Raw genomic sequence first — 57,671 nt, 5'->3', positions numbered from 1 at the left:
ACGTGGGGCGCTGGCTGGAGGAGTTCCACCCGCGCTCGGTGGTCGAACTCGACTACGGCGGCCTGGTGCACACGCTCCCGGACCGCCACCTGGAGGCCGACCACTCGGCCGCCGACGTCGCCGAGGGCATCGAGGCGCTGGGCCGGGGCGACGGGGAGCGGGCCGGCGAGGCGTACGCGCGGCTGGTGGAGCGCTGGCGAGCGGTCCGCGACCGGCGGTCCACCAACTGACCCGGGCTCAGGTGACCTACGTCACGGCTTGAACGGTCCTCCAGCGCGTACGGTCATCGCACTTCCGGAAGTTGACGGGACGTAGGTCCCGATCCGGACGTAAGCGTCAAGGGTGACAGAACGCACGTACAAGGCCCTTGCGTCCCTTGCCGCTCCTCATGCCAAAATAGGACAAGGAGTCCGGGGAGGACTCTGTCTCAGCATTGCACGCTTTGGGGGGTCTGGTGCCTCCTGATCGCCCTGTGACTGATCGTCACAGTGGCGTGACTGTCCGCTATGGCATGGTCCATCGGCTTCCGTCGGTGATGAACGCCTGGGGGGGCAATTCCATCGGTTTGGCCGACGCGGCTGGACAGATGGTGTAGTTGTAGTGCCGAGGACAAGCCGTTCGTCCTATAACCGACTCGACTCGCGTCCGCCATTTCGGGCAACGCGGGTCAAGGTGCAGAATTTAGAGGAAAGAACCGAGAAGGTTCGGTTCTCCCGAGGAGGCCGCTCATGACCGCTCGCACCCCTGATGCCGAGCCGCTGCTGACCCCGGCTGAGGTCGCCACGATGTTCCGCGTCGACCCGAAGACGGTCACGCGGTGGGCGAAGGCCGGCAAGCTCACGTCGATCCGTACGCTCGGCGGACACCGCCGTTACCGCGAGGCTGAGGTCCGCGCTCTGCTCGCGGGCATCCCGCAGCAGCGCAGCGAGGCCTGAACAACTGAATACCGGGCGAAACGGCTGGTCCCCCAATCGGCCATCGCGCCCGAACCCTAGCTCCGAGCGACGCGGGTGCCTGCCCCAACAGGCCCCTCGCCCACGCCGAACACATCGGTGAGGCACGCAAGACAGGGTGCGTCGTAGATCGCGCTGGACTCCGCCGGGTCCAGCGCGATCTTTTTTGTGCGCCCGCGTGCGCCCGCGGTGCGCGGTGCCGGAGGTACGGAGGTTCTGTGAGCGCCCTTGTGGGACTCTGGGGGGCCCTGTCGGGTCGGCTGTGCGTGGCCTCCCGGGGGGAGTGCAATTGCACATATTAAATCGACCAGTTGTAGGAGTGGGGTAAGAACCGCCGTTCCCGAAACTTATGCGGTGACTCCCGTCACATGCCAGGGGCCTTGTTACCGCTGGTTCGGGTGCGCTAAAGGGAACACCTGCCCCAGCGCCCCACGCCCGCACGGGAGTTGACGCCGCCCCGGATCAGGCGGGTGAGGGCGTCCCGTCCTCCGCCGGCTCCTCGGGCGCCTGTGCGGCCGCTGGAGCGCCCTCCAGGGCCAGCCGCAGCAGGCGGAGGCAGATGGGGCAGCGGCGGGTCAGGTGCCCGTAGGAGGACGCGGCCGCCAGGTGCGCCCGGAGCAAGGCCCCCGTCTCGTGCCTACCCGATGCCGCCATGCGCCACCTCCCCTGCCTTCTGGGGTACCGAGCGAACGACGGACCGTCAAGGGGACGCAGCGCAACGGCGCGTGAGTCCGGGGCTCGAAGAAGGCAGCAAAAAGCCCGGATCCGAAGATCCGGGCTCTCTGTTACTGCGGTCCTGACGGGATTTGAACCCGCGGCCTCCACCTTGACAGGGTGGCGAGCACTCCAAACTGCTCCACAGGACCTGGTTTCGCTGCGCTGTTCGTGCGTTGCGCTGCGAGAAGGACTGTACAGGAGGGTGAGCCCGCTGGTCGAACTCACCCCCCGTAGGGGCGTGATCACGGAGCGAGCGCGTCGATCGCCTTCACGATCCGCTTGTCGGAGATCGGGTACGCCGTGCCCAGCGCGTGGGCGAAGTAGCTCACCCGCAGCTCCTCGATCATCCAGCGGATGTCCAGGACCTGCTGCGGGACGGGCCGCCCGGCGGGCATCTGCTCCAGCAGCCAGGCGAACTCGTCCTGCATCTCGTGGACCTTCTCCATGCGCGTGGTGTCCCGCTGCACGCTGGTCGGCATCTGCTGCAGCCGCCGGTCCGCGGCCACCAGGTAGCGCATCAGGTCCGGCAGCCGCCGCAGCCCCGCCCACGTCACGAAGCCGGGCTTCACCAGGGCGTCCACCTGCTTGCGCACGTCCTGGAGGTTCCCCAGCAGCGCGGGGCTGTTGACCGCCTTCAGCCGCCGCTCGCACGCCTGCCAGGCGGCCAGCACCTGCTGCACCTGGCCCACCGCGCGGACCGTCGTGTCGACGATCTCCGCGCGCACCTTGTCGTACAGCTTCCGGTAGGACTCCTCGTCCCACGCCGGCCCGCCGAAGTCGGCGATCAGCTTGTCCGCCGCGGCCAGGGCGCAGTCGTCGAACAGGGCCTGGATGGACCCGTGCGGATTGGCGGACAGCGCGAGCTTCTGGGCGTTCGTCAGCTTCTCGGACGCGAACTTCGCCGGGTTGACCGGGATGTTGCGCACGATCAGCCGGCGGGTGCCCTTCCACATCGCCTCGGCCTGCTCGGCCTCGGTGTCGAAGAGCCGCACGGAGACGGTGTCGCCGTCGTCGACCAGCGCCGGGTACGCCTTGACCGGCTGGCCGGCCCGGCGGGTCTCGAAGACCCGGGTGAGCGTGCCGATGGTCCAGTCGGTCAGGCCCGTGCGCTCCAGCGACTCACCGCCCGTGCGCTCCGCGGTGGCCGCGGCGGCCTGCGACAGGGCCTTGCGCGCCCGGGGCTTCAGCTGGAGCCTCAGCGCCTCCAGGTCCTTGTCCTCGGCGAGCTTGCGGCGCCGCTCGTCGACGATCCGGAACGTGATCTTCAGGTGGTCGGGGACCTTCGACCAGTCGAAGTCCTCGGCCTCGAACGGCACCCCGACCATGCGCTTGAGCTCGCGCGCCATGGTCACCGTCAGCGGCTCCCGCAGCGGAGTGGCCCTCTGCAGGAACGCCTTGGCGTAGTTCGGCGCGGGCACGTAGTGGCGCCGGACCGGCTTGGGGAGGGAACGGATCAGCTCCGTCACCACCTCCTCGCGCAGGCCCGGGATCTGCCAGTCGAAGCCCTCGTCGGTGACCTGGTTGAGCACCTGGAGCGGGACGTGGACGGTCACGCCGTCCGCGTCCGCGCCCGGCTCGAACTGGTACGTCACCCGGAACTTCAGCTCGCCCTGCCGCCAGGTGTCCGGGTAGTCGGCCTTGGTGACCGCCTCCGCCGACTCCCGGATGAGCATCTCCCGCTCGAAGTCGAGGAAGTCGGGCTGCTCGTGCCGCTTGTGCTTCCACCAGGAGTCGAAGTGGGCGCCGGAGACCACGTGGTCGGGCACCCGCTCGTCGTAGAAGTCGAACAGCGTCTCGTCGTCGACCACGATGTCCCGGCGCCGCGCCCGGTGCTCCAGCTCCTCGACCTCGCTGAGGAGCCGGCGGTTGTCGGCGAAGAACTTGTGGTGCGTGCGCCAGTCGCCCTCCACGAGCGCGTTGCGGATGAACAGCTCCCGGCTGACCTCCGGGTCGATCCGGCCGTAGTTCACCTTCCGCTGGGCGACGATCGGCACGCCGTACAGCGTGACCTTCTCGTACGCCATCACGGCCGCCTGGTCCTTCTCCCAGTGCGGTTCGCTGTACGTCCGCTTCAGCAGGTGTTCCGCGAGCGGCTCGACCCAGTCGGGCTCGATCTTCGCGTTGACGCGGGCCCACAGGCGTGAGGTCTCCACCAGCTCGGCCGACATCACGAAGCGCGGCTGCTTCCGGAACAGCGCCGAGCCCGGGAAGATCGCGAACTTGGCGTTGCGGGCGCCCAGGTACTCGTTCTTGTTGCCGTCCTTGACGTCCTTCATCCCGATGTGGGACAGCAGGCCGGCCAGCAGCGAGACGTGGACGCGGTCCGGTTCGGCGTCCTGGTCGTTGAGGTGGATGCCCATCTGCTTGGCGACCGTGCGCAGCTGGGTGTAGATGTCCTGCCATTCGCGGATGCGCAGGAAGTTCAGGTACTCCTGCTTGCACATCCGGCGGAACGAGCTGGAGCCCCGCTCGCGCTGCTGCTCCCTGACGTACCGCCAGAGGTTGAGGTAGGCGAGGAAGTCGCTGGTCTCGTCCTTGAAGCGGGCGTGCTGCTGGTCGGCCTGGGCCTGCTTGTCCGCGGGGCGCTCGCGCGGGTCCTGGATGGACAGCGCGGCGGCTATCACCATGACCTCGCGGGCACAGCCGTTGCGGTCGGCCTCCAGGACCATCCGGGCCAGCCGCGGGTCGACGGGCAGCTGGGCGAGCTTGCGCCCGGTCTGCGTGAGCCGCTTGCGGGGGTCCTTCTGGTCGGGCTCCAGCGCGCCCAGCTCCTGCAGCAGCTGCACGCCGTCGCGGATGTTGCGGTGGTCCGGCGGGTCGATGAAGGGGAACTTCTCGATGTCGCCGAGGCCGGCGGCGGTCATCTGCAGGATGACGGAGGCGAGGTTCGTCCGCAGGATCTCGGCGTCGGTGAACTCCGGCCGGGCGAGGAAGTCCTCCTCGCTGTACAGCCGGATGCAGATGCCGTCGGAGGTACGGCCGCAGCGGCCCTTGCGCTGGTTGGCGCTGGCCTGCGAGATCGGCTCGATGGGCAGCCGCTGGACCTTGGTGCGGTGGCTGTAGCGGGAGATGCGGGCGAAGCCGGGGTCGATGACGTACTTGATGCCCGGGACGGTCAGCGAGGTCTCCGCCACGTTGGTCGCGAGAACGATCCTGCGGCCCGTGTGGGGCTGGAAGACCCGGTGCTGCTCGGCGTGCGAGAGGCGGGCGTAGAGCGGCAGCACCTCGGTGAAGGGAAACTTCCTCTTCTCCAGCGCGTCCGCCGTGTCGCGGATCTCCCGCTCGCCGGAGAGGAACACCAGGATGTCGCCCTGGCCCTCGCCGCGGAGCTCCTCGACCGCGTCGATGATCGCGGTGATCTGGTCGCGGTCGGCGTCCGCGGTGTCCTCCGCGTCCTCGCCGACATCCTCGAGCAGCGGCCGGTAGCGCACCTCGACCGGGTACGTCCGCCCGCTGACCTCGATGATCGGGGCGTCGCCGAAGTGCCGCGAGAAGCGCTCGGGGTCGATCGTCGCCGAGGTGATGACGACCTTGAGGTCCGGCCGCTTGGGCAGCAGCTGGGCCAGGTACCCGAGCAGGAAGTCGATGTTGAGGGACCGCTCGTGGGCCTCGTCGATGATGATCGTGTCGTAGGCGCGCAGCTCGCGGTCGGTCTGGATCTCGGCGAGCAGGATGCCGTCCGTCATCAGCTTGACGAACGTGGCGTCCGGGTCGACCTGGTCGGTGAACCGGACCTTCCAGCCGACGGCCTGGCCGAGGGGGGTGCGCAGCTCCTCGGCGACGCGCTCGGCGACGGTGCGGGCGGCGATCCGGCGCGGCTGGGTGTGCCCGATCATGCCGCGCACGCCCCGGCCGAGCTCCAGGCAGATCTTCGGGATCTGGGTGGTCTTCCCGGACCCGGTCTCACCGGCGACGATGACGACCTGGTGGTCGCGGATCGCCGCCGCGATGTCGTCCTTCTTCTGGGAGACGGGCAACTGCTCGGGATAGGTGACCGCGGGCACGCGCGCGTGCCGGCCGGCCATCCGCTCCTCGGCCTTGCCCACCTCGGCCTCGATCTCGGCCAGCACGGCCGCGCGGGCCTCCGGCTTGCGGATCTTGCGCGCGCCCTCGAGCCTGCGCCCGAGCCGGTGCGCGTCGCGCAGGGACAGCTCGGCCAGGCGGGGGGCGAGGGCGCCGAGGGCGGGGGCGGGGTGCGTAGACATACGCGATCCAGGATCTCATCCCGGCGGAAATTGCGGCGAACGCTTTTGCTCCGGGACGGACGGTGGGGCCCACCGGAACGACGAAAGGCCCCCGCCGGGATCCCGGCGAGGGCCTTTCCGCTGTGGCTGGGGCCGGGGTCGAACCGGCGACCTATCGCTTTTCAGGCGATCGCTCGTACCAACTGAGCTACCCAGCCACGAGATCTCTCGCGAGATCTCAGCGGTCCTGACGGGATTTGAACCCGCGGCCTCCACCTTGACAGGGTGGCGAGCACTCCAAACTGCTCCACAGGACCAAGCTGTTGTGTGCGACGAACGCGCTCAAGTGTCGCACACCGTACTGCGTGCCCCCAACGGGATTCGAACCCGTGCTACCGCCTTGAAAGGGCGGCGTCCTAGGCCGCTAGACGATGAGGGCTATCGGCCCGCCTGGGCGCTTCTCAGCGCGTCGGGGACGTGAGAAGCATATGGGATGGCGGGAGGTATCGCCAAAACGGTTTACGGGGCGGACGCCGTCCCCGTCGGAGTGCCGGTCGGGCTCCCGGTCGGGGTCCCGGTCGCCGGGTCCGTCGGCGTCGGGGTGGCCCCCGGCTGGTTCTCCTTCGGCAGGTGGCGGCTGACCTCGGCCGTCGTCAGGCCCAGGCCGCCCAGCTTGATCTCGTCCCAGGCCTGGAGCCGCCGGGTGTCCCGGTCGAAGTACAGGATCGACGCCTCGATCGGGTCGGGGTACTTCCCTTCGACCGCCCGCAGTCCGCTGCCGCCCGTGGACCCCTCGACCCGCAGCCGCGTGCCCTTGTCCAGGACCTCGGTCTGCTCGTGGTGCAGGTGGCCGGCCAGCACCAACGGCACCTCGCCGTCCACGCCCCGCGCCGCGCTGGGCTCGTGCGCGATCGCCACGTCCACCGGCGTCCCCGCCGCCCGCTGGGCCCGCAGCGCCGCCGCGAGCTCCGCACCGGCCCGCTCCTCGGCGTCCCCGCCGCCCGGCAGCGTGGACCGGTCCGGCGTGTACTGGGGGTCGCCGACGCCCGCGAAGCGCAGCCCGGCGACGGTCACCGCCCGCCCCCCGTCCAGGACGTGCACGGAGCGCACGCCCTCCAGGTGGCGCTGGGTGAGCATCGAGTCGTGGTTGCCCCTCACCCACACGTACGGCGCCCCCAGGTTCGCGACCGGGTCGAGGAAGCCGTTCTCCGCCGCCGTGCCGTGGTCCATCGTGTCGCCGGAGTCGACGATCACGTCGACCTTGTACTGCTCCACCAGCGAGGCGATGATCTTCCAGCTCGCCGGGTTCAGGTGGATGTCGGACACGTGCAGGACGCGGACGGTGGTCGGGTCCGGCTGGTAGGCGGGCAGCGAGGACGTGACGTCGTAGAGCTTGGTCACGTTCGTCACCAGGCGGGCCAGCTCCTTCTGGTAGACGTCGAACTCCGTGACGATGCTGCGGGCGTTGCCCACGAGCGACGGGGCCGACGAGAGCAGGCCGGAGAAGCGCGGTTCGAGCACCGACTTCGGGTTCCACGTGGCGTACGCCGTGCCGCCCGAGGCCGCCAGCAGCGCCAGCGCCAGTCCGCCGGCCGCCGCGGCCCGGCCCGGCCGGCGGTAGACGGCGAGGCCGAGGGTCGTGGCGCCCACCACCACCGCCACACAGGAGCGCACCGCCAGGTCGAGCGTGCCGTGCTCGACGTCCCGCGCGACCTCGTCCTGGAGGCCGGACAGCCGTTCCGGGTGGTCCACCAGGGCCTGTGCGCGCACCGGGTCCAGTTGGTCGACGTTGACGTCCAGGCGGACCGGAGCGACATGGCTGTCCAGCTGCAGCGCGCCCAGCGGCGAGACGTTGATCTTCGTGCCGCCGCTGAGCGACGGGCGCAGGGTCATCGTGGTGTTCATCGGGCCGACCTGCGCCCGGACGTTCCCCACCACCAGCAGTCCGAGCCAGGCGCCGGCGAGGACGACGGTGACGAGGCCGAGGGCGCGGCGCCAGGGGTGGGGGCGCGGGGCGAGTTCGAGGACGGGCGGCTTCGGCTTGCGCTTCCCGGGGGTGCGGACGCTGACCATTGGTCCCGTATGCCCAAGTGCGTGCGCGGCCATGCGGACGAGGGGCCCGGTGGCGCCGGTCGCGCCCCCGTACGAGGCCCGCGTGCCCGACAATGGCCCTGTGCTGGAGATGACGCGCGAGGAGTTCGAGGAACTGGTCGCCGAGGCGCTGGACCGGATCCCGCCGGAGCTGACGCGGCTGATGGACAACGTCGCGGTGTTCGTCGAGGACGAGCCGCCGGCCGACGACCCGGAGCTGCTCGGGCTGTACGAGGGGACTCCGCTCACCGACCGCGGGGAGTGGTACGCGGGCGTGCTGCCCGACCGGATCACCGTCTACCGGGGTCCGACCCTGCGGATGTGCGCGACGCGGGAGGAGGTCGTCGAGGAGACCGAGGTCACCGTGGTGCACGAGATCGCCCACCACTTCGGGATCGACGACGCGCGGCTGCACGCGCTCGGGTACGGGTAGCGGTCGCACGCGGGGAGCGTGTCCTCTTATGGGCGGCGGGAGTTGGGCAGGTTGACTCCCGTCCCCCATCGGAGGTGGCTCCCGTGCGCCCCTTGTACGTACCCGTCCGCCTGGCCGCGACGGTCCTGGCCGTCGCCACGGCCGCCGGCTGCATGAGCGTGGGTGACGGGGAGGGCGGCCCGGCCAGGCCGTCGCAGTCGGCGGGGCAGCCGGGCGACGGGGTGCCGGGCGGTGCGCGGGCGGGCGGGGGCGGCCGGCTCGGGCACCCCGGCGGGCACGCCGACGGCAAGGGCGGCCACGGCAAGGGCCGGGGCGAGGACGACGCGTCCGGTTCGCCCACCGCCTCCCCCACCTCCGGCGCGAGCGCCCCGCCCCCGGCGGGGGAGGAGCCGGGTCGGGGCGGCGGCGGCAACGGCCCCGACGGCCCCGGGGCGCCCAGCCCGAGCGGCGACCAGCCGACCCCGCCGCGCCCCACCCCCTCCGACCCGCCGCCCCCGGAACCGCCCGCGTCGCCCTCGCCCGAGCCGACGGTCGCCGAGCCGTCGTCGTCGGCCCACGAGGACCCGCGCCCCCAGCTCGCCGAGCGGCTGCCGGCACCGGAGGCGGGGGCGCCGGTGTGAACCGGGGCGTGCGGAGCCGGGCGGACCGTTGTGTCGCTGCTCACGCCGGAACAGGTGGTGGACGCTCCGGCGCAGGTGAGGGGCGTGCGGTGCGGGGCGAGGGCGACGGAGGCGGTTTGCGTTCCGGGGGGCAGGGTGCGTATGGTGGTAGATCGTTTGATCCCATTTGCCCGGCGCCACCGCAGAGCGCGCCGTGTGGCGCGTACTCTCCCTTGCCGTGGCGGACCGCATTGAGGCGGTCGTTGATGCGAACACGGAGTTGACGGGCGCGTGCCGACGAGACTCCGGAAGGTTTCGCATTCGCATGTCCATTTCCAGCACTGACCACACCGTCGTGCCCGAGGCCGTCGAGGCCGTCGAGGTCATCGAGGCCGCGGAGAGCGCCGCCGCCGGCGTCGAGGAGACCCCCGGGGTCACCTTCGCCGGCCTCGGTCTCCCCGAGGGCGTCGTGCGCAAGCTCGCGCAGAACGGTGTGACGGTCCCCTTCCCGATCCAGGCCGCGACCATCCCGGACGCCCTGGCCGGCAAGGACATCCTCGGCCGTGGCCGCACCGGCTCCGGCAAGACCCTCTCCTTCGGCCTGCCGACGCTGGCCCAGCTGGCCGGCGGCCGCACCGAGAAGCACCGCCCGCGCGCGGTCATCCTCACCCCGACCCGCGAGCTGGCCATGCAGGTGGCCGACGCGCTCCAGCCCTACGGCGACGTCCTCGGCCTGAAGATGAAGGTCGTCTGCGGCGGTACGTCGATGGGCAACCAGATCTACGCGCTCGAGCGCGGCGTCGACGTCCTCGTCGCCACCCCGGGCCGGCTGCGCGACATCATCAACCGCGGCGCCTGCTCCCTGGAGGACGTGCAGATCGCCGTCCTCGACGAGGCCGACCAGATGTCCGACCTGGGCTTCCTGCCCGAGGTGACGGAGCTGCTCGACCAGGTTCCGGCGGGCGGCCAGCGGATGCTGTTCTCCGCGACCATGGAGAACGAGATCAAGACCCTCGTCGACCGCTACCTGAAGAACCCGGTCCACCACGAGGTGGACGCGGCCCAGGGCGCCGTCACGACGATGTCCCACCACATCCTCATCGTGAAGCCGAAGGACAAGGCGCCGGTCACCGCCGCGATCGCCTCCCGCAAGGGCCGCACGATCATCTTCGTCCGCACCCAGCTGGGCGCCGACCGCATCGCCGAGCAGCTGCGCGACGCGGGCGTGAAGGCCGACGCGCTGCACGGCGGCATGACCCAGGGCGCCCGGACCCGGACCCTGGCCGACTTCAAGGACGGCTACGTCAACGTCCTGGTCGCCACCGACGTCGCCGCCCGCGGCATCCACGTCGACGGCATCGACCTGGTGCTGAACGTCGACCCGGCCGGCGACCACAAGGACTACCTGCACCGCGCCGGCCGTACCGCCCGCGCCGGCCGCACCGGCACGGTCGTCTCCCTCTCCCTGCCGCACCAGCGGCGCCAGATCTTCCGCCTGATGGAGGACGCCGGCGTCGACGCGGGCCGCCACATCATCCAGGGCGGCGCCGCCTTCGACCCGGAGGTCGCCGACATCACCGGCGCCCGTTCCATGACCGAGGTCCAGGCCGAGTCCGCGGGCAACGCCGCGCAGCAGGCCGAGCGCGAGGTCGCCCACCTCGCCCAGCAGCTGGAGCGCGCCCAGCGGCGTGCCGCCGAGCTGCGCGAGGAGGCCGACCGGCTGGTGGCCCGGGTCGCCCGCGAGCGGGGCGAGGACCCCGAGGCGGCGGTGGCCGAGGCCCAGGCCGCGGCGGTCGTCGAGAGTGCCGCGGTGGAGGTCTCCCTCCCGGAGCAGCCGACCGCGCGGGACGCCGAGCGGTCCGACCGGCCCGAGCGCGAGGAGCGTCCGGCGTCGACGACGTCGTACGAGCGCCGTGACGACCGGGGCGGGTTCCGCCGCGACGACCGTCGTGACGACCGGGGCGGTTTCCGCCGGGACGAGCGTCGTGACGACCGGGGTGGCCGTTCCTTCGACCGTGACCGTGGTGGCCGTTCCTTCGAGCGCCGCGACGACCGCGGCGGCTTCCGCCGGGACGACCGCCGCGACGACCGTGGGGCCCGCTCCTTCGACCGTGACCGCGGTGAGCGCGGTTACGACCGCCGGGACGGCGGCGACCGTGGCGGCCGTTCCTTCGAGCGCCGCGACGACCGCCGTGACGACCGTCGTGACGACCGGGGCGGCTTCCGCCGGGACGAGCGTCGTGACGACCGGGGTGGCCGTTCCTTCGAGCGCCGTGACGACCGGGGCGGCTTCCGCCGCGACGAGCGCACCGGTCACCGGGGCAGCGACCGTCCGTTCAACCGCGACCGCCGCGACGACCGCCCGGGCTTCCGCGCCGGCGGCCACGACCGTCCGTCCCACGACCGTCCCAGCGGCCGCCGTGACGACCACCGCGGTGGCGGCTCCTTCGGCCGCCGCGAGGACAAGCCGCGCTGGAAGCGCAACGGCTGATCCGACCAACGACTGAGCGCCGTGTCCCCGACGGGGGCACGGCGCTCGGCCGTTCCCGGCAAGCCGTTTCCGGTCACCCTGTGACGCATGTCATGCCCCCGGCGAGGGAATCGCTGGGGGCATGACAGATGACGCCAGAGGGAGTGGGCTGTCCGACGAAGAACGGCTGGCCCAGCTCGGCTACACGCAGACGCTCGCCCGACGCATGTCGGCGTTCTCCAACTACGCGGTGTCCTTCACGATCATCTCCGTGCTGTCGGGCTGCCTGACGCTGTACGCGTTCGGCATGAACACCGGCGGCCCCGCCGTGATCACCTGGGGCTGGGTGGCCGTCGGGCTGATGACCCTCTTCGTCGGGCTGTCCATGGCCGAGATCTGCTCGGCGTACCCCACGTCGGCGGGCCTGTACTTCTGGGCCCACCGGCTGGCGCCGGCGCGCTCGGCGGCGGCCTGGGCCTGGTTCACGGGCTGGTTCAACGTGCTGGGCCAGGTCGCGGTGACCGCGGGCATCGACTTCGGCGCGGCCTCCTTCCTCGGCGCCTACCTGAACCTCCAGTTCGGCTTCGAGGTCACCCCCGGCCGCACGGTCCTGCTGTTCGCGGCGATCCTCGTCCTGCACGGCCTGCTGAACACCTTCGGCGTCCGCATCGTCGCCCTGCTCAACAGCGTCAGCGTCTGGTGGCACGTGCTCGGCGTCGCGGTCATCGTCGGCGCGCTCACGTTCTCGCCGGACCACCACCGGCCGACGTCGTTCGTCTTCGGCGAGTTCGTCAACAACACCGGCTGGAGCAGCGGCTTCTACGTCGTCCTGCTGGGCCTGCTGATGGCCCAGTACACCTTCACCGGCTACGACGCCTCCGCCCACATGACGGAGGAGACCCACGACGCGGCCACCGCCGGCCCGAAGGGCATCGTGCGGTCCATCTGGACCTCCTGGATCGCCGGCTTCGTCCTCCTGCTCGGCTTCACCTTCGCCATCCAGTCCTACGACGGCGCCCTGGACTCCCCGACCGGCGCGCCCCCGGCCCAGATCCTGCTCGACGCGCTGGGCGCCACCGCCGGCAAGCTGCTCCTGCTGGTGGTGATCGGCGCCCAGCTGTTCTGCGGCATGGCGTCGGTGACGGCCAACAGCCGCATGATCTACGCCTTCTCCCGCGACGGCGCGCTGCCCTTCTCGCACGTCTGGCACACCGTCAGCCCGCGCACCCGCACCCCGGTCGCCGCGGTCTGGCTCGCCGCCATCGCCGCCCTCGCGCTGGGCCTGCCGTACCTGATCAACTACACCGCCTACGCCGCGGTGACCTCGATCGCGGTCATCGGCCTCTACGTCGCCTACGTCATCCCCACCCTGCTGCGCCTGCGCAAGGGCGCCGCCTTCGAGCGCGGCCCGTGGCACCTGGGCCGCTGGTCGCAGGTGATCGGCGTGGTGGCGGTCATCTGGGTGGGCGTCATCACCGTGCTGTTCATGCTGCCGCAGGTCTCCCCGGTCACCTGGGAGACGTTCAACTACGCCCCCGTGGCCGTCCTCGTGGTCCTCGGCTTCGCGGCCGCCTGGTGGCTGGCCTCGGCCCGCCACTGGTTCCTCGACCCCGACCACGAACGCACCCGCGCCCGCGAGGCGTCCCGCCGTGCCGCCGCGGCCCCGGAGCCCGCCGACCCGTGACGCCCGCCGCCTCCCCGGCAGCGGCTGGCGCCACGACACGTCCACCCGCCCGTGTCCCGATACCCGATCGGACACCCGGCCCGGTCCGGCTATGCTCGGGGAGGCAACATCGCCCGGGCCGTTAGCTCAATTGGCAGAGCAGTGGACTTTTAATCCATTGGTTGTGGGTTCGAGTCCCACACGGCCTACGACACCGCCCCGGTCCAGGGATCCCCGGACCGGGGCGCGGTGTTTCCGGCGCCCGGCCCCCGCCTACCCCTCCCCGTCCCGCCGCACCAGCAGGTACGACCGCCTGCTCGGGTGCTCGACGCCGGGGTACGGGGCCCGGTCGAGGTGGGCCGTGACCGTGAGGCCCGCGTCCGTGAGGGACGTCGTCTCGGTGGCCGGGTCCAGGAAGTGGAAGGTGAGGTCCACCGGGTGGTCCCACCAGTCGCTGAAGTGGGCGGACTCGCCGGGGCGGGCGTCGGCGGTGCTGGTGTGGAAGGCCAGCAGGGCGTGGCCGCCGGGGCGTAGGACGCGGGCGAACTCCGCGTAGGCGGCGGCCCGTCGGGGCGGGTCGAGGTGGATGAGCGCGTACCAGCACAGCAGCCCCGTGAGGCTGCCGGAGCGCAGCGGCAGGGCGGTCATGTCGGCCACGGCGAAGGGCAGTCCGGTGCCGCGGCGGGCCACGGCGCACATCCCGGGGGAGAGGTCGAGGCCCGTCACCGCCGCGCCCCGGCCCGCGAGGTGGGCCGTCGCGTGGCCCGGGCCGCAGCCGACGTCGGCCACCGGGCCGTGCCGGGTCACTTCGGCGAAGGCGTCCAGGAGGGCGCGGTCGAGGGGCTTGCCGGGGAGTTCGGCGCCGATGTCGGCGGCGTAGCGCTCGGCGACGGTGTCGTAGCTGCGGCGGGTCGCCGGGGCGGCCGGATTCTGCTGCGGGGAGGGCGGGTTCGTCACGTCCGGTGCCTACCCCCGGCCCCGGGGTCCGTACGCCGGGCCTCCCGGGCGGCGCCAGCCGGGGGCTCCGCCCGCGCTCAGCCCGCGTGCAGTTCCGTCAGGTCCCCGAGCGGCAGCGTGTGGCTGGTGTGCAGCACCTTGGCGCGCAGGTAGCGGACGTTGTGCGGGGTGGTGAACACGCCGGTCGGGACGCGGTCGTGGACGTCGATGTCCAGCGCGCGCAGCTGGTCGGCCTTGTCGGGGTTGTTGGAGAGCAGGTCCAGGCGGGTGACGCCGAGGGCGCGGAGCATCTGGGCGGCGGCCGTGTAGTCGCGGGCGTCCTCGGGCAGGCCGAGGGCGGCGTTCGCCTCGTAGGTGTCCAGGCCCTGGTCCTGGAGGGCGTACGCGTCGAGCTTGTTGTAGAGGCCGATGCCCCGGCCCTCCTGGCGCAGGTAGAGCAGCACGCCGCCGCGTTCGGCTATGCGCTCGACGGCCTCGCGCAGCTGCGGGCCGCAGTCGCAGCGGGCCGAGCCGAAGACGTCCCCGGTCAGGCACTCGGAGTGCAGCCGCACCAGGGGCGTGCTGCCGGGGGCGGGGTCGCCGAGGACGGCGGCGATGTGCTCGCGGCCGTCGACGAGGCCGTCGAAGGTGACGAGGTCGGCGTCGACGGCGTAACCGTCGTGGAAGCGCAGCGGGACCCGGACGCGGGCGCGCGGCGTGGCGGCGGTGAGGTCAGCGGGCATGCGGTTCTCCGGGTCCTGGGCGGCGCACCGCCCTCCTGCTGCTTCAGATTTGAAGCAGATCCTCGGAGCCCGACCCTACCTGTGCTTGAAGTTTGAAGCAATGGGCTTCCGGCCCGCCCCGCCGCGCTCACGCACAGGGCGACGAGCGCCGCTTCCACGGCAGGTCCTCCGGGCCGCCCCCCTCCTGCGCCCCGTCCACGAGCCCGCCCGCGATCCGCGAGCAGATCTCCTCCAGCTGCCCCACCTGCTCGGGGCTGAGGCGGTCGAACAGCGACGCGCGGACCGTCTCGACGTGGCCCGGCGCGGTGCGCTCCAGCACCGCCATGCCCTCGTCCGTGAGGGCGGCCACGCTGCCGCGCCTGTCCGACGGGCACTGCTCGCGCCGCACCAGCCCGTCCTTCTCCAGCCGGGCGACCGCGTAGGTCAGCCGGCTGCGGGTGATCTTCGACCGCTCGGCGAGGTCGGTCATCCGCAGCCGCCGCCCGGGCGCCTCGGAGAGGTTGGCCAGGAGGGAGTAGTACAGGTGCGGCATGCCGGCGTCCTGCTGGAGCTGCCGGTCGAGCGTGTCCTCCAGCAGCAGGGCGGCCGCCATGTAGGCACGCCAGGCGCGCTGCTCGTCGGAGGTCAGCCAGCGGGTCGTCATGCCGCCAGTGTAGGTTTGCTTCAGATTTGAACCAAGGCTGCGTCCCGGGAGGCTCCCGGTCGCGCCACGCCCGCCGGTCCCGCCCGTCCCACAAGAGAGCGCGCCCCATGCCGTACCCGTACGTCCTGCTCTCGGCCGCCGTCTCCCTCGACGGTTTCCTCGACGACACCGGCCCGGAGCGGCTGCTGCTGTCCAGCCCGGCCGACTTCGACCGCGTCGACGAGGTGCGCGCGTCCGTCGACGCCATCCTCATCGGCGCCGGCACCCTGCGCGCCGACAACCCGCGCCTGCTGGTCAACTCCGCCGGGCGCCGAGCCGCCCGGGTCGCCGCCGGCCGGCCCGCCTACCCGCTCAAGGTGACGGTGAGCGCCTCCGGCGACCTCGACCCGGCCGCGCGGTTCTGGCACACGGGCGGCGACAAGCTCCTGCTGACCACCGACCGGGGCGCCGACCGCGCCCGCGCCGCCGGCATCGCCGCCGACGTGGCCGCCCTCGGACCCGACCTGGACTGGCGCCGCGCGCTGGAGCACCTCCACGACGCACGGGGCGTGCGCCGCCTCATGGTCGAGGGGGGCGGCACGATCCACACCCAGTTGCTCCAGCAGGGCCTCGCCGATGAGCTCCAGCTCGTCCTCGCGCCCCTGTTCGTCGGCGACCCGGACGCCCCCCGCCTCTTCGGCCCCGGCGCCTATCAGGGCGGACGGCTGCGGCTGGTGGAGACGCGGCGGATCGAGGACGTCGTCCTGATGCGCTACGAGCCCACCGCCCCCGGCACCGGCCCGCTGCCCTCCGCCGCCGACCGCCGCTGGCTGGCCCTCGCCTGCGACCTGGCCGACCGGTGCCCGCCCTCGGACACCGCGTTCAGCGTCGGCGCGGTGGTCGTCGCCGCCGACGGCACCGAACTGGCCCGCGGTCACTCCCGCGAGGGCGGCGACCCGGTGGTGCACGCCGAGGAGGCCGCCCTGGCCAAGCTCGGAGCCGCCGACCCCCGCCTGGCCGGCGCGACCGTCTACAGCAGCCTCGAGCCGTGCGCCCGCCGCGCCTCCCGCCCGGCGCCCTGCGCCCGGCTCATCCTCGACGCGGGGGTGCGCCGGGTGGTCACGGCCTGGCGCGAGCCGGACACCTTCGTCGAGGCGGCGGACGGCAACGGGCTGCTGGCGGCGGGGGGCGCCGACGTCGTCGTACTGCCCGAGTACGAGGGGCGGGCCAAGGAGCCGAACCGGCACCTCCTGGGGTGAGCCCGGTGCCCGTCCGGGCGCCCTGGACAACCGTTTCGCTTTTGGTCCCGCACATGGCGTACAGTGGAGTCATCGCCGCGGGGTGGAGCAGCTCGGTAGCTCGCTGGGCTCATAACCCAGAGGTCGCAGGTTCAAATCCTGTCCCCGCTACTGAAGACCGAGGGCCGGAATCCGAAAGGGTTCCGGCCCTCGGTGTTTCCGCAGCCTCCCGCGCGCCCTCACTCTGCGTGAGTGTCCGACCGCCCTTCGCATCACAACTGAGTCACTATCAAACGACCGGTGACTACTGATCTCTTCCCCTGGGCACCCTGATTCCCCGCCAACTCGCCCGTTTTTCCCCGGTCGTGGCAGGAAAGTCCAGGTCAAAAATGTTGTTGATCAAGCGGAACGGCTTGGAAAGCTGCCTCCGTGTCTATTAACGTTCGATAACGCAGCGCGGTCGTCCCAGCCGTCACCGAAGGCGGCTCCGTGCGCACGCGCCGAATCCCGCAAGGGAACCGGGGAACCACCACCTTGGGGTGAATCACGCGGAAGCCGCCGCCCACCAGCGGCCGGTATACGCGCGTAGGAGACCTTCCCGCTCCGAACCCGTCAGCTAACCCGGTAGGCGACGGAAGGAAAGGAGCGCGCCCGCGTGGCGTCCAACCGGCCTGCCCCAGAAGCCCCCTCGCTGCCGAGCCAGCGTCCCACGGAGACGTTCGCCTACGGCGGTCAGCGCGTCGACGAGGGCCCTTGGGAGGAGTGGAACCCCACCGCGGACTCCCTCCGTCCGGTACGCGGCCGGCACCGCGTCGCCAAGCAGCGCGGCGGACTCGCCCGCAGCTCCACCGTCCTCGGCGTCGGCGTCATCGCCGCCGTCGGCGCGGGCGGCATGGCCAGCGCCAACACCGGCAAGCCGCCGGTCTCCATCTCGCTGCCCGACCTGCCCTCCGTCGGCTCGCTGATCTCCGACCACGACGCCCCGCAGGAAGCCGCCCCCGCGGCGCTCAGCACCTTCGGAAGCACCGCGGACGACACCGCCCAGGGCACCGCCGACGCCGGTGAGGCCCTGCGCACCCGGATCATGGCGCAGGCCGAGTCGCAGCAGACGCAGGTCGACACCAAGGCGCTCGCCGTCGTCGAGGCCGCCGCGGCCAAGGCGGAGGCCGACGCCGCCGCCCAGGCCGAGCAGGAGGCCCAGGCCAAGGCCGCCGCCGCGAAGAAGAAGGCCGAGGAGCAGGCCGCCAAGGTGGCCGAGGCCGCGCGCCTGGCCGAGCTGGCCAAGCAGTACACGCTGCCGACGTCGTCGTACACGATCACCTCGACGTTCGGCCAGGCCGGCTCGATGTGGTCCTCCGGCTACCACACCGGCCTGGACTTCGCGGCGCCCACCGGCACCCTCATCAAGGCCGTGCACAGCGGCACGATCACCGAGGCGGGCTGGGCGGGCGCCTACGGCTACCGCACGATCCTCACCCTCGACGACGGCACCGAGGTCTGGTTCTGCCACCAGTCCTCGATCAGCGTCAGCGCCGGCCAGAAGGTCGGCACCGGCGACGTCATCGGGCGCGTCGGCGCCACCGGCAACGTCACCGGGCCGCACCTGCACCTCGAGATCCACCCCGGCGGCGCGGCCACCGGGATCGACCCGATGGCGTGGCTGCGGGACAAGGGCCTGACCCCCTGACCCGACCCTGGCCCGCCCCCTGACCCGTCCCTTGATCGGGCGGCCGGCCGGGGACCGGGTTCCCCGGACCGGCCGGCCCATGCACCCCCGTCCCGGAACCGGCGGCGGCCGTTCCGGTTTACGTGAAGTTTGCGGGCCGACGGGATGACCGCCCCCCGGCCGGTCGTTGGAACAGGGCATGACTGCTCTGCGTAAACTCGGTTCCTCCGACCTCGAGGTCTTCCCGCTCGCCCTCGGCGGCAACGTCTTCGGCTGGACGGCCGACGAGACCGCCTCCTTCGCCGTCCTCGACGCCTACACCGCAGCCGGCGGCAACTTCCTCGACACCGCCGACTCCTACTCGGCCTGGGTCGACGGCAACAGCGGCGGCGAGTCCGAGACGATCATTGGCAAGTGGCTCGCGTCCCGCGGCAAGCGCGACGACGTCGTCATCGCCACCAAGGTCAGCCAGCACCCCGACTACCAGGGCCTGACCGCGGCGAACATCAAGGCCGCCGCCGACGCCTCCCTGCGCCGCCTGGGCACCGACCGCATCGACCTCTACTACACCCACTTCGACAAGCCCGAGGTGCCGGTGGAGGAGATCATCGGCGCGCTCGACGAGCTGGTGACGGCGGGCAAGGTCCGCCAGATCGCCGCGTCCAACATCTCCCCCGAGCGGCTCAGCGCCTCCCTGGCCTTCTCCGACCGCGAGGGCCTGGCCCGGTACGTCGCCCTCCAGCCGCACTACAACCTGGTGTCCCGCGACACCTACGAGGGCGCGCTGCGCGACCTGGCCGAGCGCGAGGGCCTGGCCGCCGTCCCCTACTACGCCCTGGCCTCCGGCTTCCTGACCGGCAAGTACCGCCCGGGCACCACCGTGGACAGCGCACGGGCCGCGGGTGCGGGCAAGCACCTGGACACCGAGCGGGGCCGCCGCGTCCTCACGGCGCTCGACGAGGTCGCCGCCGCCCACGAGGTGCCGGTCGCCACGGTCGCCCTGGCCTGGCTCGCCGCCCAGCCCACCGTCGCCGCCCCCCTCGCCTCGGCCCGCACGACCGACCAGCTCCCGGACCTGCTGGCGCTGGCGGACCTGGAGCTCACGGACGGGGAACTGGACGCGCTGACGGAGGCGTCGGCGTAGGACCGCGCCACCGGTGGTCCCCGGTGGGTGATCCGGCGGGGCCGGACGTCCCGCGGCCCGGTGGGGTCACGTCCGGTACGGGTTGTACGCGGGGTGCGGGCCGCTCGCCGGATACCCGTATCCGTGCCCCTGGGCGTGCCCCGGTCCCTGCACCGGGGCGTATCCCTGTCCCGGCGCCTGCGCGTACCCGTACCCGTACCCGAAGCCGTGTCCCGGCCAGGCCGCCGGGGGCACCGGCATGGGGGCCGCCACCCGGCCCGCGTACTCCAGCGCCGGCCGGGCGATCTCGCGCCGGCGCCACAGCTCGTTCAGCAGCTCGCCCTCTCGGACGACGAAGTCGGCCCCGGCCCGGCCCAGCCGCCCCCGGTGCCGCAGGAACGCCAGCGAGGTCGCGTAGGCCTCGTACTCGGCGACGGCCCGGGCGGCGGGCCTGCCCCCGTGGTTCTTGGCGAAGGTGCGCGCGAGCCGCCGTGCCCGCATCGAGCCGAGCGCGTACGGCTCGGCCGGGGACAGCCAGCCGGCGACGGCGTAGGCGGGCAGCTCCTCGCGCACGGTGTGCAGCTCGCGCTGCCGCGTCCACACGACGAGCCAGGTCAGCACGCCGAACGTGGGCACCATGAAGGCGCCGTAGACCGCGAAGAAGCCGAACTGCCCGAAGGTGGAGGAGCCGTTCCACAGGGCGTGCATGCCCATGGCGAGCAGGAGCCCGGACAGCGGCAGCAGGACGCGCCGCACGTGCTGGCGCTCGCCGGAGAGCGCGGCGATGCCGAAGCCGATGCCGGTGAGGACGGTGAACAGGGGGTGCGCGAACGGGGACATGACGACGCGCACGAAGAAGGTCGCGGCGGTGACCGAGGGGATGCCCCGGTCGCCGGTGAGCTGGTCGGTCCCGAAGGCCGTGCCCAGGTAGAGGATGTTCTCGGTGAACGCGAACCCGGTCGCGGTCACCCCGGCTATGACGACGCCGTCGACGATCCCGGTGAAGTCCCGTCTGCGGAAGAGGAAGACGAGCAGCACGGCGGCGGCCTTGGCGGATTCCTCCACCACCGGCGCTATGACGGTCGCGCCCAGGGTGTCCGCGCCGGAGGGGTCGGCGGTCGCCGTCGCGATCCACTTGGTGGCGAAGCTGTTGGCGACGATGGCGATGAGCGCGGCCGCGCAGGCGCCCCAGGCGAACGCGAACACCAGGTTGCGCCAGGGGCCCGGCTCCACCCGGTCCAGCCACCGGAACGCGGCGATCAGCAGCGGTACGGGCAGCACGGCCAGCCCCAGGCCGACCAGGAAGCCCTCGGTGCCGGTCTGCTGCCGCACCAGCGCGAGGATCACCAGCCCGGACAGGGTCAGCAGGGTGATGAGCGCGCCGTACCGCACCCAGGTGCGCTGCCACCAGTGCGCGTGCCGCAGCGCCCCGCCCCCGGCGGGGCCGTCGGGAGGGATCGGGTACGGCGGGTACGGGGGACTGATGGCCACGGCATCGACCCTAACGAGGGACGGCGCCGCCCGCGACGGTGCCTCGACGGGCGCGGAGCGGGCGGTGCCTTGACGGGTGCGGGCTGGTACGGCGGCGAGCGGGCGGTCAGCGGTGCTGTACGCGGCGGAACAGCAGATCGTTCACCACGTGGCCCTTGTCCAGGCCCTGGCCCTCGAAGCGGGTCAGCGGCCGGAAGCCGGGCCGGGGCGCGAACCCGCCGCCGGGCCGGGTGTTCTCGAAGTCCGGGTGGGCGTCGAGCACCTCGAGCATCTGCTCGGCGTACGGCTCCCAGTCGGTCGCGCAGTGCAGGACCGCGCCGGGCCGCAGGCGGGTCGCGGCCAGCGAGAGGAACTCGGGCTGGATGAGTCTGCGCTTGTGGTGGCGCTTCTTGGGCCAGGGGTCCGGGAAGTAGACGCGCAGCCCGGCGAGCGCGTCCGGGGTGAGCATCTCGCGCAGCAGGATGATCGCGTCGCCGTTGGCCACCCGCACGTTGGACAGGCCGCCGCGCTCGGCGAGTGCCAGCAGGTTGCCCTGGCCGGGGGTGTGCACGTCGACGGCGAGGATGTTGGTGTCCGGGTCGGCGGCGGCCAGCTGCGCGGTCGCCTCACCCATGCCGAAGCCGATCTCCAGCACGACCGGCCGGTCGTTGCCGAACAGCTCCGCCAGGTCGAGCACCCGCTGCCCGTCGATGTCCAGGCCCCACTTCGGCCACAGCCGCTGCAGGGCGTCCGCCTGCCCGGCCGTGACCCGGCTGCGCCGCGGCTGGAAGCTCCGGATGCGCCGCTCGAAGTGCGACCCGGCGGGGTCCGCCTGCGGTCCGTCGGGGAAGCGCGGCTCCCCCTTGGGCCGCGTGTGCCGCACGGACACACCGGGACGGTGCCACCGCTCGTCGGCGGCGGTCCGGGGGGCTTCGGGGGAGTTCAGCGAGTCAGACACAGTGGGACCGATTTTACGGGGCGGCGGACCGGGGGCGCGGCGCGCAGTCCCTGCCCCCGCTGCGACCACCTTCACGCGGCGTACCGGGACCGGCCCCGCTCCGGTCGGCTTCACGTGGCGCACCGTCGCTGCCCCCGCCGCGGCCACCTTCACGCGACCTACCGTGACTGGCCCTGCGCCGGTCGGCTTCACGTGGCGCGCCGTGTCTGTCCCGCTGCGGCCACCGCCGTGCGGCGGCGCACCGTCGCTGCCCCCGCTGCGGCCCCCTTCGCGCGACGTACCGTGACTGGCCCTGCGCCGGTCGGCTTCACGCGGCACACCGTCACCGTCCCGCTGCGGCCACCTTCATGCGACCTACCGTGACTGGCCCTGCGCCGATCAGCCTCGTGCGGCGTACCGCCCCTGCTCCCCCGCGGTCACCCTCACGCGGCGCCCGGCCCCGCCCCCGCTCCGGTCGGCCTCACGCGGACTCCAGTACCGCCAGCGCCCGGCGGGCGACCTCGCGGCCGATCGGCAGGGACGCCGTCGCGGCCGGGGACGGTGCGTTCAGCACGTGCACCGCCCGCTCGCCCTCCCGGATCAGGAAGTCGTCCACCAGCCCGCCGTCCCGCAGCACCGCCTGCGCCCGCACGCCGGCGCCGGCCCGCACCAGGTCCTCCTCCTGCACCGCGGGCAGCATCCGGCGCACCGCCGCCACGAACGCCCGCTTGGACACCGACCTGCGCAGCTCACCGAGCCCGTACCGCCAGTGCTGCCGGCCCATCCGCCAGGCCCCGGGCCACGCCAGCGTCCGGGCGACCTCCCCCGGCCGGACGACCCCCCACCCGTACCCCTCGCGGGCGAGCGCCGGCACCGCGTTGGGACCGACGTGCACGCCCCCGTCGATGCCGCGCGTGAGGTGCACGCCGAGGAAGGGGAACGCCGGGTCGGGCACCGGGTACACCAGGCCCCGGACCAGCTCGGTCCGCGCCAGCTCGTAGTACTCCCCGCGGAACGGCACGATGCGCACCTCGGGCTCGTCCCCGGTCAGCCGGGCGATCCGGTCGCAGTGGAGCCCGGCGCAGTTCACCAGCACCCGGGCGCGCACGACGTCCCCGCGCGCGGTGCGCACGGCCACCCCGAGCCCGGCCCGCCGGTCGACCTGGACGACCTCCGCGCCGTACCGGATCTCCGCCCCGGACGCCTCGGCGAGCTGCCGTGCGACGGCGCCGTAGTCGCAGATGCCGGTCGTCCGCACGTGGATCGCGGCGAGGCCGCGCACCTCGGGTTCGTACTCCGCGATCTGCGCGCCGCTCAGCTCCTGGACCGGGATGCCGTTCTCCCGGCCGCGCTGCACGAGCGCGTGCAGCCGCGGCAGCTCGTCGCGCCCGGTGGCGACGATCAGCTTGCCGGTGACCTCGTGCGGGATGTCGTACTCCGCGCAGAACTTGACCATCTCCGCGGCGCCCCGCACCGCGTACCGTGCCTTGAGCGACCCCGGCCGGTAGTAGATCCCGCTGTGGATGACCCCGCTGTTGCGCCCCGTCTGGTGACGGGCCGGCGCGGCCTCCTTCTCCAGCACGGTCACGCATGTGCCCGGCGCGGCCCGCGTGATCGCGTACGCCGTCGACAGCCCGACGATCCCCCCGCCCACGACCAGCACGTCACCGTCGTACGCCGTCCCGGCTCCCACCAGGTACCACCTCCCGCTCCCGATAGTGCACTGCGCCACTGACAGCGGCTTCAAACGCGGGGGGAGCGGTGTTCCTGGAGGGGCGCGGGCGGCGGTGGTCCGTGGGGGCCGCCCGTGGTGCTGCCGCCAGGGGCCTACGCCGGGGTCATCAGCAGCGGCCGGGCCCGCTCCCGCAGCTCCACGACCCGCGGCTCGTCGCCGTACGGCTCCAGCCGGTGCAGCAGGTCCTTGACGTACTCGGTCGTGCGGGCGGAGGAGATCCGGCCGGCCACCTCCACGGCCCGCACCCCCTGCTCGCAGGCCGCGTCGAGGTTGCCGGACTCCAGTTCGGCCACCGCCGAGACGACCAGCCGCAGCCCGTGCGAGCGGACGAACTCCTCCGTCGGCTGCGACAGCGCCTGCTCGGTGAAGCGCCGGACCTGGCGCGGTGCCTTCAGGTCGCGGTAGCACTCGGCGGCGTCGGCGGCGAAGCGGTCGTAGGAGTAGAAGCCGAGCCAGGACGGGTCGTTGTCGCCCTCCCGCGCGCGTTCCAGCCACCCCTCGGCGGCCTTGAGCGCGGCGCCCGCCGCGTGGGCGTCCCCCGCACGCGCGTGGGCGCGTGCCTCGACGAGCCGGAAGAAGCTCATCGTGCGTGCCGTGGCCAGGCCCCGGTTGCGCTCCAGGGCGGCCTGCGCGAGGTCGACGCCCTCGTCGCCGAATCCCCGGTAGGTCGCCTGGAGGGACATGGACGCCAGGACGTACCCGCCGAGGGGGACGTCGGCCGCGGCGCGGGCGAGCCGCAGCGCCTGGATGTAGTACCGCTGCGCGGCCTCCTGCTGGCCGGTGTCGAAGGCCATCCACCCGGCCAGCCGGGTCAGTTCGGCGCTCGCCCCGAACAGCGCGCGGCCGACCTCGTCGGAGTAGCAGCCGAGCAGCAGGGGCGCCGCCTCCACCCGCAGGCACTCGGGCACCATGGACGAACGCCAGTCGCCGCCTCCGTACTTGGAGTCCCAGCGCCTGGCGTCCTCGGCGGCCTCCCGCAGCTTCTGCACGTCGCTGTGGCCGACTTTGAGCGGTGCGCCGGAGCCCTCCGAGGAGTACGCCTCACGCGCGACCGAGCTGTCGGCCGGGGTTATCAGCCAGCGCGAGGCGGGCGTGGCGTAGGCGCTCACCGCGAACGAGCCCGCCAGCGACTGCCAGATGCCACCGGTCCCGGCGCGGCGGCCCGCGAGGTCAAGGCGGTACAGCTCGGTCGCCGACCGCACGGCCTGGCCGACGTCCCGGGGGAAGGCGAGGCCCACTTCGGGCGCGGGATCGGCGTCCGCGAGGCCGATCTCGTGCAGCGGCACGGGCCGGCCGAGCTTCTGGCCGATCGCGGCCGCGATGAGGTGCGGCGCCGCTCCCTGCGGCACCATGCCCTTCGACACCCAGCGCGCCACCGACGTCTTGTCGTAGCGGAGCGTCAACCCGCGTTGCGCCCCGAGGTCGTTGACGCGTCGCGCCAGTCCGGCGTTGCTGATTCCCGCGAGGGCGAGAACGGCGCCGAGTTTCTCGTTCGGCCCGCGTTGCTCCCTGGACATTGCGCCACCCCTCGACACAGACGGCTGCCGCGATGGCATAACCACGCGGCATTCGTAAACCCAGCGTAGTTCGCCGCATCCCAAGCGTTAAGGGGCATTCTTCCGGATGGCGGGATTGTGGTCCGTACGTGACGGCGGCGTTCCGCACGGACTGTTGCGGCGTGCTCCTGGTGTGTGGCCGTGCGCCCGTGCGTGCGCTCTTCTCCGGCCACACCGGGAGCGGTTCTATGGCCGTGCGTGGGTCGGCCCGCTGTACTGGATCCAGTGGGCTGGGGGACACCGCCGCCTTCATCCCCGCGGGCGGCGGAGCGGTCCGGGAGGCGCTGCCCGTCTCCCGGGCCGACGCGCCGACGACGCGGCGCCGGTGTGCACGGAGCGTGTGCGAAGCTGTTCCAACATCCTTTGCCTGCGCGGGATTTGGCCAAAAATCGCCCCCGGGTCCGCCGCCGTATCACGCCTCCCACCACGGAAATCGAGGGCGCACGGGGCGTTTTGGGGGAGCGCAACGGGGGCGCATTCACATCGCAGTGACGGAATCGCACGCGGGCGCCCGAGCCGGTGCGAGCACCCGTGCGCCAGTGCGTTCCCCGGATCACAAGCCGTCCCGCCTTCGCTCTGCGGCGCGTTCTTCGTGGCAGCATGTGAACCGTTCGTACGGTGCACTGGTTGTCCACAGTCCGTGGAGGCGTCGATGCGGTGGTTGGTGGGATGGAGCAGTACCGCCGACGGCCGCGGCAAACCGGGTGCTTTCGGCGGATATGACAGCTACGGCGGCGCGTACGGCGGTCCCGACGCGTACGCCGGCCACGGCGAGCGGGGCGGCGCGGTCGGCCCCGACGGCGAGACGATGCACCCCGTCGGCTCCCAGCTCCTGTGGGGCGACCCCGATCCGCTGTGGGCGGTCGGTGACTGGCGCCCCGACGAGGTGCGCGTGGTGCGCGCCGACGAGCGCACCCGGATCGCCGTCCTCGGCATGTGCGGCGCCTCCGACGAACAGCTGCGCGTGGGCCTGCTCGCCGCGCGCGGGGGCGCACTGCGCCACCTGACGACCTGGCCCGGCAGTTACACCGCCGTCGTGCAGGTCGGCCGCCGCATCACCGTCTGCGGCGACCTGGCCGGCGCCCGGCCGGTCTTCCACACCCCCTGGGCGGGCGGCACGGCCTACGCCACGGCCGCCCTGCCGCTGGCCGACCTCGTCGAGGCCAACCTCGACTACGGCCACCTCGCCGCGCTGCTGGCCGCCCCCGACGTGCCGGCCGCCCTGCTCGACTCCACCCCGTACGACGGCGTGCGGCGCATTCCGCCGGGGCACGCGCTGATCCTGCGCGCCGGGGCACGCGAGATCGCCGGGTACGAGCCGGTCGCCTCCATCGCCGTCGCGGCGGCCCCCGTCGACCCCGACCGCGCGGTCGACGGCGTGCGCGACGCCCTCGTGGAAGCGGTACGCGCGCGCCTGTCCGCACCGCGCCACGTCCCCGGCGCCGACATCGACCCCGGCCCCGTGCCCGGCATGGGACCGGCCGAGCGCAGGGCCGCGCGGGGCATGCCCGTCCCGGGCATCGGCGCCGACCTGTCCGGCGGCCCGGCATCCGGCACCCTGGCCCTGCTGGCGGCGGGCCTGCCCGGGATGCCCGGCACGGTCCTCGGCCACGGCACGGGCGCCGGCGAACGCCTCCTGGCGGTGACCTTCAACGACCTCGCCGTCGGCGGCCAGGAGGCCGAGCTCGAGCGCGCCGGCGCCCTCGCGGCCAACCCGCGGCTGCACCACGTCGTCGTGGCCGGCGCCGAGGACACCCTCCCCTACGCCGACCTCGACGGCCCGCTCACCGACGAACCCGGCCCCAGCCTGGTGACCACCACCCGCCACCGCGCGCGGCTCGCCGCCGGCAGCGCCGACCACTTCACCGGCTACGGCGCCCGCCAGGTCCTCGACGCCCACCCGGCCCGCCTCGCCGACCTGCTGATGGACCGCAAGCGCCGCCACCTGGTGCGTCCCGTCGCCGCGCTGACCAAGGCCGACGGTTCGGTGTTCGTCCCCGCGCGCGTGTACGGCGCCGCCCGTCGCCTGGCCCGCACGCCGTACCGCGCGGGCGTGGAGAGCCTCGCCGAGCGGCTGCGCGACCGGCGCTTCGACGACTACGGCAGCGCGGTCGGTGCCTCGCTGGCGGCGCTGGCCTGGGGCAGCCCCGGACCGGCCGCGCGCTGGCTGACGGGCGAGGCACTGGCCGAAGTATCGGTTCGCCTGCAGAGCGCGGCGACCCGCTCCGGGGGCGGCCCCGGCGAGCGGCCCGGCGACCACCGCGCGCGGGCCGCCCTCGCCCGCACCGCCGGTGACCTGCGCGTGCTGGAACAGGCTGCCGAGATCCGCTTCCAGCGCCTGCACACGCCGTTCCTCGACAACCAGGTCGTGCGCGCGTGCCGCGCCCTGCCGGAACCCCTGCGCGTCCAGCCCGGCGCCCGGGCCGCCATCCTGCGGACCGTCCTCAAGGGCGCCGGGGTGGCCGACCTGCCGCCCGGCTGGGGCGCGCCCTCGCAGAGCACGGTCACCGCGGCCGCGCGCGCGGGGCTGCGCGTGGCGGCCGACTCCCTCCTCGGGCTCTTCGACACGCCGCTGCTCGCGGAGGCGGGCCTGGTGGAGGCGCGGGTCGTCCGCAAGGCGGTGCGCAGCGCGGCGGCGGGCGAGCCCCTGCCGCTCGACGGCCTGGCCGACCTCGTCTCCCTCGAACTGTGGCTCCGCCGCCTGCTGTCCCGCCGGGGCACCTGCTGGACCGGGACGCCGGCCCGGGCGCGGGCGGTGCCGGCGGGGATCGCGCCTCTGCGCAGTGCGTTGTCCTCCGGGGGTTGAGCGGGGGCGGGGCGCTGGGTGGGGGTGGCTTGTTCGTCGCCGGGTGCGGGTGTGTGGGGGGTGTTGCGCAGATCCCCGCGCCCCTTGGTGGGGGTGGTGGGGGTCCGGTTCTCGGGTGCGGGTGTCTCAGGGCTGGGCGCGCAGTTCCCCGCGCCCCCTTGGGTGGGACTGGACGTGGGTTCGAAATGTCGTGCCCCGGGGCGGGGGCGCAGGGAGAATGGGGGCCGTGCGGTACAGGATCCTGGGCGTCACCCAGACAGCGGACGACCAGGGCACAGCCCTACCCATCCCCGGCGCCCGCCTCCGCGCCCTGCTCACGGCCCTCGCCCTGCAACCCGGCCGCACCGTCACCCCCGAGACCCTGATCGACGAGATCTGGACCGACGCCCCGCCGCAGGACGCCCACGCCGCCCTCCAGGCCCTCGTCGGCCGGCTGCGCCGTACCGTCGGCAGGGACGGGGTCGCCTCCGAACCCGGCGGCTACCGCCTCACCGCGACCGAGGACGACGTCGACCTGTTCGTCTTCGAGCGCCTCGTCCGCGAGGGCACCCGGGCCCTGCGGGACGGCGACGCGCACACCGCCGCCCGCGCCCTCGACGACGCCCTCGCCCTGTGGCGCGGACCCGCCCTCGCCGACCTCCCCGACCGCACCCCGGCCGCCCGCCCGGACGCCCTGCGCCTGGAGGCCACCCGCGCCCGCGCCGAGGCCGACCTCCTCCTCGGCCGCGCCCACGAGGCCGTACCGCGCCTGACGGAACTGACCGCCGCGCACCCGTACGACGAGCCGCTGCACGCCCTGCTCATCCGCGCCCTGCGCGACACGGGCCGGGGCGCGGACGCCCTCGCCGCGTACGAGAGCGCCCGCCGGGCCCTGGCCGAGGGCCTGGGCGCCGACCCGGGACGTGAACTGCGGGCGCTGCACGCGGAGGTGCTCCAGCAGGCGGCTCGTCCGGCCCGTCCGGCCCGTCCCGGCGGGGGCACGGCCAGCGGTCCCGCGGACGCCGGGAAGCGCACCTCCCACCCCGATCCTGCTCCCGACCCCGACCCTGCTCCCGACCCCGCCCCGGCCCCCGCTCCCCGGCCCCCGGCCCGCACCGGCAACCTCCGTCCGCGCCTTACCTCTTTCGTGGGCCGGGAACCGGAGATCGCGGCGATTCGTTCCGATGTGCACAGGGCCCGCCTGGTCACGCTCACCGGACCGGGCGGTTCGGGGAAGACCCGTCTCGCCGAGGAAGCCGCCGCCGGGCTCCCGCAGGCGTGGCTGGTCGAGCTGGCGCCGCTCGACCGGCCGGAGGCGGTGCCGGGCGCGGTGGTCAGCGCCCTCGGTCTGCGCGAGACCGTGCTGCTGACCTCCGAGCTGGCGGCCCCGCAGGACGACCCCGTCGCCCTGCTGGTCGAGTACTGCGCCCCGCGCAGCGAACTCCTGATCCTCGACAACTGCGAACACGTCATCGGCGCGGCCGCCGGCCTCGCCGAGACCCTGCTGACCCGCTGCCCGGGCCTCACGATCCTCGCCACCAGCCGTGAACCCCTGGGTGTCCCCGGCGAGTCGGTCCGCCCGGTCGAGCCCCTCCTCCCCGGCCCGGCGCACCGCCTCTTCCGGGAGCGCGCGGCCGCCGTCCGTCCCGACGCGGCCGACGTGCTCCGGGACGAGGCCGCGGTGGCCGAGATCTGCCGCCGCCTGGACGGGCTGCCGCTCGCCATCGAACTGGCGGCGGCCCGCCTCAGGCTGCTCACCCCCCGCCAGATCGCCGACCGCCTCGACGACCGCTTCCGCCTGCTCACCTCCGGCAGCCGCACGGTCCTGCCCCGCCAGCAGACCCTGCGCGCGGTCGTCGATTGGTCCTGGGACCTGCTCGACGAGCCGGAGCGGACCGTGCTGCGCGAGCTGTCCGTGTTCGCCGGCGGCTGGGACCTGGAGGCCGCCGAGGCGGTCTGCTCGGGGCCGGTCGCCGAGCTGGTCGGGGCGCTCGTCGACAAGTCCCTCGTCGTCGCGGCCCCGGACGCGCGCGGCGGCGGCATGCGCTACCGCATGCTGGAGACCATCCACGAGTACGCCGACGAGCGCGCCGCCGAGGTCCCCGCACTGCGCGCGGCGGCCGAGCGCCGCCATCGGGCGTGGGCACGGTCGCTCGCCGAGCGGGCCGACCCCCTGCTGCGCTCCGCCGAGCAACTCCCTTGGATCGCCCGCCTGGAGACGGAACTCGACAACATCCGGGTGGCGATCGACCGCGCCCTGGCGGCTGGCGCCGAGGAGGAGGCCGGCGCGCTCTGCCTGGCGATGGGCTGGTTCTGGTGGCTGCGCAACTACCGCCACGAGGGCGCCGACTGGGCCGACCGCACCCTGCGCCTGGGCGCGGCCCTCGACGCCCTGGGTGCTGACCCGTCGTCCGAACCGGGGCTCGCGTCGCGGGAGGTGGCGGAGCTGCCCGCGCTCGCGGCCGGGATCGACCCCGTGGACGCCTTCCTCGCCCACGCGGACGGCGAGGAGGGCCACCCGCGCCACGCCCAGCGGATGAACCTGCGGATGCTGCACGTGTTCCTGCTTTCCGAGGCGGGTGACGAGAGCATGACGCGCGAGCCGCGCCGGCAGGTCTTCGCCGGCCTGCTGCGCGCCCGCTTCGAGCGGGGCGGCCCCGACGCGGCCCGCATGCCCGGGCTGGTCTGGCCCATCACGTTCTTCCAGCACGGCGGCAACACCGACCTCGCCCGCACGGAGGTGCTGGGGATCCTGGACCAGGCGGTCGCCAACTGCCGTGCGCACGGCGGGGAGTGGGAGCTGGCCTGCGCCCTGATGTTCCGCACGCACATGGTGGTCGACTCACCGGGCGGCCTGCTCGGCGTGGACGAGGACCTGGCCGAGCTGCGCGACCTCGCCCGCCGGGTCGGCGACCGCTGGGTGCGCGCCCAGGTGTCCAGCGCCGTCGGCGAGGCCGCCATGGCGCGCGGCCGGTCCGCCGAGGCGGAGAGCGAGTACCGCGAGGCCCTGCGGCTCGCCTACGAGGTCGGCGCCTACACCGAGACGCCGTTCCTGCTCGCCCGGCTCGCGGAGATCGCCTACCGCGCGGGCGACGGTCGGGCCGCGCGCACCGCGCTCGACGAGGCGAGCGAGTCCGCCGACCGCTACGGCGTGGCCGACGCCCGGGCGTTCGTCCTGCTGCTGCGGGCCCACATCGCGCTCGACGAGGAGGACACCGCCCGCGCGCGGGAGCTGTGCACCGAGGTCCGCCGGGTGTGCGGCGAGGGCACGCCGCCCCCGCAGTTCCTGGTGGCGCTGGACCTGATCGACGCACAGGTCACCGCCGCCGAGTCCGGTCCCGTCCGCGGCCTGCCGATCCTCGCCCGGACCCTGCGCCAGGCGGTGGCCGACCACTGCTCGGAGGCGGTCACCTCGGCGGTCGTGGACACCGCGGCGGAACTCCTGGCGGGCGCGGGCGACCTGGCGCGCGCGGCCCGGCTGTCGGCGGCCGCAGACCGGCTGCTCGGCGCCCACCCGCGCCCCTCGCCCGAGGGCGCCCGCGCCGAGCGCACCGTCCGGGCCGCCCGCGAGGGCTTGGGGGAGCGGGCCTACGCGGCCGAGCGCGCCCGTGGCGCGGCCCTCACCCCGGCGGACACCCTGCGCCTCCTGGAGGAGGCGGCCGAACGCCACACCTCCGACGCCCGGGTCAGGAGCAGCTGAACGCCGAGTCGGCCCAGTCGGCGAGCGCCACGGTGTCGAAGGGGCTGTGCGGCTCTACGACCAGGCGCACCGTCCGGTGGCCGGTGAGGTCCACGTGCACCGGCACGGCCGGGTCGCCGCCCTTGATCCGCCCGGAGCGCCACAGCCGGACGCCGTCGGCGTAGACGGAGAAGTAGACGTGGCCGAGCTTCAGCGTCAGGTCGTCGACGCCCACCACGGCGTCGTAGGAGGTGCAGGTCCGGTTGAGGTCGACGGTGACGGAGGAGTCGCCGTGGACGGTCACCCCGCGCCGGTAGTGCCGGTCCGCGATGGACAGCCCGGAGCGCTGCCACACCCAGCTGCTCCCGGCGAGCCGGATCTCGGGGCGGGTGCCGTCGCCGGCCACGTCGAAGGCCAGCTCGTCGAGCCGGTAGACGGCCGGGACCGGAACCGGGGGCGGTGGGGGAGCGGGCGTGGGGGAGGCCGTGGGGCTCGGCGGGGTCGGTGTCGGCGTCCGGGGCGGGGTCGGTGCCGGAGTCGGCGTGGGGCTGGGCGTCCGTGCGGGCGCCGGAGTCGGGCGCGGGCTGGTTCCCAGCTCGGGTGTGAATGCCGAGCCGGGCGACGGGGTGCGCCCGGGCGCCGGGACGGTCACCGGCTCCCCCTGCTTCCCCGGGGGCGTGGCGGCCGGCGCGGTCGGGGCCGGGGCGACCGCCGGGGCGGAGGCACGCGGCCCGGCTTCGGGCTGCTGCGGCGGTGACGCGTCGTGGCCGACCAGCGCGAGGGCCACCACCGCCGCCGCCACGGCCACCACACCCGCGGCGATCCCGGCCTTCACCGGCGCGCCCAGCCCTTCGGAGGCCGCCCCGCCCGCGCCCGCACCGGAGGAACCGCCGCCCGCCGCGGCCGCCCCCGCGGCACCCGCCGCTCCGGCACCGGCGCCCCCCGCGATGAGCCCGAGGGCCTTGGCGTACCCGGCGGCGCCGAACCAGCCGATGACGGCGACCGGCACGACCGCGGGGATGCTGCCGGCGACCTCCTCGATCTGCGCGGCCGCGAGCCGGCAGCGGGCGCACTCCTCCAGGTGCTTGCGCAGGCCCCGTTCGGCGCGGACGCGGAGCCGGCGGCGGGCGTAGGTGCCGAGCTGGTCGGCGTAGCGGGCGCACTCCTCGTCGCTGGTGAGGGTGGTGCTGACGTGGGCCTGGAGGTAGGCCTGCTTCAGACCCTCGCGGGCGCGGCTGGCCAGCACGCGCGTGCCGTTGGCGTCGAGGCCGAACAGCACGGCGACCTCGCTCGGCGACTCGTCCTCGACCTCGGTGTGCCACAGCACGGCCTGCCAGCGCTCGGGCAGCGACCGGAAGGCCCGCATGGCCATCGACTGCTCGGCCTCGTGCATCGCGCGCACGTCGGCGCCCAGTTCCAGCGTGTCGTCGTCGGCGACCGCGGCGGAGCGGGAGGCCTGCGCGGCGAACACCGCGAAGTCGTCGACCAGGTGCTCCCGCTTGGCGGTCCGGGTCCAGTGGGCGGCGACGCGCCGGACGGAGGTGAGCAGGTAGGCGCGGACGGCGTGTTCGGGGCCGGAGCCGCCGCGCACGGCCTGGAGCATGCGGGCGAACACCTCGGCGGTGAGGTCGTCGGCGGTGTGGCCGTCCCGGCAGCAGGTGCGGGCGTAGCGGCGCACGGCGTCGGCGTGGCGCCGGTACAGCTCCTCGTAGGCGCTGTCGTCGCCGGAGCGCATGCGGTCGATCAGCTCGGCGTCGGACGGGGGCACGTCGTGCGGCGGTCCGCCGTGCGGCGACGGCAGGACGTCATCGCCGTGCCGCCCGCGCCACTCGCGCTGCGCCGGCACGCTGCCCTCCGCCGGCCCGGTCGACCCGGCCGCCCGCGCGGGCACGGACGCGCCCCTGCGGTCCGGGGCGCCGTGGTCCGGGGCGCCGCGGCCCCGGGTGCCTCCCTGGGCGGGGACACCGTCGTGGGCCGCGGTCGGACGGCCGCCCTGGCCCGGCACCTGGGGCGGCCGGCGGCCGGCCTCCGCGTCGCCGTCACCGAGTGACTCGTCCCGCCCGTCAACGCTCATCGCGCAACGCCCCCGCCGCCTGCCCTGCCGGTCCTGACCACCGGGTCAGAGTGCCACAAGCCCCTTGGGGCAGCGCCCCGTCGTCACGCCCATCCACTCGTCCGAGCGGACTTGTCACATGCCAGTACTGCCGTTCACCCGATCGGGGAAGGTTCAACTGTCGCGCACCGGGCAGCGGTTGCCTTCCTCGCCCGCGATGCGGCGCAGGGCGCCACCGGGCCGGGCGGCCGCACCGCGGCCACCCGGTACCGCGGGCCACTGACGGACACCACGACGGAGCGGCGGCGCCGGGACGGAGGACGCAGCGTCCGCATCCGCGTACGTCCCGCCGCCCGGCCCCGCCGCACCCCTACGCCGACGGCCGCGAGCGCAGCCCCTCCAGCAGGATGTCCAGCAGTCGCGTCGAGGCCGCCGCCTGCTGCGCCGCGTCCGGCAGCGAGGGCGCGGCCGTCGCGATCACCAGCAGGACGTCCGACACCGACACGTCCGGTCTCAGCTCGCCCGCCGCGCGCGCCCGGTCCACCAGCTGGCCCACGACCTCCAGCAGCGCCGCCGCTCCCGCGTCGTCGTCCGCCCCGGCCGGCGTGCCCGCCACGACCGGCGTGCCCGGCTCGGTCAGCAGGCGCAGTTCGCCGCCGCCCGGCTGGGTCCGCTGGTGCGGCACGCGCGCCTCGTCGGCCACCGTGTCCTCGTCCGTGACGCCTACGCGCAGCACCTGCGGCGGCAGCAGCCGCCCGGCGCCGGACGCCACCGACGTGCGCAGGAAGCGCGACAGGGCCGACCACGGCTCGTCCTCCTGGCCGAGCGCCGTCCGGGCCTGGTCGGTCAGCCGCGAGGTCTCCTCCTCGGCTATCCGCCGCACCAGCACGTCCTTGCTCGGGAAGCGCCGGTACACCGTGCCGACACCCACCCGCGCGCGCCGCGCCACGTCCTCCATCGGCGCGCCGTAGCCCAGCTCGCCGAACACCTCACGCGCCGCGCGCAGCACGTGCTCCAGATTCCGCTGCGCGTCCACGCGCAGCGGTGTCGTCCGCGACACCTCCCGTCCGCCGCCCACGGCCGCGCTCAGCGTCCCGCCGGGTGCGAGGGCGGACGCCGATGACGCCGTTGACCAATGAGAGTCCTGAATGTGCATGCGTATCCCCCGGTAATGACGTCTCCCCCCGGAGACTCCCCGCCTGAATTCCGGGGCGCGTGGACCGGGCTCGTGCCGTGGCCCGCCCGTCGCGGATCGTGGTACGCCCCCTACACCCCGTGGGGACGAACATAGTTGAGAGGGCGTCAATTCAGAAGGGGGAGGTTCCGCACGGAGCGCCCCCCGATCGGGGCACGCGTCGTATACGCCCCGATTGCATCTCTTGATGCATCCCCGTCCACACCTCCTGACCTGCGCACCGGTCGGGCCGGCCGGCGATCGGACCGGTCCGCGCCGGGCCGGGCCCGCGGTCACACAATTTGCCGGGGCTGTGGACAAACTCCGGAGACGGGTGCGTCATGGGATGGTGAAGGAACGTGCGCGCATTCTCGTTGTCGGTGGCGGCTACGTCGGGATGTACACGGCCCTGCGGCTCCAGCGGAAGCTGAAACACGAGCTGGGGCGCGGCGAGGCCGAGATCACGGTCGTCACGCCCGACCCCTACATGACCTACCAGCCGTTCCTGCCCGAGGCGGCCGCCGGTGCCATCTCCCCGCGGCACGTCGTGGTGCCGCTGCGCCGCGTCCTGCCGCACTGCCGGGTGCTCATCGGCGAGATCACCGCCGTCGACCACGCGAAGCGCACCGCCACCCTCGCCACCCCGGCGACCGCGGAGGAGGGCACCGGCCCGCGGCAGCTGCCGTACGACGAGCTCGTCCTCGCGCCCGGTTCGGTCTCGCGCACGCTGCCCGTCCCGGGTCTCGCCGAGTACGGCATCGGCTTCAAGACCGTCGAGGAGGCCATCGGCCTGCGCAACCACGTCATCGAGCAGATGGACATCGCCTCCTCCACGCGCGACCCCGCGATCCGCGACGCGGCCCTCACCTTCGTGTTCGTCGGCGGCGGCTTCGCGGGCGTGGAGGCCCTCGGCGAGCTGGAGGACATGGCCCGCTACACCACGCGCTACTACCACAACGTCGAGCCCGAGGACATGAAGTGGATCCTCGTGGAGGCGTCCGGCCGGATCCTGCCCGAGGTCGGCGAGGAGATGGGCCGCTACGCGGTCAGCGAGCTGCGCCGCCGCAACATCGACGTCCGCCTGGAGACCCGGCTGGAGTCCTGCGCCGACCGCGTCGCCGTCCTCAGCGACGGCTCCCGCTTCCCGACCCGTACGGTCGTGTGGACCGCCGGCGTCAAACCGCACCCCCTGCTCGCCGCCACCGACCTGCCGCTGACCGCGCGCGGCCGGCTGAGGTGCACCCCCCGACTGGCCGTCGAGGGCGTCCCGCACGCGTGGGCGGCCGGGGACGCCGCCGCCGTCCCCGACGTCACCGCCGGCCCCGGCCAGGAGACCGCGCCCAACGCCCAGCACGCCGTCCGCCAGGCCGGGCTGCTCGCCGACAACATCGCGCACTCCCTGCGGGGCGAGCCCCTGGAGACGTACGCGCACGCGTACGTCGGCTCGGTCGCCTCGCTCGGCCTGCACAAGGGCGTCGCGCACGTGTACGGCCGCAGGCTCAAGGGCTACCCGGCGTGGTTCATGCACCGCGCCTACCACCTCAGCCGCGTGCCCACCTTCAACCGCAAGGCGCGCGTGCTCGCCGAGTGGACCCTGTCCGGGCTCTTCAAGCGGGAGATCGTCTCCCTCGGCTCCCTCGAACATCCGCGCGCGGAGTTCGAACTGGCCGCCGGTGGAAAGCCTTCCGGCGACGGGACGGACCACACCGACGGGAAACGGGCCCAGGACCCGCGCCGCCAGGAGGGCGGCGACGACCCGTTCGGGTAGTCCTGTCCCCGTCCAGGAACTCCACCGGCCGCCCCGGCGTCCGACGATTGTCGGCCCGGACGGCCACCCTGCCAGACTGCTCCCCGAGCCGGCGGGCCACCGCCCGCCCCGCGACCCACGAGGCTGTTCCCAAGTGCTGCATTCCCCGGGTACTGCGACAGGTGCTGCGACAATGTGCGCCCCCGCCGCGCGGCCCGGAGCCCAGGCCGGGCCAGGAGCCGGCCGACGACGACGACACGAGGCAAGGATTCGTGAACTTCACGCGCTGGAGCGCCCGGCTCCCCGGAACGCAGCGCCGCGCCGCCGCGCGGGCCGAGCACCCGGTCACCCTCACCACCGACCGGCGGAGCGACACCTCGGTACCGGCCGCCCGCGCCGAGCACCCCACCGACGACACGCCCCCCGCGCCCGCCGTCGACGACCTTCCGGTCCGTGAGGTCCTGGACCGCGTCCCGGCCCTCGTCGCCCTGACGCACGGCCCCGACCACCGCCTCGCCTACGTCAACGACGCCTACGCGGCCGCCTTCGGCCCGCGCCCGCCCGGCGCCCCCGCCGCCGAGGCCCTGCCCGAACTGCGCGACCTCGGCCTGCTGCCCCTGCTCGACCAGGCCCTGCGCAGCGGCAAGCCCCGCACGCTCAAGTCCCGCAAGGCCCCCGACGGCCGCTCCTACACGTTCACCTGCACGCCCGTCGCCGACGGCGGCGACAGCGCCGTTCTGGTGTTCGCCACCGACGTCACCGACCACGCCGAGGCCGCCGAGCGCCTGCGCACGAGCGAGCGCCGCCAGCGCGAGACGGCCGTCACCCTCCAGCGCTCCCTGCTCCCGCAGGAACTCGAACAGCCGGACGACCTGCGCATCGCCGCCACCTACCAGCCCGGCGGCACCGAGGCCGCGGTCGGCGGCGACTGGTACGACGTGATCACCCTCGGCGGCGGCCGCACCGCCCTCGTCATCGGCGACGTCATGGGCCGCGGCGTGCGCGCCGCCGCCGTCATGGGCCAGCTGCGCACCGCCGTACGCGCCTACGCCCGCCTCGACCTGCCCCCGCACGAGGTGCTCCAGCTCCTCGACGGCCTCGCCACCGAGATCGACGCCAACCAGATCGCCACGTGCGTGTACGCCATCCACGACCCCAACGAGGGCCGGCTGGTGTACGCCTCCGCCGGCCACCTGCCCATCCTGGTCCGCGACGAGAACGGCACCGTCCAGCGCGCCGACGAGCCCACCGGCCCGCCGCTCGGCACCGGCGGCTGGATGCACGCCTCCGGCTCGGTCGCCCTCGGCCCGGGCGCCACGGCCGTCCTCTACACCGACGGCCTGGTCGAACGCAGGAACGAGGACCTGGACGAGGGCATCGCCGCCCTGGAGCGCGCCCTGTCCGGAGCCACCGGCACCCCCCAGGTCGTCTGCGACCGCCTGGTCCGCTCGGCGGGCGTGACCGCCGACCACGACGACGACGTCGCCGTCCTGGTCCTCCAGCACCCGCACCGCACGGGCAGCGACGGCGACCTGTTCCGCAACGCCGCGCTGGAACTCCTCGGCGGCATCGAGGCGGCCCCCCGCGCGCGTGCCTTCGCCTCCGGCGTCCTCACCAGCTGGCGCTTCCCGGCCGACCTGCACGACCTGGGCGTCCTCGCGGCCAGCGAGCTCGTCGCCAACTCCCTCCAGCACGGCACCCCGCCCATGCGCCTGCGCCTGCGCCGCACCGACCGCCGCCTGATCATCGAGGTCACCGACGGGGACGACCACCTGCCCAGGCGCCGCCGCGCCGAACCCGGTGACGAGTCCGGCCGCGGCATCGCGATCGTCGCGACGATCGCCTCCAGCTGGGGCAGCAGACGCACCCCGGGCGGCGGCAAGGCCGTCTGGTGCGAGTTCGCCCTGCCCAAGGGGTGAGGGCGGCGGGGTACGCGCGCGGGGGTCAGGCCTCCGCGGACACCGACGTCGCCGCCGTACCGCCGCGGGCCACCACCCGGTTGCGCAGCACCCACGGCCGGTCCTGCGCGACCGTCAGGTGCGAGCCGAGCCGCAGCGCCAGCGCCGTGATGCCCAGCGAGAACAGCAGGAACGTCACCACGTACGGCGCGTGCAGCGACGCCCCCATGGGCCCGCCGACCGCCGGACCGATCGCCAGCGCCAGCTGCTTGACCAGCGCGAACGCCGAGTTGTACTGCCCGGCCAGACCCGTCGGCGCCAGGTCCGCGACCAGCGGCGCCACGGTCGGCGACAGCATCGCCTCACCAAGCCCGAACAGCGCGTACGTCGACACGAAGGCGGCCGTCGCCATCTCCTGGCTGCCGTGCCCCAGACCGGCGTACCCGGCGGCGACCCAGGCCACGGCCCAGATCAGCCCCACGGCGGCGATCACCCGCGACCGCCGCCGGCGCTCCACGAACCGCAGCACGGCGAACTGCGCCACGACGATCATCAGCGTGTTCGCCGCCAGCGCCGTCCCCAGCGCGGACGTCGAGATCCCCGCGGCCTCCACGCCGTACGCGCTCAGCCCCGACTCGAACTGGCCGTAGCAGGCGAAGAACAGCACGAAGCCCAGCACGGACAGCTGCACCATGGCGCGGTTGCCCAGCAGCTGCTTCCAGCTGCCCCGCGCGGAGCGCGGCGCGTCCTCGACCCGCGGCACGTGCGGCATCCGCACCGTCACCATCACCACGACCAGCAGCAGGAACATCGCCGCCTCGATCGCGAACAGCAGCGTGAAGGAGGACACGCGCGTGGTGTCGACGAGGTGCCCGCCGATGAGACCGCCGACGCCCAGCCCGAGGTTCTGCAGGAAGAACTGCGTGGCGAACGCCCGCGACCGCGTCTCCGAGGGGGAGCAGTCCACGATCATCGTGGCGAGCGCCGGCTGCATCACGGCCTGCCCCGCCCCCAGCGCGGCCGCCGACGCCAGGACGGTGACGGCGCTGCCGGCCAGCCCCAGGCTCAGCGAGCCCAGTGCGGCGGTGACCAGGGCGGCGAGCAGCACCGGAAGCGGGCCGCGCCGCACGATCGCCCGACCGGCGAACGGCAGCACGATCAACGCGGCCACGGCGAACACGGCGAGCACGAGCCCCGCCGTCATGGCACCGAGCCCCCGCACCTGCGCCACGTAGACGTACAGGTAGGGGACGGTGAAGCCGAGCCCGAACGCGCTGAGTGCGTTGCCCACGTGGATCCGGCGCATCGCTGCGCCCATGTCCCTGGTCACGTTCACCTCTTCCACTAGTTAGACGTGAAGACTTCAAAGCTAAAGTTCGAAGCTAAAGACTACATACCGAAGAACTTCAAAGCAAAGAGGCCCCGTGGGATACTGCGCGCATGGCCGACACCCCCGGGGTCACGGAGCCGACCCTCGAAGAGCAGATCGCCGCCTACCAGCGCGAGTTCCAGGACCTCGACCCCCAGGTCGAGAAGATCGTGTCGGCCCTCTCCCGGCTCAACCGCCGCATGAACGTCGCCTACGGCCGCCAGACCGCCGCCCTCGGCATCAGCAACGCCGACTGGGAGGTCCTCAAGGCCCTCGTCCTGTCCGGCGCCCCCTACCGGATGGGCCCCAGCGACCTCGCCAAGCGCCTCGGCCTGACGCCCGCCGCGATGACCCACCGGATCGACCGCATGGTCACCGAAGGACTGGTGACCCGGCAGAGGGACGAGGCGAACCGGGTCCGGGTCATCGTCGAGCTGACGACCGAGGGCCGCGAGAAGTGGCTGGAGGCCATGCGCATGGCGACGGTGTTCGAGGAGGACCTGCTCCAGGACCTCACGGCGGACGAGCGCACGGCGCTGGGCGAGGTCCTGACCCGGCTCCTGCGCCGGGTGGAGCACGCCCAGCCGGACGCCGGCGGCCGCCTCACCGATCTGGAGTAAAAGATCTTGACAGGGGGTGCTTGACACGCCCCTGGTGGATCCGTAAGGTTCTTCGGGTTGCCACGGAGCCGTAACGGTTCTCGGGTAGCACCTCAGCCGCAGCAGCGGCAGAACCTCACACCACCAGCAAGATCTCTCCCAGCGGGATTCCATTCGGCGTGTCCGAATTGAATTCGAATGGGAGCCCGGTAGCTCGATTAGCGCTCACCGGGAAGGATCCGCTAAGGTTTGAGACGTCGGAACGGCCCAACGGCCGGGAAGGCAACCCCCTCTGACTGGGAATCAGACGCCGAAAGGATCTGATAGAGTCGGAAACGCAAGACCGAAGGGAAGCGCCCGGAGGAAAGCCGCGAGAGAGTCTCTCGGGTGAGTACAAAGGAAGCGACCGTTCCTTGAGAACTCAACAGCGTGCCAAAAATCAACGCCAGATATGTTGATACCCCGTCTCCGGTCAACACGACCGGGACGAGGTTCCTTTGAAGAAAACACAGCGAGGACGCTGTGAACCGTCAAGCTTATTCCGCTCGACGGTTCCGCTCTCGTGATGTGTGCACCGGATTACCGGTAAACATTCACGGAGAGTTTGATCCTGGCTCAGGACGAACGCTGGCGGCGTGCTTAACACATGCAAGTCGAACGATGAACCACTTCGGTGGGGATTAGTGGCGAACGGGTGAGTAACACGTGGGCAATCTGCCCTTCACTCTGGGACAAGCCCTGGAAACGGGGTCTAATACCGGATATCACTCTTGCAGGCATCTGTGAGGGTCGAAAGCTCCGGCGGTGAAGGATGAGCCCGCGGCCTATCAGCTTGTTGGTGAGGTAACGGCTCACCAAGGCGACGACGGGTAGCCGGCCTGAGAGGGCGACCGGCCACACTGGGACTGAGACACGGCCCAGACTCCTACGGGAGGCAGCAGTGGGGAATATTGCACAATGGGCGAAAGCCTGATGCAGCGACGCCGCGTGAGGGATGACGGCCTTCGGGTTGTAAACCTCTTTCAGCAGGGAAGAAGCGAAAGTGACGGTACCTGCAGAAGAAGCGCCGGCTAACTACGTGCCAGCAGCCGCGGTAATACGTAGGGCGCAAGCGTTGTCCGGAATTATTGGGCGTAAAGAGCTCGTAGGCGGCTTGTCACGTCGGGTGTGAAAGCCCGGGGCTTAACCCCGGGTCTGCATTCGATACGGGCTAGCTAGAGTGTGGTAGGGGAGATCGGAATTCCTGGTGTAGCGGTGAAATGCGCAGATATCAGGAGGAACACCGGTGGCGAAGGCGGATCTCTGGGCCATTACTGACGCTGAGGAGCGAAAGCGTGGGGAGCGAACAGGATTAGATACCCTGGTAGTCCACGCCGTAAACGGTGGGAACTAGGTGTTGGCGACATTCCACGTCGTCGGTGCCGCAGCTAACGCATTAAGTTCCCCGCCTGGGGAGTACGGCCGCAAGGCTAAAACTCAAAGGAATTGACGGGGGCCCGCACAAGCAGCGGAGCATGTGGCTTAATTCGACGCAACGCGAAGAACCTTACCAAGGCTTGACATACACCGGAAACGTCTGGAGACAGGCGCCCCCTTGTGGTCGGTGTACAGGTGGTGCATGGCTGTCGTCAGCTCGTGTCGTGAGATGTTGGGTTAAGTCCCGCAACGAGCGCAACCCTTGTCCTGTGTTGCCAGCATGCCCTTCGGGGTGATGGGGACTCACAGGAGACCGCCGGGGTCAACTCGGAGGAAGGTGGGGACGACGTCAAGTCATCATGCCCCTTATGTCTTGGGCTGCACACGTGCTACAATGGCCGGTACAATGAGCTGCGATACCGTGAGGTGGAGCGAATCTCAAAAAGCCGGTCTCAGTTCGGATTGGGGTCTGCAACTCGACCCCATGAAGTCGGAGTTGCTAGTAATCGCAGATCAGCATTGCTGCGGTGAATACGTTCCCGGGCCTTGTACACACCGCCCGTCACGTCACGAAAGTTGGTAACACCCGAAGCCGGTGGCCCAACCCCTTGTGGGAGGGAGCCGTCGAAGGTGGGACTAGCGATTGGGACGAAGTCGTAACAAGGTAGCCGTACCGGAAGGTGCGGCTGGATCACCTCCTTTCTAAGGAGCACTTCTAGGCCGCTTCGCGGTCCAGAGGCCAGTACATCGGCGAATGTCCGGTGCTGGTTGCTCATGGGTGGAACGTTGATTATTCGGTCAGGACCTCGGGTCGGTGGCTGCTAGTACTGCTCTTCGGAGCGTGGAACGCATGATTACCGGACGGGTTGTGGCCGGGCACGCTGTTGGGTGTCTGAGGGAATGAACTTCCTCAGTCGCCGGCCCCAGTGAACTCCGGAGTGATCCGGGGGTGATGGGTGGCTGGTCGTTGTTTGAGAACTGCACAGTGGACGCGAGCATCTGTGGCCAAGTTTTTAAGGGCGCACGGTGGATGCCTTGGCACCAGGAACCGATGAAGGACGTGGGAGGCCGCGATAGTCCCCGGGGAGCCGTCAACCAGGCTTTGATCCGGGGGTTTCCGAATGGGGAAACCCGGCAGTCGTCATGGGCTGTCACCCACTGCTGAACACATAGGCAGTGTGGAGGGAACGAGGGGAAGTGAAACATCTCAGTACCCTCAGGAAGAGAAAACAACCGTGATTCCGGGAGTAGTGGCGAGCGAAACTGGATGAGGCCAAACCGTATGCGTGTGAGACCCGGCAGGGGTTGCGCATACGGGGTTGTGGGATCTCTCTTTCACAGTCTGCCGGCTGTGAGGCGAGTCAGAAACCGTTGATGTAGACGAAGGACATGCGAAAGGTCCGGCGTAGAGGGTAAGACCCCCGTAGTCGAAACGTCAGCGGCTCGTTTGAGAGACACCCAAGTAGCACGGGGCCCGAGAAATCCCGTGTGAATCTGGCGGGACCACCCGCTAAGCCTAAATATTCCCTGGTGACCGATAGCGGATAGTACCGTGAGGGAATGGTGAAAAGTACCCCGGGAGGGGAGTGAAATAGTACCTGAAACCGTGTGCCTACAAGCCGTGGGAGCGTCGGAGTGGAGCTTGCTCCATTCTCGTGACTGCGTGCCTTTTGAAGAATGAGCCTGCGAGTTTGCGGTGTGTTGCGAGGTTAACCCGGGTGGGGTAGCCGTAGCGAAAGCGAGTCCGAACAGGGCGTTTCAGTAGCACGCTCAAGACCCGAAGCGGAGTGATCTAGCCATGGGCAGGTTGAAGCGGAGGTAAGACTTCGTGGAGGACCGAACCCACCAGGGTTGAAAACCTGGGGGATGACCTGTGGTTAGGGGTGAAAGGCCAATCAAACTCCGTGATAGCTGGTTCTCCCCGAAATGCATTTAGGTGCAGCGTCGTGTGTTTCTTGCCGGAGGTAGAGCACTGGATAGGCGATGGGCCCTACCGGGTTACTGACCTTAGCCAAACTCCGAATGCCGGTAAGTGAGAGCGCGGCAGTGAGACTGTGGGGGATAAGCTCCATGGTCGAGAGGGAAACAGCCCAGAGCATCGACTAAGGCCCCTAAGCGTACGCTAAGTGGGAAAGGATGTGGAGTCGCAGAGACAACCAGGAGGTTGGCTTAGAAGCAGCCACCCTTGAAAGAGTGCGTAATAGCTCACTGGTCTAGTGATTCCGCGCCGACAATGTAGCGGGGCTCAAGCGTACCGCCGAAGTCGTGTCATTGCAGCATATACGGCCAACGCCGGCTGTGATGGGTAGGGGAGCGTCGTCTGCCGGGTGAAGCGGCACTGGAAGGTAGTCGTGGACGGTTGACGAGTGAGAATGCAGGCATGAGTAGCGATACACACGTGAGAAACGTGTGCGCCGATTGACTAAGGGTTCCTGGGTCAAGCTGATCTGCCCAGGGTAAGTCGGGACCTAAGGCGAGGCCGACAGGCGTAGTCGATGGATAACCGGTTGATATTCCGGTACCCGCTGTGAAGCGTCAAACATCGAATCCAGTGATGCTAAGGCCGTGAAGCCGCCCTGATCTCTTCGGAGTTGAGGGGAGTGGTGGAGCCGCTGACCCGATCTGGTAGTAGGTGAGTGATGGGGTGACGCAGGAAGGTAGTCCAGCCCGGGCGGTGGTTGTCCCGGGGTAAGGGTGTAGGCCGTGATCCAGGCAAATCCGGATCACACGAGGCTGAGACCTGATGCCGAGCCGATTGTGGTGAAGTGGATGATCCTATGCTGTCGAGAAAAGCCTCTAGCGAGTTTCATGGCGGCCCGTACCCTAAACCGACTCAGGTGGTCAGGTAGAGAATACCGAGGCGTTCGGGTGAACTATGGTTAAGGAACTCGGCAAAATGCCCCCGTAACTTCGGGAGAAGGGGGGCCACATCCGGTGATGAGTCTTGCACTCTGAGCTGGGGGTGGCCGCAGAGACCAGCGAGAAGCGACTGTTTACTAAAAACACAGGTCCGTGCGAAGCCGTAAGGCGATGTATACGGACTGACGCCTGCCCGGTGCTGGAACGTTAAGGGGACCGGTTAGCTCCATTTCGGTGGGGCGAAGCTGAGAACTTAAGCGCCAGTAAACGGCGGTGGTAACTATAACCATCCTAAGGTAGCGAAATTCCTTGTCGGGTAAGTTCCGACCTGCACGAATGGCGTAACGACTTCTCGACTGTCTCAACCATAGGCCCGGTGAAATTGCACTACGAGTAAAGATGCTCGTTTCGCGCAGCAGGACGGAAAGACCCCGGGACCTTTACTACAGTTTGATATTGGTGTTCGGTTCGGCTTGTGTAGGATAGCTGGGAGACTTTGAAGCGGCCACGCCAGTGGTTGTGGAGTCGTCGTTGAAATACCAGTCTGGTCGTGCTGGATGTCTAACCTGGGTCCGTGATCCGGATCAGGGACAGTGTCTGATGGGTAGTTTAACTGGGGCGGTTGCCTCCTAAAGGGTAACGGAGGCGCCCAAAGGTTCCCTCAGCCTGGTTGGCAATCAGGTGTTGAGTGTAAGTGCACAAGGGAGCTTGACTGTGAGACCGACGGGTCGAGCAGGGACGAAAGTCGGGACTAGTGATCCGGCGGTGGCTTGTGGAAGCGCCGTCGCTCAACGGATAAAAGGTACCCCGGGGATAACAGGCTGATCTTCCCCAAGAGTCCATATCGACGGGATGGTTTGGCACCTCGATGTCGGCTCGTCGCATCCTGGGGCTGGAGTCGGTCCCAAGGGTTGGGCTGTTCGCCCATTAAAGCGGTACGCGAGCTGGGTTTAGAACGTCGTGAGACAGTTCGGTCCCTATCCGCTGTGCGCGTAGGAGTCTTGAGAAGGGCTGTCCCTAGTACGAGAGGACCGGGACGGACGAACCTCTGGTGTGCCAGTTGTCCTGCCAAGGGCATGGCTGGTTGGCTACGTTCGGGAGGGATAACCGCTGAAAGCATCTAAGCGGGAAGCCTGCTTCGAGATGAGGACTCCCACCCACTTGATGGGGTAAGGCTCCCAGTAGACGACTGGGTTGATAGGCCGGATCTGGAAGCACGGTAACGTGTGGAGGTGACCGGTACTAATAGGCCGAGGGCTTGTCCTCAGTTGCTCGCGTCCACTGTGTTGGTTCTGAAACCACGAACAGCCCCATGCCCGTAAGGGTGTGGTGCGGCATTGTTCGACAGTTTCATAGTGTTTCGGTGGTCATAGCGTAGGGGAAACGCCCGGTTACATTTCGAACCCGGAAGCTAAGCCTTACAGCGCCGATGGTACTGCAGGGGGGACCCTGTGGGAGAGTAGGACACCGCCGAACAATTCTTACAAGGAAAGCCCCGTGCCATTCGGCACGGGGCTTTTCTGCGTTATATGAGGTGAAGCCGTACCGGGTCCGGTACTACCGTGGCCCCGTGAGTACTAGGGACATGACAAAGGCCGGCCTCGTCGTGCGGACCGTGCGTGCCGAGGAGTGGCCCGCGATCAAGGAGCTCCGGCTGTTCGCGCTGCAGGACCCCGTGGCGCACCTGGCGTTTCTGGAGACGTACGACGAGGCGCTCGCCCGGCCCGACGAGTTCTGGCAGGGGCGGGCGGCCGGGGCCGCTGACGGGGCCCCCGGGGCACGGCAGTTCGTGGCCGAGGCGCCCGGAGGGGACCTGGTGGGCACGCTGACCGTGCTCATCGAGGAGGCCGGCACCGTCGACTGGGCCGGGTTCCCCGTCGAGCGACGGCAGGGGCATGTCGTCGGGGTCTATGTGCGTCCCGAGTGGCGGGGCGGTGGCGTGAGCCGTGCGCTGTTCGACGCCGGCCTGAGCTGGGCCTGGGACAGCGGGGTGGAGCGGGTGCGGCTCATCGTGCACGAGGAGAACGGCGTCGCCCAGGCGCTGTACCGGCGGATCGGGTTCGTACCCAGCGGGGTGACCGTGCCGTTGGGCCACGGCGATGACGAGGCCGAGCTGGAGTTCGTGCTCGAACGGGCGCAGGTCTCACACCGGTAGTTCGTCGTGCGGCCAGCGGGTCCGGGCCTGTTCGCGGGAGCGCAGCAGGGCCAGGGTCGGCAGGCCGCGGTCGGTGCCGGTGGTGAGCAGGGCCGGGAGCTGGGGGATCGGGGCCACGGCCGCCACGTCGTCCAGGACGAGGGTGAGTGGTGGGTCGAGCCGACCGGAGGATGACCGTTCGGCCATGCGCCGGCCGTGCTCGACCACGCTTGCGGCGAGGGCCGTCAGGAACGGCATCGCGCCCGGCGTCGTCCGGGGGTCCTCGAGGGACTCACCCACTACGTAGAGGCTGCCCCCTTCGTCGATGAAGGAATCCAGCGCGAGGGCGTCCGTTCGGTTCGGGGTGCAGGCCTCACGGACGTTGACCATGGTGAGCGCGGACAGGGCGCGGGTGGCCAACTCCTGGGCGATGTCCCGGCGTTCCGGGTGGGCGGTGAGGGCGGCCTCCAGCTCGCCGGCGGAGCCGGAGGCGGCCTTCGGGTTCGTACGGAGGATGCGGACGGCGTCCTGGACCTGGCTGCCCTGGGACCAGCGGTGGACGTGGCGGATGGTGCGGCCGTCCACGGCGGCGGCGTGCAGGTAGCTGCGCAGCAGGGTCTCGGCGGTGTCGCTGACGGCCTGGTCCAGCCGCGAGGCGGGGCGTACGGGGGTGAGGAGGGCGGCGGCCCGGTGGGCCGCGGTGTTCTTGTCCTCGCAGCCGGTGGTGGGGGACCAGTGGAGGCGGGCCGGGGTGTCGCAGAGGTGGGCCGGGTCGTAGACGTGGACGGGGCCCAGTTTGGCGCGGGCGTCCTTGGTGGACTGCCAGAGGGCGGGGTTGGAGGTGATGACGAGGGCGGGGCCCTCGGCGTCGCGGATGGCCTGGGCCGCGGTGAGCTCGCGCGCGTCCCGGGGGGCGTAGAGCACCGGGCCTTCGGCGCGGGAGGTTTCCCAGCCGGTCACCGGTTCGCCGTGGGACAGGGGAGCAGTCGGCGGGTCCGCCGGTTGCTCGACGGTCGTCGGTGCCGGAGGCGCGACCACCTCGCTGACCTCCTGCCGGGGGTGCGGTACCGGCTCCGGGGGGTGTTCCAGTCCCAGCTTCCTCCGCGCCCGTACCGCCCTCCACCTCGCCAGCGTGCCCATCGTGAACACCGTCAAGACGAACAGGATCATCAGCTGGCCGATGAGCAGGCCCCAGAAGAGGCCGTAGCCGGAGAGTGCGCCCGCGGGGGCGTCGGGCCAGGCGCCCGGGACGTCGTGCGGTCGGCCGATGAGGTGGCGCATGGCCAGGGGGGTGTGGGTGAAGGTGACGCCGTCGGGCCAGGCGCCGTGGGAGAACAGGGCCGCCAGGCCCGTGGCCGTCCAGACCAGCAGGGTCATGCCGAGCAGGAACGCCAGGATGCCCAGCAGCAGCCCGTCCGGGATGCCGCCCTGGGCGCCCCGGCGGTCGTGGCCGTCGTCGACCGGTCTCACGGCTTCCCTCGCTCTCCGGGCTCTGCTGTTGGTTCTTACGCCACCGTCGACTCGGAGTCGCCCAGGTGCTGTTCCACGAAGGCGGCCGCGCGCTGTTCCGCCTCGAGTTCGGCGGCCCGCAGGGCGTCGTCGCCCTGGAGGAGGTCGCTGGAGGACTCCGTCATGGCGCGGTCGGTGAAGACCAGCGGGCGTTCGGTCTCGGTGATCAGGTGCTTGACCACCTGGACGTTGCCGTTGACGTCCCACACCGCGATGCCGGGGGTGAGGGTGGGGATGATCTCCACCGCCCAGCGGGGCAGGCCCAGGACGCGGCCGGTCGCGCGGGCCTCGTCGGCCTTCTGGGCGTAGATGGTTCTGGTGGAGGCCATCTTCAGGATGGCGGCCGCCTCCTTCGCCGCCGCTCCGTCGACCACGTCGGACAGGTGGTGGACCACCGCCACGAAGGACAGGCCGAGGCGTCGGCCGAACTTCAGCAGGCGCTGGAACAGCTGGGCCACGAACGGGCTGTTGATGATGTGCCAGGCTTCCTCGACCAGGAAGATGCGCTTCTTGCGGTCGGGGCGGATCCAGGTGTGCTCCAGCCAGACGCCGACGATCGCCATGAGGATCGGCATGGCGATGGAGTTGCGGTCGATGTGGGAGAGGTCGAAGACGATCAGCGGGGCGTCGAGGTCGATGCCGACCGTCGTCGGGCCGTCGAACATGCCGCGCAGGTCGCCGTCGACCAGGCGGTCCAGGACCAGGGCGACGTCCAGGCCCCAGGCGCGGACGTCGTCCAGGGCGACGTTCATCGCCTCGGCCGAGTCCGGTTCGGGGTGCCGTAGCTGGTCGACGATGTCGGTCAGGACGGGCTGGCGGTCGACGATCGTCTCGTTGACGTAGGCGTGGGCGACCTTGAGGGCGAAGCCGGAGCGCTCGTCCAGGCCGTGGCCCATGGCGACCTCGATGATCGTCCGGAGCAGCGCGAGCTGGCCGGTCGTGGTGATCGACGGGTCGAGCGGGTTGAGGCGGATCCCGTGGTTCAGGGCGGCCGTGGGGTCCAGGCGGATGGGGGTTATCCCCAGCTCCTCGGCGATGAGGTTCCACTCGCCGACGCCGTCCTCGCCCTGGGCGTCCAGGACGACGACCTGGCGGTCGCGGAAGCGCAGCTGGCGCAGGACGTACGTCTTCTCCAGGGCGGACTTGCCGTTGCCGGACTCGCCCAGGACCAGCCAGTGGGGGGCCGGCAGCTGCTGGCCGTAGAGCTGGAAGGGGTCGTAGATGTAGCCCTTCCCGGAGTACACCTCGCGGCCGATGATGACGCCCGAGTCACCGAGGCCGGGGGCGGCCGTGGGCAGGTAGACGGCCTGGGCCTGGCCCGTGGAGGTGCGCACCGGGAGGCGCGTGGTCTCGACCTTCCCGAAGAGGAAGGACGTGAACGCTTCGGTGAGGATCGACAGGGGGTCCCGCATGGGTGCCCTACCTTCGGATGCCGGTGGCGAACGGGAGGGTGTTCACGAAGGCGCGGTGGTGCTCGCGGTCGCACCACTCCAGCTTGAGGTACGACTTGCCGGCCGAGGCCCTTATCGTGCGCTTGTCGCGGGCGAGTGCCTCCGGATTGCGGGAGGAGACCGTGATGTAGCCGACCAGGTTGACGCCCGCCGCGCCGCTCGCCAGGTCCTCGCCGCGCTGGTCGAGGCGGCTGTTCGCGGCGACGTCGCGGGGGTCGACGGTGCGGTTGAGCTTGGCGGCGCGGGAGGCCTCGGCCTCGTCGTTGGTCTTCTCGGTCAGCATGCGTTCGATGGCGACCTCGGTGGGTTCGAGGTCCATCGTGACGGCGACCGTCCGGATGACGTCCGGGGTGTGGACGAGCAGCGGGGCGAGGAAGTTCACGCCGACCGGGGTCATCGGCCACTCCTTGACCCAGGCGGTGGCGTGGCACCAGGGGTGGCGGGTGGCCGACTCGCGGGTCTTGGCCTGGAGGTAGGTGGGCTCCATGGCGTCCAGTTCGGCCGGCCAGGCGTTGCGCCGGGTCATCGCCTGGATGTGGTCGATGGGGTGGTCCGGGTCGTACATGGAGTGGATGAGCGAGGCGAGGCGGCCCTGGCCGAGGGGCTGGCGGACGCGGATGTCCGCCTCCTGAAGGCGCGAGCAGATGTCGGTGAGCTCGCGGGCCATGACGACGGCGAGGCCGGCGTCGCCGTCGAGCTTGCGGCCGTTCTGCGGGCGCGCGGCGCGGGCCATGGCGTTGGCCTCGGCGGCCAGCTCGCGGGAGTAGTGCATGCAGGCGACGAGGTAGGCGCGGTGCTGCTCGCTGCTGGTGGACACCATCGACTGGAGCTGGTCGTACGACTGCTGCAGCCAGCCCGGGGACCGGTCGTCGCCGCGCTGGGCGACGTCCTTGGCGTGGGCGTCGGGGTCGGCGGGGAGGGTGCGGGCGAGCATCTGCAGGCGGGTGACGAAGCCGTCGCCGTTGGCCACGTGCTTGAGCAGGGTGCCGAAGCGGTCGACGAGGGCTTCCTGGTCCTCGCTGTCGCGCAGGCCGACGCCGGGGCCCTCGATCTCGATGGCGGCGGTGACGGTGCGGCGGTCGGCGTGCAGCAGGACGGCGATCTCGTCGGGGCCGAAGGGCGCGGCCAGCCAGCTGATGCGGCCGATGCCGGGGGGCGGCGCGACCTCGGCCTCGCGGCCGTCGAGGCGGGTGCCGGCCTCCATGGCGGCGGAGCGGTAGACGGTGCCGCGGCGCAGGGTGCGCTTGTAGCTGCGGTTGATCTCGAACCACTTGTAGAACGTGCGGTGCTTGTACGGCACGTAGACCGCGGCGAGCGCGATCAGTGGGAAGCCGGTGAGCAGCACGATGCGCAGGGCGAGGACGGGGACGAGGAGCCCGCACATCATGCCGAGGAACGCGCCCACGACGATCAGCGCGATCTCGCCGGTCTCGCGGTTGCGGCCGACGATCGCGTTCGGCCGGGCGCGGCCGATCAGATATGTACGGCGGGGCGTGACCGCATGGGACACGTGGGACTCGGTCGTCAACGCCCTTCACCTCCCGTGCGGTTGGTACTGCTGTTGCGGTTGTTGCCGGCGTGCGGGGTGTTGACGGGGCTGCTCGCGCGGGGTGCGGGTGCGGCGGAGGGGACGGATCCGCCGCCCCCGCCGCCGGAGGCGGGGCGCGTGCTGTGGGCGGCGATGCCGCCGGCGGTGGTGTTGGCGGGGCGGGGCGCGCCGGAGGACGAGCCGCCGCCGTTGCTGTCGGCGCGGGTGCTGTGGGTCTTGATGCCCTGGGCGACCAGGGACGCGGGCGAGGAGATCACGGCGGCGGCCTTGCTCTCGGCGCCCTGCATGATGCGGTTGTTGCGGGAGTTGGCGATCTCGTCGCCGAAGCCGGGGACGAAGCGGTAGATCATCGCGCTGGCGAAGATGGCGAGCAGGATGATGGCGAGGCCGGAGACGACGGCGGAGAACGCGCCGGGGCCGTCGTTGGAGGACAGCGCGCCGGCCAGGCCGAGGACGATCACGATGACCGGCTTGGCCAGGATGACGGCGATCATGATGCCGGCCCAGCGGCGGACGTGGCCCCAGAGGTTCTTGTCGACGAGGCCGGCGTAGACGACGGTGCCGAGGAGGGCGCCGACGTAGAGCAGGGCGGCGCGGATGACGAGTTCCAGCCAGAGGACGCCGGCGGCGAGGATGCTGACCAGGGACACCACGATCAGCATGATCGGGCCGCCGCCGATGTCCTGGCCCTTGGCCAGGGCGCCGGAGAAGGTGCCGAAGAACGAGTCGGTCTGGTCGCCGGTGGCCTTCGCGAGGACCTCGCTGACGCCGTCCGTGGCGGAGACGACCGTGTACAGGATCAGCGGGGTGAAGGCGGAGGCGAGGACGGTCAGCCAGAGGAAGCCGATGGCCTCGGAGATCGCGGTGGTGAGGGGGACGCCGCGGACGGCGCGCTTGGCGACGGCCAGGAGCCACAGCAGGAGCGTGAGGATGGTCGAGGCGGCGAAGACGACGGCGTACTGCTGGAGGAACTTGGTGTTGGTGAAGTCGACGTTCGCGGTCTCCTGCACGGCCTCGCTGAGCTTGTCGACGGTCCAGGAGGCGGCGTCGGCGCAGCCGCGCGCGAGCGAGGACAGGGGGTCGAGGGTGTCGGAGACGCCGGGGTTGGTGATCCCCTGGCGTGCGTCGCCCTTCTCGCAGTACTTCTCGGCGGGGCCGCGGATGAGGTCGCAGGTGCCGTTGCTGGAGGACGGCGACGACGAGGGCGTGGGGGAGGGGCTGGGCGTGGCGGCGAAGACACGCGTGGCCGTCAGCACGGCGGTGGCCTGAACGGCGGCGACCGCGGCGGTCACCTTGAGGAAGGGGTGCCTAGCGCGCATACGTGAACCCTCCGTACTCCTCGACGGCCTTCGTCATGTCGTCGGCGGTGGAGGCCTGCTGGTCCCGTCCGACCGGCACGGGTCCGTCCTTCTGCTGGAAGTCGGTCACCTTCCAGTCGTTGTCCGCCCACGTCATCTGGTACGTGGTGGTGAACCAGGCCTCGGTCACCGGGTTGGTCGAGGCTTCGCCGGAGAGGCCGAAGAGGGACGTGTACCAGACCTCGACCGTGGCGTCGTTCCCGTTGAGCGCGGTGATCTTGGTGCCTGCCGGGATGACCCGGGAGACGAAGGACTGTCCGGCCGGTGCGTTGCCGTCCTTGTCGAGCCCGATGTTCGACAGGAATTGCTCGCTCGAGTAGGCGGCGTCCAGCGCGGACTGGCGGGCGGCGGCGACGTCCGGTGCGTAGACCGCGCTGATGATCGCGTGCCGTGTGTTCGTGTGGAACATGTCCGTCGAGCCGAGCGCCACGGCGTAATTGGCGGCCGCGCTCTGGGCCCCTTGGGCGTCGTGCGCGAAGCCGGCCGGGATGGTGCCCGGAACGGACTTCACCGGCTTCGCCCCCGAAGCCGCCGTGGGGGCCGCCTTCGGGTTCGACCCGTTCGTGCCGGGCGACGTGGCGGAATCGTCTCCTCCGCGGTTCGCGAAGGCGATCGCCGCGATGAGGAGGACGACCACGCCGACCACCGTGACCAGGCTGCGCGAGGAGGAGCGGCCGCCGCGGCGGGCGCCGCCGTACGGGTCGTTGTCGGGGACGCGCAGGCGTGTCTGGCCGCCCCCGCCGCCGTAGACGTACCCTCCGTCCTCGCCGGCGCGGGCGGGCTCGCCGTAGCCGTGTTCGTCGCCGGGACTCATGCCCTGTACGCCCCCTCGTTGCCGTACCGGAACGCGTGGTAGTACGACGGTAGCCGTGCGGGTTCCCGCGCGGGCGCGGTGTGGTGACTCGACATCAGGGAAACGCAACCTCAGCCGGTGGGCACGACGGGTGGGTGGGTGGAGGGGGCCGGGCGTGCCCGGAATGCGCGGGAGGGGCTACACCGCCATGCCGTACACGATGGTGAACAGCGTGCCGAGCGATCCGATGATGAAGACGCCCGTGAGGCCGGCGATGATGAGGCCCTTGCCCTGTTCGGCGCTGAAGGTGTCGCGCAGGGCCGTGGCGCCGATGCGCTGCTTCGCCGCGCCCCAGACCGCGATGCCGAGGCAGAGCAGGATGGCCACCGCCATCACGACCTCGATCATCACCTTGGCCTCGTTGCCCAGGCTGCCGAAGGGGCCCCAGTCCGGAGCGATCCCGCCGATGATGGTGTTGATGTCTCCCTTGTCGGCCGCAAAGAGCATGTAAGTCACCGCCCCTGGTGGGTAGTTCCGCACGGCCCCTGCCGGTGTGCAGAGGTCACGCCTCATTCTCGCCGACAACGACGCCATCGGATGTCGACTTGGCGTCATTGATGGACTGGATTCGTACGAATACCACCGTACGGTTACTCTGTGTATCACGGCGGTTCACGCCGGGCAACGAGATCTGGGCGGAACCTGTGGTGTGGTTCCGTCGTTGACCCCTCTTCACGGCCGTTCCGTTTTCTGACGGCCGGTCGGGTGAGCCCCCGCCGTTCGATGGTCTCATGAGGCGTCAGGTCCGTTCCGCCGTCCGGTCTGACGGTTCTCTCACCTTCGTTCTCTCACCTTCGTGCGGCACAGTGCTTCCGATGAAGCGAACCGCCTGGGTCGTCGCGGCCGCGCTGCTGGCCGCGCCCTCCGCCTCCGCCGCCGCGGCCGACGACGGGCCCGGACCCCTCGGGACGACCGTCGTGGCGTCCGCCGGGCGCCCGTTCGCGCGGATCGGGGCGCTGTTCGGCGCCGACCGGGCGGGACGCCTGGCCGGCGGGCACTTCTGCACCGCGTCCGTCGTGCACTCCCCGCACCACGACCTGGTGGTGACCGCCGCGCACTGCCTGGAGGGCGGCGACGGGACCGACCTGGTGTTCGTGCCGGGCTACCGGAACGGGAAGGCGCCCTACGGCATCTGGCACGTGCGGCGGCAGTTCCTGCCCGACGGGTGGGCGGCGGGCGAGGACGAGGACAGCGACGTCGCGTTCGCCGTGCTCGGCCCGCGGGGCGGGCGGGAGGTGGAGGACGTGGTCGGGGCGTACCGGTTCGTGGCCGGAACGGCCGTCGGCGCCACCGCCGTGACCCTCACCGGCTACCCCAACGCCCGCGAGGCGCCCGTGACGTGCTCCAACCGGCCCCGCGCGCACAGCGCCACCCAGCAGCGCCTGACCTGCCCCGGCTTCACCGGCGGCACGAGCGGGAGCCCCTGGGTGAACGGCGACGGCGAGGTCGTCGGGGTGCTCGGCGGGCACGAGCAGGGCGGCACCACCGCCGACGTCTCCTACAGCGTCGTCCTGGGCCGTGAGGCGGCCGCGCTGTACCGGGAAGCCGCCGCCGACCCGTGAGTGATCGTTCCCCGATGAGGGCCCCGGCCCTACACTGACCGAGGCGGACTCCCGGACGGTGAGGGGCGGTTGACGGTGCGTAAGGCGTGGATCGTGGCGACCGTCGCCGTGGGCGCCGGCGCCGCCTTCGTGATGGTGCTCGTCGTCGGTGTGTACATGGTCGCCGGGAACATGGTGAACGGGGTCGGCTCCGGCACCCGGGCCCTCGCCAAGGGGTCCGTGCCCGCCGCCTACCAGCCCGTGGTGCAGAAGTGGGGCAACCTGTGCCCCGCCATCAACCCGGCGCTGCTCGCCGCCCAGCTGTACCAGGAGAGCGGGTTCAACCCGCGTGCCCAGAGCGCCGCCGCGGCGCAGGGCATCGCGCAGTTCATCCCGGGCACCTGGGCCACGCACGGCGTCGACGGCGACGGCGACGGCGACCGGGACGTCTGGGACCCCAAGGACGCCATCCCGTCGGCCGCGTCGTACGACTGCTCGCTCGCCTCCTACGTCAAGAGCGTGCCGGGGAACATCACCGAGAACATGCTCGCCGCGTACAACGCGGGCCCCGACGCCGTCATCCGGTACGGAGGCGTGCCGCCGTACAAGGAGACGCGGAACTACGTCCGGATCATCACCTCCCTCGAGGACTCCTTCGCGGCGCCCGTCGGGCGGCTCGGTCCCACCCAGCAGGCCGCCGGGGCCATCTCCTACGCGCAGACCAAGCTCGGCACGCCCTACCTGTGGGGCGGCACCGGAACGGCGGGCCAGGGCGGGCGCTTCGACTGCTCGGGTCTGACCCAGGCCGCCTACGAGAGCGTCGGGATCACGCTGCCGCGCGTCGCCAACGACCAGTACAACGCCGGGCCGCACCCCTCACGCGGTGAGCTGCTCCCCGGCGACCTGGTGTTCTTCTCCGACGACCTGACCAATTCCCGGGCCATCCGGCACGTGGGCATCTACGTCGGCGGCGGCTACATGATCGACGCGCCGCGCACCGGCGCCGTGATCCGCTTCGACCCGATCGACACCAAGGACTACTTCGGGGCGACCCGGGTCACCCAGGACGGCGCGAAAGCGCTGCCCACAACTGTCTGAAACGGGTCGGTCCGACCGCTCTGAGCTGGGACGACGTATCTCTCTTCGATAACGTCTGCGTGATCATTCAGTGGAGAGTGGAACGTATCAAGCGGGGCCGTGCGTTCCTGTTGACGTAGGACATCGACCACGGGGGTGGGCGAGCCGGCGCACCGTGTGCCGGGCGGAACACGACGAAGGGGCCGCGCACCATGGCTGGACTCGCCGAATCCGGGTCGAACCCCGACGTCGACCTGCTCTACGACATCAACGGGCTGGCCAAGGACGCGCCGCACTGGCTCGACCGCGTCGTCGAGTTCGTCGGCGAGTACGGACTGCTGCTCGCCATGGTGCTGCTCGTGCTCTGGTGCTGGGCGGGCGTGCGGCGGCGGGCCGGCTCCGGGGAGGAGGCCGCCTCGTCGGTGGCCGCCCTGGTGTGGGCGCCGCTGGCCGCCGGCATCGCCGTACTGGTCAACGTGCCCATCCGCGGCTTCGTCGAGCGGCCCCGGCCGTTCCGCACCCACCAGGGACTCGACGTCCTGGTCTCCGGCAAGACCGACTACTCCTTCGTCAGCGACCACGCCACCCTCACCATGGCCATGGCGGTCGCGCTGTTCGTCGCCCACCGCAGGTTCGGGCTCGTCGGCATAGGGCTGGCGCTGCTGGAGGGCTTCTGCCGCGTCTACATGGGCGTGCACTACCCGACCGACGTGGTGGGCGGGTTCGCGCTCGGCACGGCCGTCGCGCTGCTGCTGTCGCCGCTCGCCTCCGCGCTGCTCACCCCGCTCCTCAAGGCCGTCGAGCGGTCCCCGCGCGTCGGCGCTCTGGTGCGCAGCCGCTCCGCCCGCCTCGCCACCCGCGACGCCGTGGTCACGGGCGCCCGGCGCGAGGCCACGGCCGAGGACCGGGACCTGGCGGCCTGAGCGGCACCCGCGCCCGCGGTGTCCGAGGCGCCCGCGGTGTCCGGAGCGCCCGCGGGGCCTACAGCGCCTGCGGGAAGGTGAAGAAGCGGTTCGGGTCGTACTGGTTCTTCAGCTGCGTCAGCCGGGCCGCCGCGTCGCCGTAGTAGGCCTTCTTCCAGTCCGTCAGGGTCGGGTCGGTGTAGTTCTGGTACGCCGCACCCGACGCGTACGGCTTCATCGCGCCGTGCGCCGACGCCAGCCAGGACTGCGCCGACGTGCCGGCCGTGCCCGCCTTCCAGGACACGAGGTACTGGGCCAGCATCCGCGACCGGCGGTGCACGAAGGCCGTCGCGGTCGGCGCGACCCGGTTCACGGCGCCGCCCAGCGCGGTGAGCGCGATGCTGCCGCCACCGCCGCGCACCCCCTTGACCTGGGCGAGCAGCGCCTGGATCCCGGCCGCCGACAGGGAGCGGTCGAAGAAGTCGGAGCGGGCCGCGTACGTCTCCCGGCCGAGCGCTCCCTGCGGGGAGCGGCCCGGGGTCGAACCCGGCAGGTGGCACTGGGCGTCGGAGGCGAACGAGG

At 71.8% G+C, this 57,671-nt stretch carries 38 protein-coding genes, 6 tRNA genes, 3 rRNA genes and 1 riboswitch (2 of these 48 cut by a window edge); of the genes, 23 read left to right on the top strand and 24 right to left on the bottom strand.

Features of this window, described 5'->3' with window-relative positions:
* On the top strand, positions 1 to 230 hold the 3' end of the coding sequence (locus E4U91_RS16655) for a DUF8083 family protein (RefSeq protein ID WP_137307588.1). It extends 613 nt beyond the left edge of the window; the window shows 230 of its 843 coding nt (coding positions 614–843); its start codon lies off the left edge, out of view; it ends in the stop codon at positions 228 to 230.
* 498 nt (positions 231 to 728) lie between these two features.
* Positions 729 to 935, top strand: a complete 207-nt coding sequence (gene bldC / locus E4U91_RS16650) for a developmental transcriptional regulator BldC (protein WP_003949541.1) — start codon at positions 729 to 731, stop codon at positions 933 to 935.
* Between the two features lie 480 nt (positions 936 to 1,415).
* On the opposite strand, the gene E4U91_RS16645 is transcribed toward bldC, so the two are convergent.
* From E4U91_RS16645 to E4U91_RS16615, 7 genes are all read right to left on the bottom strand, one after another.
* Complete coding sequence (locus tag E4U91_RS16645; protein ID WP_137307587.1) at positions 1,416 to 1,607, bottom strand: DUF6274 family protein; 192 nt, start codon at positions 1,605 to 1,607, stop codon at positions 1,416 to 1,418.
* Between the two features lie 137 nt (positions 1,608 to 1,744).
* Positions 1,745 to 1,819: transfer RNA gene (locus E4U91_RS16640), tRNA-Asp, on the bottom strand.
* A 93-nt stretch (positions 1,820 to 1,912) separates the two neighbouring features.
* Positions 1,913 to 5,875 (bottom strand): ATP-dependent RNA helicase HrpA, encoded by a 3,963-nt coding sequence (gene hrpA, locus E4U91_RS16635; protein ID WP_137307586.1) that lies wholly within the window; start codon positions 5,873 to 5,875, stop codon positions 1,913 to 1,915.
* A gap of 123 nt (positions 5,876 to 5,998) precedes the next feature.
* A tRNA-Phe gene (locus E4U91_RS16630) sits at positions 5,999 to 6,072 on the bottom strand.
* Positions 6,073 to 6,096: 24 nt separating this feature from the next.
* Positions 6,097 to 6,171 (bottom strand) — tRNA-Asp (locus tag E4U91_RS16625).
* A 49-nt stretch (positions 6,172 to 6,220) separates the two neighbouring features.
* Positions 6,221 to 6,293 (bottom strand) — tRNA-Glu (locus E4U91_RS16620).
* A gap of 80 nt (positions 6,294 to 6,373) precedes the next feature.
* Complete coding sequence (locus E4U91_RS16615; protein WP_241678602.1) at positions 6,374 to 7,927, bottom strand: metallophosphoesterase family protein; 1,554 nt, start codon at positions 7,925 to 7,927, stop codon at positions 6,374 to 6,376.
* Positions 7,928 to 8,027: 100 nt separating this feature from the next.
* On the opposite strand from E4U91_RS16615, the gene E4U91_RS16610 reads away from it, so the two are divergent.
* The 5 genes from E4U91_RS16610 to E4U91_RS16590 all read left to right on the top strand — a co-directional run bounded on the left by E4U91_RS16610 (position 8,028) and on the right by E4U91_RS16590 (position 13,319).
* Entirely contained in the window at positions 8,028 to 8,378 is a 351-nt protein-coding gene (locus E4U91_RS16610; protein WP_067239422.1) for a metallopeptidase family protein, read from the top strand.
* Positions 8,379 to 8,461: 83 nt separating this feature from the next.
* Positions 8,462 to 8,998 (top strand): hypothetical protein, encoded by a 537-nt coding sequence (locus tag E4U91_RS16605; RefSeq protein WP_137307583.1) that lies wholly within the window; start codon positions 8,462 to 8,464, stop codon positions 8,996 to 8,998.
* A 304-nt stretch (positions 8,999 to 9,302) separates the two neighbouring features.
* On the top strand, positions 9,303 to 11,468 hold the full coding sequence (locus E4U91_RS16600) for a DEAD/DEAH box helicase (RefSeq protein ID WP_137307582.1): 2,166 nt from the start codon (positions 9,303 to 9,305) through the stop codon (positions 11,466 to 11,468).
* A gap of 121 nt (positions 11,469 to 11,589) precedes the next feature.
* Entirely contained in the window at positions 11,590 to 13,131 is a 1,542-nt protein-coding gene (locus tag E4U91_RS16595; RefSeq protein WP_137307581.1) for an amino acid permease, read from the top strand.
* A gap of 115 nt (positions 13,132 to 13,246) precedes the next feature.
* Positions 13,247 to 13,319 (top strand) — tRNA-Lys (locus E4U91_RS16590).
* Between the two features lie 64 nt (positions 13,320 to 13,383).
* Here E4U91_RS16590 and E4U91_RS16585 read toward each other — a convergent pair.
* From E4U91_RS16585 to E4U91_RS16575, 3 genes are all read right to left on the bottom strand, one after another.
* Positions 13,384 to 14,067, bottom strand: a complete 684-nt coding sequence (locus E4U91_RS16585; protein WP_137307580.1) for a class I SAM-dependent methyltransferase — start codon at positions 14,065 to 14,067, stop codon at positions 13,384 to 13,386.
* 77 nt (positions 14,068 to 14,144) lie between these two features.
* Positions 14,145 to 14,789, bottom strand: coding sequence for a GTP cyclohydrolase II (locus E4U91_RS16580; protein ID WP_137307579.1), 645 nt, complete (start codon positions 14,787 to 14,789; stop codon positions 14,145 to 14,147).
* Between the two features lie 127 nt (positions 14,790 to 14,916).
* A complete protein-coding gene (locus tag E4U91_RS16575) occupies positions 14,917 to 15,432 on the bottom strand; it encodes a MarR family winged helix-turn-helix transcriptional regulator (RefSeq protein WP_137307578.1) in 516 nt (171 codons plus the stop codon).
* 107 nt (positions 15,433 to 15,539) lie between these two features.
* Between E4U91_RS16575 and E4U91_RS16570 the strand changes: the two genes are divergently transcribed.
* The 4 genes from E4U91_RS16570 (at position 15,540) to E4U91_RS16555 (ending at position 19,459) form a co-directional block, all read left to right on the top strand.
* Positions 15,540 to 16,670 (top strand): dihydrofolate reductase family protein, encoded by a 1,131-nt coding sequence (locus E4U91_RS16570; RefSeq protein WP_137307577.1) that lies wholly within the window; start codon positions 15,540 to 15,542, stop codon positions 16,668 to 16,670.
* Between the two features lie 76 nt (positions 16,671 to 16,746).
* Positions 16,747 to 16,820: transfer RNA gene (locus E4U91_RS16565), tRNA-Met, on the top strand.
* Positions 16,821 to 17,137: 317 nt separating this feature from the next.
* A riboswitch (cyclic di-AMP (ydaO/yuaA leader) is annotated at positions 17,138 to 17,295 on the top strand.
* 9 nt (positions 17,296 to 17,304) lie between these two features.
* Complete coding sequence (locus E4U91_RS16560) at positions 17,305 to 18,336, top strand: M23 family metallopeptidase (protein WP_137307576.1); 1,032 nt, start codon at positions 17,305 to 17,307, stop codon at positions 18,334 to 18,336.
* Positions 18,337 to 18,514: 178 nt separating this feature from the next.
* The gene (locus E4U91_RS16555; RefSeq protein ID WP_137307575.1) at positions 18,515 to 19,459 is read left to right on the top strand and encodes an aldo/keto reductase; all 945 of its coding nucleotides are present in this window, start codon (positions 18,515 to 18,517) and stop codon (positions 19,457 to 19,459) included.
* A 66-nt stretch (positions 19,460 to 19,525) separates the two neighbouring features.
* Here the strand turns inward: E4U91_RS16555 and E4U91_RS16550 are convergent, their stop codons facing one another.
* The 4 genes from E4U91_RS16550 to E4U91_RS16535 all read right to left on the bottom strand — a co-directional run bounded on the left by E4U91_RS16550 (position 19,526) and on the right by E4U91_RS16535 (position 25,097).
* Positions 19,526 to 20,929, bottom strand: a complete 1,404-nt coding sequence (locus E4U91_RS16550; RefSeq protein ID WP_137307574.1) for a PrsW family intramembrane metalloprotease — start codon at positions 20,927 to 20,929, stop codon at positions 19,526 to 19,528.
* Positions 20,930 to 21,035: 106 nt separating this feature from the next.
* Positions 21,036 to 21,866, bottom strand: coding sequence for a tRNA (guanosine(46)-N7)-methyltransferase TrmB (gene trmB / locus E4U91_RS16545; protein ID WP_137307573.1), 831 nt, complete (start codon positions 21,864 to 21,866; stop codon positions 21,036 to 21,038).
* A gap of 460 nt (positions 21,867 to 22,326) precedes the next feature.
* Positions 22,327 to 23,538 (bottom strand): L-2-hydroxyglutarate oxidase, encoded by a 1,212-nt coding sequence (lhgO, locus tag E4U91_RS16540; protein ID WP_241678601.1) that lies wholly within the window; start codon positions 23,536 to 23,538, stop codon positions 22,327 to 22,329.
* Between the two features lie 134 nt (positions 23,539 to 23,672).
* Positions 23,673 to 25,097: an NsdA family TPR-like regulatory protein gene (locus E4U91_RS16535; protein WP_137307572.1), complete on the bottom strand. Its 1,425-nt coding sequence runs from the start codon at positions 25,095 to 25,097 to the stop codon at positions 23,673 to 23,675.
* Between the two features lie 691 nt (positions 25,098 to 25,788).
* On the opposite strand from E4U91_RS16535, the gene E4U91_RS16530 reads away from it, so the two are divergent.
* Both E4U91_RS16530 and E4U91_RS16525 read left to right on the top strand, forming a co-directional pair.
* Positions 25,789 to 27,942, top strand: coding sequence for an asparagine synthase-related protein (locus E4U91_RS16530; protein WP_137307571.1), 2,154 nt, complete (start codon positions 25,789 to 25,791; stop codon positions 27,940 to 27,942).
* 226 nt (positions 27,943 to 28,168) lie between these two features.
* The gene (locus E4U91_RS16525) at positions 28,169 to 31,621 is read left to right on the top strand and encodes an AfsR/SARP family transcriptional regulator (RefSeq protein ID WP_479681755.1); all 3,453 of its coding nucleotides are present in this window, start codon (positions 28,169 to 28,171) and stop codon (positions 31,619 to 31,621) included.
* Here the strand turns inward: E4U91_RS16525 and E4U91_RS16520 are convergent.
* Together E4U91_RS16520 and E4U91_RS16515 are read right to left on the bottom strand one after the other, a co-directional pair.
* Positions 31,608 to 33,674, bottom strand: coding sequence for a sigma-70 family RNA polymerase sigma factor (locus E4U91_RS16520; RefSeq protein ID WP_137307569.1), 2,067 nt, complete (start codon positions 33,672 to 33,674; stop codon positions 31,608 to 31,610). The genes E4U91_RS16525 and E4U91_RS16520 overlap by 14 nt on opposite strands.
* 349 nt (positions 33,675 to 34,023) lie before the next feature.
* Positions 34,024 to 34,809, bottom strand: a complete 786-nt coding sequence (locus tag E4U91_RS16515; RefSeq protein WP_137307568.1) for a TetR/AcrR family transcriptional regulator — start codon at positions 34,807 to 34,809, stop codon at positions 34,024 to 34,026.
* A gap of 364 nt (positions 34,810 to 35,173) precedes the next feature.
* Between E4U91_RS16515 and E4U91_RS16510 the strand changes: the two genes are divergently transcribed.
* Together E4U91_RS16510 and E4U91_RS16505 are read left to right on the top strand one after the other, a co-directional pair.
* The gene (locus E4U91_RS16510) at positions 35,174 to 36,595 is read left to right on the top strand and encodes an NAD(P)/FAD-dependent oxidoreductase (RefSeq protein ID WP_137307567.1); all 1,422 of its coding nucleotides are present in this window, start codon (positions 35,174 to 35,176) and stop codon (positions 36,593 to 36,595) included.
* 251 nt (positions 36,596 to 36,846) lie between these two features.
* Entirely contained in the window at positions 36,847 to 38,493 is a 1,647-nt protein-coding gene (locus tag E4U91_RS16505; RefSeq protein ID WP_137307566.1) for an ATP-binding SpoIIE family protein phosphatase, read from the top strand.
* A gap of 25 nt (positions 38,494 to 38,518) precedes the next feature.
* Here E4U91_RS16505 and E4U91_RS16500 read toward each other — a convergent pair whose 3' ends face one another.
* On the bottom strand, positions 38,519 to 39,808 hold the full coding sequence (locus E4U91_RS16500) for an MFS transporter (protein ID WP_137307565.1): 1,290 nt from the start codon (positions 39,806 to 39,808) through the stop codon (positions 38,519 to 38,521).
* A gap of 104 nt (positions 39,809 to 39,912) precedes the next feature.
* Here E4U91_RS16500 and E4U91_RS16495 point away from each other — a divergent pair, with 104 nt between their 5' ends.
* The 5 genes from E4U91_RS16495 (at position 39,913) to E4U91_RS16470 (ending at position 46,870) form a co-directional block, all read left to right on the top strand.
* Positions 39,913 to 40,461 (top strand): MarR family winged helix-turn-helix transcriptional regulator, encoded by a 549-nt coding sequence (locus E4U91_RS16495; protein ID WP_137307564.1) that lies wholly within the window; start codon positions 39,913 to 39,915, stop codon positions 40,459 to 40,461.
* Positions 40,462 to 41,032: 571 nt separating this feature from the next.
* Positions 41,033 to 42,558 (top strand): 16S ribosomal RNA (locus E4U91_RS16485).
* A 301-nt stretch (positions 42,559 to 42,859) separates the two neighbouring features.
* Positions 42,860 to 45,981 (top strand): 23S ribosomal RNA (locus E4U91_RS16480).
* A 93-nt stretch (positions 45,982 to 46,074) separates the two neighbouring features.
* A 5S ribosomal RNA gene (gene rrf, locus E4U91_RS16475) occupies positions 46,075 to 46,191 on the top strand.
* The 16S, 23S and 5S rRNA genes sit together here, the layout of an rRNA operon.
* 109 nt (positions 46,192 to 46,300) lie before the next feature.
* A complete protein-coding gene (locus E4U91_RS16470; RefSeq protein ID WP_137310855.1) occupies positions 46,301 to 46,870 on the top strand; it encodes a GNAT family N-acetyltransferase in 570 nt (189 codons plus the stop codon).
* Here the strand turns inward: E4U91_RS16470 and E4U91_RS16465 are convergent.
* The 6 genes from E4U91_RS16465 to E4U91_RS16440 all read right to left on the bottom strand — a co-directional run bounded on the left by E4U91_RS16465 (position 46,859) and on the right by E4U91_RS16440 (position 54,016).
* The gene (locus E4U91_RS16465; protein ID WP_137307563.1) at positions 46,859 to 48,319 is read right to left on the bottom strand and encodes a type IV secretory system conjugative DNA transfer family protein; all 1,461 of its coding nucleotides are present in this window, start codon (positions 48,317 to 48,319) and stop codon (positions 46,859 to 46,861) included. The two genes, E4U91_RS16470 and E4U91_RS16465, sit on opposite strands and share 12 nt — an antisense overlap.
* A 35-nt stretch (positions 48,320 to 48,354) precedes the next feature.
* On the bottom strand, positions 48,355 to 49,770 hold the full coding sequence (locus tag E4U91_RS16460) for an ATP-binding protein (RefSeq protein WP_067234681.1): 1,416 nt from the start codon (positions 49,768 to 49,770) through the stop codon (positions 48,355 to 48,357).
* A 7-nt stretch (positions 49,771 to 49,777) separates the two neighbouring features.
* The gene (locus E4U91_RS16455; RefSeq protein WP_137307562.1) at positions 49,778 to 51,337 is read right to left on the bottom strand and encodes an SCO6880 family protein; all 1,560 of its coding nucleotides are present in this window, start codon (positions 51,335 to 51,337) and stop codon (positions 49,778 to 49,780) included.
* Positions 51,334 to 52,677: a hypothetical protein gene (locus tag E4U91_RS16450; protein WP_137307561.1), complete on the bottom strand. Its 1,344-nt coding sequence runs from the start codon at positions 52,675 to 52,677 to the stop codon at positions 51,334 to 51,336. The genes E4U91_RS16455 and E4U91_RS16450 overlap by 4 nt, the downstream gene beginning before the upstream one ends.
* Positions 52,667 to 53,530: a hypothetical protein gene (locus E4U91_RS16445; RefSeq protein WP_174867809.1), complete on the bottom strand. Its 864-nt coding sequence runs from the start codon at positions 53,528 to 53,530 to the stop codon at positions 52,667 to 52,669. The genes E4U91_RS16450 and E4U91_RS16445 overlap by 11 nt, the downstream gene beginning before the upstream one ends.
* A 177-nt stretch (positions 53,531 to 53,707) precedes the next feature.
* Entirely contained in the window at positions 53,708 to 54,016 is a 309-nt protein-coding gene (locus tag E4U91_RS16440; protein WP_014673544.1) for a hypothetical protein, read from the bottom strand.
* A gap of 368 nt (positions 54,017 to 54,384) precedes the next feature.
* Between E4U91_RS16440 and E4U91_RS16435 the strand changes: the two genes are divergently transcribed.
* The 3 genes from E4U91_RS16435 (at position 54,385) to E4U91_RS16425 (ending at position 57,110) form a co-directional block, all read left to right on the top strand.
* Positions 54,385 to 55,131: a trypsin-like serine peptidase gene (locus tag E4U91_RS16435; protein WP_137307560.1), complete on the top strand. Its 747-nt coding sequence runs from the start codon at positions 54,385 to 54,387 to the stop codon at positions 55,129 to 55,131.
* Between the two features lie 69 nt (positions 55,132 to 55,200).
* Positions 55,201 to 56,208 carry a C40 family peptidase gene (locus tag E4U91_RS16430; RefSeq protein WP_137307559.1) on the top strand — a complete coding sequence of 336 codons (1,008 nt, stop codon included), beginning with the start codon at positions 55,201 to 55,203 and terminating at the stop codon, positions 56,206 to 56,208.
* A gap of 191 nt (positions 56,209 to 56,399) precedes the next feature.
* Positions 56,400 to 57,110, top strand: coding sequence for a phosphatase PAP2 family protein (locus E4U91_RS16425; RefSeq protein ID WP_137307558.1), 711 nt, complete (start codon positions 56,400 to 56,402; stop codon positions 57,108 to 57,110).
* Between the two features lie 58 nt (positions 57,111 to 57,168).
* Here the strand turns inward: E4U91_RS16425 and E4U91_RS16420 are convergent, their stop codons facing one another.
* A protein-coding gene (locus E4U91_RS16420) for an FAD-binding oxidoreductase (RefSeq protein ID WP_137307557.1) crosses the window boundary here: on the bottom strand, positions 57,169 to 57,671 show its 3' end. The gene runs 1,084 nt beyond the window's last position; the window shows 503 of its 1,587 coding nt (coding positions 1,085–1,587); its start codon lies off the right edge, out of view; the stop codon is at positions 57,169 to 57,171.

It is taken from the genome of Streptomyces lasalocidi, assembly GCF_005280215.1.
Classification (GTDB): domain Bacteria; phylum Actinomycetota; class Actinomycetes; order Streptomycetales; family Streptomycetaceae; genus Streptomyces; species Streptomyces longwoodensis.
The sequence above is the reverse complement of the archived record's forward strand: the minus strand, read 5'-3'. Positions and strand labels throughout refer to the sequence as shown.

Bases quoted from the DNA above. Each gene is read 5' to 3' on its own strand.
- bldC (WP_003949541.1), top strand. From the start codon at position 729: ATGACCGCTCGCACCCCTGATGCCGAGCCGCTGCTGACCCCGGCTGAG.
- E4U91_RS16645 (WP_137307587.1), bottom strand. From the start codon at position 1,607: ATGGCGGCATCGGGTAGGCACGAGACGGGGGCCTTGCTCCGGGCGCAC.
- hrpA (WP_137307586.1), bottom strand. From the start codon at position 5,875: ATGTCTACGCACCCCGCCCCCGCCCTCGGCGCCCTCGCCCCCCGCCTG.
- E4U91_RS16615 (WP_241678602.1), bottom strand. From the start codon at position 7,927: ATGGTCAGCGTCCGCACCCCCGGGAAGCGCAAGCCGAAGCCGCCCGTC.
- E4U91_RS16600 (WP_137307582.1), top strand. From the start codon at position 9,303: ATGTCCATTTCCAGCACTGACCACACCGTCGTGCCCGAGGCCGTCGAG.
- E4U91_RS16595 (WP_137307581.1), top strand. From the start codon at position 11,590: ATGACAGATGACGCCAGAGGGAGTGGGCTGTCCGACGAAGAACGGCTG.
- E4U91_RS16580 (WP_137307579.1), bottom strand. From the start codon at position 14,789: ATGCCCGCTGACCTCACCGCCGCCACGCCGCGCGCCCGCGTCCGGGTC.
- E4U91_RS16575 (WP_137307578.1), bottom strand. From the start codon at position 15,432: ATGACGACCCGCTGGCTGACCTCCGACGAGCAGCGCGCCTGGCGTGCC.
- E4U91_RS16570 (WP_137307577.1), top strand. From the start codon at position 15,540: ATGCCGTACCCGTACGTCCTGCTCTCGGCCGCCGTCTCCCTCGACGGT.
- E4U91_RS16555 (WP_137307575.1), top strand. From the start codon at position 18,515: ATGACTGCTCTGCGTAAACTCGGTTCCTCCGACCTCGAGGTCTTCCCG.
- E4U91_RS16535 (WP_137307572.1), bottom strand. From the start codon at position 25,097: ATGTCCAGGGAGCAACGCGGGCCGAACGAGAAACTCGGCGCCGTTCTC.
- E4U91_RS16530 (WP_137307571.1), top strand. From the start codon at position 25,789: ATGCGGTGGTTGGTGGGATGGAGCAGTACCGCCGACGGCCGCGGCAAA.
- E4U91_RS16520 (WP_137307569.1), bottom strand. From the start codon at position 33,674: ATGAGCGTTGACGGGCGGGACGAGTCACTCGGTGACGGCGACGCGGAG.
- E4U91_RS16515 (WP_137307568.1), bottom strand. From the start codon at position 34,809: ATGCACATTCAGGACTCTCATTGGTCAACGGCGTCATCGGCGTCCGCC.
- E4U91_RS16510 (WP_137307567.1), top strand. From the start codon at position 35,174: ATGGTGAAGGAACGTGCGCGCATTCTCGTTGTCGGTGGCGGCTACGTC.
- E4U91_RS16495 (WP_137307564.1), top strand. From the start codon at position 39,913: ATGGCCGACACCCCCGGGGTCACGGAGCCGACCCTCGAAGAGCAGATC.
- E4U91_RS16470 (WP_137310855.1), top strand. From the start codon at position 46,301: ATGACAAAGGCCGGCCTCGTCGTGCGGACCGTGCGTGCCGAGGAGTGG.
- E4U91_RS16460 (WP_067234681.1), bottom strand. From the start codon at position 49,770: ATGCGGGACCCCCTGTCGATCCTCACCGAAGCGTTCACGTCCTTCCTC.
- E4U91_RS16450 (WP_137307561.1), bottom strand. From the start codon at position 52,677: ATGCGCGCTAGGCACCCCTTCCTCAAGGTGACCGCCGCGGTCGCCGCC.
- E4U91_RS16445 (WP_174867809.1), bottom strand. From the start codon at position 53,530: ATGAGTCCCGGCGACGAACACGGCTACGGCGAGCCCGCCCGCGCCGGC.
- E4U91_RS16440 (WP_014673544.1), bottom strand. From the start codon at position 54,016: ATGCTCTTTGCGGCCGACAAGGGAGACATCAACACCATCATCGGCGGG.
- E4U91_RS16435 (WP_137307560.1), top strand. From the start codon at position 54,385: ATGAAGCGAACCGCCTGGGTCGTCGCGGCCGCGCTGCTGGCCGCGCCC.
- E4U91_RS16425 (WP_137307558.1), top strand. From the start codon at position 56,400: ATGGCTGGACTCGCCGAATCCGGGTCGAACCCCGACGTCGACCTGCTC.